Raw genomic sequence first — 42,055 nt, 5'->3', positions numbered from 1 at the left:
TTGCAAAGCATACGATGAACCGTATGTGAACTACGCAACCAAGGTGATGCTGCGCGAGAAGAAAGTTACCGACTTCACATTTAATCCTACCAAGAAAGGATACGCGATCAAAGAACCGGTATTCTCCTTCCACAAATTCCCTGAAGTAAACAAGGAGCTCGGTCCTGAAATGAAATCAACCGGTGAAGCGATTTACTTCATCGATGATCTGATGGACGATTACTTTATGAAGATTTACTCAGAACGGAACTTGTATCTGAGCCGGTAAATTATCAACAACATGACTTATTGATAAGCCCTGAAAAATCAGGGCTTATTTTTTGATTTTGAGACAGCCACATTTAAAGCTTGTATCCTAAAATGATTTCCTATAGCTATAAATTATGTTAATGAGAGATTTCATGAATTACATGATAACAGCACTGTTTCTTATCGTTTTACTGACCCATATTAGTGATGTCGAAGCTCAACAAAGCGTGCCAGCAGTATTGCTTGTTAAAAAATATAACAAAGGCATTTATAGAAATGTGGATGAATTTTTAGAAAACTATCCCTCAATTAAGAAAGATTTTAAGTTAGTAAAACGTAAGCCGGATGAGCGTAATTGGTTAGGAGGTGGAGAGTATAGCTTATTTGTTAAGGACACTGTTTTGACCAGGGACCAACTTAGAGACGTTTGGGGAGTATCTACGGGAGATACCATTTATATTAATACGTCTAATTATGGTTATGGACCTGGCTTTGAGAAAATTTCAGGATTAGGACGTTATTGCTATTGGCAGGGCAGAGCGAATAAAGCAATGTACAGTGGAATGATACCCGGGGACAAGAGCAACAATGGAAGCGCACTTGGCGTTGTTGATATTACCTATGATGCAGGATATATATTGAACCCCAATAACGGCAAGATATTTTCGCTGACAAGGAATATCATGCGAAAGATCCTAGCAGATGATAGTCAACTGTTAAGTCAGTATAATAGAGAGAGAAAGGAGAACGAATCAGAAATCTTGTTACAGTATATTCGACTTTATAATGAAAAGCATTCTGATGAAATTGGTGTAAGAACTTATGATGTTGTTTGTTACAGGCGACAAAAATCGGAACGTCAAGAGCCATTAAAGATTGTAATGAATGATAGCATTTCATTCAAGATTTTACCAGGAGAAATCTTCGAGAAAGTTGTTTCTCAGGCCACTATAAAGGTTTGTATCGGTAACATCTGCACAGAATGGACTTTGCTTGATCATACCTTAAATTATATTGAATGCTCTTTCATGGAAGAGGATTCGGAACCTGTCAGCAAACTTGTGAAAAGAAATGTTGGTGAATATTATACAATGAACAACAACAGCCGCGTTCGGCAAACAAGGGAGGAATAGGACGACTTTTTCAAATTGCTATTTCCCTGCGAACCTCTACCTTTGTATTCCTGTTTGAGATTAAAACAAGCGCGCTATGTTAAGATTCCTCATCATACTCGGTATTGTCGTATACGTCTTCTATAAGGTAGGCTCATTCTTTTTTCGCGCAGGAGCTGCAGCCCAGGAATTAAAAGGCTACAAACAAAAAGAAAAAGCTGCCTCCCAGGCAAAGAAGAACAAGGTGAAGGGTGGCGATTATGTAGATTACGAAGAAGTGAAATAAAAACTTCCCTGCCTTCCTCAATTATTCTTCCTTTTATTTTTCTACGTCAGTATGAAAGTTCATTTCTATAAATATCAGGCAACCGGCAACGACTTTGTGGTGATAGACAATCGCGAAAGCAAACTGTCTTTTACCCGCGAGCAGATTGAGCGCATCTGCCATCGGAAGTTTGGCGTTGGTGCAGATGGACTGATGTTGATCGAAACACACCCCTCGCTCAATTTCAATCTGGAATATTTTAACAGCGATGGCTCACAAAGTTTGTGTGGCAATGGAAGTCGTGCAGCAGTTCATTTTGCTTCGCGGTTAGGCTTGGTAAATGGACATTCAAGTTTCCAGGCGTATGATGGTCCGCATGTGGCAGACTTGCTTCCATCCGGTATTATCCGCTTAAAAATGAACGATGTTAGCGGTATCAAAACCATAGGCAACGATTATTTCTTGAACACCGGTTCCCCGCACTATATACGCTTTGTCGAAAATATCCACGAATATCCTGTAGTGGAGGAAGGACGAAAAATCCGCTATAGCGATGCGTTCAAGCCAGGCGGAACGAATGTAAACTTTGTTCAGCGCTTGTCAGACGATACTATTTTTGTGCGTACGTACGAGCGTGGTGTGGAAGATGAAACGCTTTCATGCGGCACAGGTGTTACAGCAGCAGCCCTGGCAGCATCACTGAAAGGATATTCATCTCCCGTTAACATCAAAGTGCTCGGTGGCGAGCTCTCCGTAGATTTTAAATCCAGCCAGTCCGGCACATTCTCCGATATTTACCTGATCGGCCCTGCCAAAATGGTCTTCGAAGGCGACTTGGAATTATAGTTGATAGTCGCTTGTCTTGTGTCGGGAGAATATTTACCACGACAAACTATTTACTAACTTTGACGCCCCTGAGTATGCTTCAGGCACTTTGCCCTGTTCATACTCTGGTGTTTTTTAACCATTATTAGCTCATGCTGAAACTCATTGCCAAATTATTCGGAACCAAGTCGGAGAAAGACATCAAGCGCATGATGCCGCTGGTGGAACAGACTAAACAGGAAGGAGAAAGACTGAAGTCACTGAGTCACGATGATCTTCGTCTGGAAACGAAAAAGATCCAGGAGTTCATCAACCAGGAACTGAAAGATATAGATGACCAACTGGCGGCACTGCACAAGAAAATAGCAGACAACCCCGAACTGGAGATCAACGATAAAGACGCCATCTTCCAGGAAATCGACAAGATCGAAGAGGACCGTAACAAAGAGCTGGAAAAAGTATTGATGAAAGTCCTGCCAAAGGCTTTCGCTATTGTGCGGGAAACCGCCAGTCGTTTCAAGAACAATGAGTACCTCGAAGTGACTGTGCAGGACTCTGACCGTCAGTTTGCTGTTGGTCGCGAGAACATCAAGATCGAGGGGGAAAAAGCACTGTGGTATAACAAATGGATGGCTGCCGGTAACATGATCACCTGGGACATGGTGCATTATGATGTACAGATCATCGGTGGTATAGCGCTGCACGAAGGTAAAATTGCCGAGATGGCAACCGGTGAAGGTAAAACATTGGTAGCTACACTGCCTGCTTTCCTCAACGCACTGGCCAGACGCGGTGTACATATAGTAACAGTAAACAACTACCTGGCTACACGCGATAGCGAGTGGATGGCTCCTATATTCCAGTTCCACGGCATCAGCGTAGATTGTATCGATAAGCACGAACCTAACTCAGCAGCACGTAAAGCTGCCTATCGCTCGGATATAACGTACGGAACCAACAACGAATTTGGTTTTGACTATCTGCGCGATAACATGGCACGCGATCCGGAAGAACTCGTGCAACGCTCACACCACTATGCTATGGTAGATGAGGTTGATTCTGTGTTGATCGATGAAGCGCGTACACCACTCATTATCTCAGGACCTGTTCCACGTGGCGATCAGCATGAGTTTTATGATCTGAAGCCACGCATCTATAAACTGGTAGAAGCTCAGAAAAAACTGATTAATGATTACCTCACAACAGCGAAAAAACAATTAGCGGAAGGCAATGAAAAAGACGGAGGACTCTCTCTGTTCCGTGCGCACCGCGCCATGCCAAAATATAAACCGCTTATTAAATTTTTGAGTGAGGCCGGAAGTAAAGCTGTACTTCAGAAGACAGAGAACTACTACCTGCAGGATAACAAACGCAATATGCCTGAGGCTGACAAGCCGCTATATTTCGTGATCGATGAAAAAGATAACAGCGTTGAGCTTACGGAGAAAGGTATAGATCTGATTACGGGTGAAGGAGAGGATCACAGCTTCTTTATCCTGCCGGAGATTGGCACAGAACTGAGCAAACTGGAGAAGGATGGTTCATTGGATGATGCAGCTAAATTCCACAGGAAAGAAGAACTCATCCGCGACTACCAGGTAAAATCTCAGCGCATTCACAGTGTAAACCAGTTGTTGAAGGCGTATACGCTTTTCGAGAAAGATACTGAGTATATCATTGTTGACGGTAAAGTAAAGATCGTTGATGAACAGACTGGTCGTGTGCTCGATGGAAGACGTTACTCAGATGGCTTGCACCAGGCTATAGAAGCGAAAGAAAATGTGAAAGTAGAAGATGCTACACAGACCTACGCTACTATTACATTACAGAATTACTTCCGCATGTATCATAAGCTTGCCGGTATGACTGGTACAGCCGAAACAGAAGCAGGCGAGTTGTGGGATATATATAAACTTGATGTTGTTGTTATACCTACCAACAAACAAGCTGTACGTAAAGATTACGATGATCTCGTGTATAAAACCATGCGCGAGAAATTCAATGCCGTTATAGATGAGGTGGTAAAACTTACCGGTGAAGGACGACCTGTACTGGTGGGTACTACATCTGTTGAAATATCAGAAGTGGTGAGCCGTATGCTTCAGATGCGGAAGATCAAACATCAGGTATTGAACGCCAAGCAACACCAGCGCGAAGCCGAGATAGTTGCAGAAGCAGGTAAACCTGGTACTGTTACCATTGCTACGAACATGGCGGGGCGTGGTACCGATATTAAACTTACTCCGGAATCAAGAGCAGCGGGTGGTTTGGCCATCATTGGTACAGAACGTCACGAATCGAGACGTGTAGACCGTCAGTTGCGTGGTCGTTCCGGTCGTCAGGGAGACCCGGGTACTTCCCAATTCTATGTATCACTCGAAGATAACCTGATGCGTTTGTTCATGCCGGAGCGTATTGCCCGCATCATGGATAAACTTGGTCTTAAAGAAGGTGAAGAGATACAACACTCCATGGTAACAAGCTCGATTGAGCGCGCACAGAGAAAAGTGGAGGAGAACAACTTTGGTATACGCAAGCGCTTGCTGGAGTACGATAACGTAATGAACTCACAGCGCGAAGTAATTTACAAGCGCAGAAAGAATGCGTTGTTCGGTGAGCGCCTGGAGCTGGATATACTTACCATGTTAAATGATACTTGTGAAGACATGGTGATCAATGCCAAGAATGGCAGCGACTATGAAAGCCTTCGTCTCAATGCGTTGAGTGTACTAGGTCTTGATTACGATATTACCCGCGAGACCTTTGAGCGTTTGGATCAGAATAAACTTTCTGACGATCTATACCACAAAGCGCTGGAACACTACCATCAGAAAAATAAAATGGTGGCTCAGAAAGCTCTGCCGGTGGTTCGTGAAATATCTCAAACCCGCGGTGCTACCGTTGAAAATATACTTGTACCATTTAGCGATGGTCAGAAGCAGATTGGTGTAGCCGCAAGTTTGCAGAAGTGCGTAGAGACTAACAACGCAGAACTTGTGAAGTCGATGGAGAAGATGATTACACTCGCGATCATCGATCAACTCTGGAAAGAACACTTGCGTGAGATGGACGATCTGAAACAGTCTGTACAGAATGCAGTATACGAACAGAAAGATCCGCTCCTGATCTATAAATTCGAAGGCTTTGAACTCTTCAAGCGTTTTATAGCGAAGGTAAACGAAGACACTATATCTTTCCTGATGAAGGCAGATATACCGGTACAGGAAGCAGAAGATGTACAAGAGGCACGTGTTACCCGCTCGCGCGTAAGACTGAACGAACAGAAAGAAGAGTCACGATCATTACTCAGCGGAGGCCCGAGTGCAGGCGGAGGTCAGCAGGCTCAATCAAACCGCCCGCCACAAGAGAAAGTAATGCCGGTAAAATCTGATAAAGTCGCTAATCGCAATGATAAAGTAAGTGTACAATATCCAGATGGCCGTGTACTCCGCGATGTTAAATACAAGAAGGTTGAAGATGATATTGTGAACAACCGCTGTGTTATAATCGACTAACATGCAATCATTGAGATATTCCATCTATATAATTACTATCATCCTGCTGGGAAGTTGTGCTACGTCTAAAAAGACAACCACAACTTCCCAGGGAGGAAAGTATTCCGAAGATCTTTCTGTGTGGAGACCGAAAGTAGAAACTCCTGCAGAGACAGCGACTACAACTACTCCCGATAATACCAAGCCTGCAACTCCGGTATATATAGATCCGAAGCAGGCTGTAAATAAAAAGTTAGATGCCGTACTCGACAGCATCGACCATATAAACCTTAGCCGCAAGTTTGTAGAAGGATATACGATCCAGGTATACTCCGGCAGACGCGAAGAGGCACTCAATGCCAAAAAGCAGATTGCTATATCATTACCCGGACTGGATGCAGAAGTACAGTTTACTGAGCCGATCTTTCGTGTAAAGGTAGGAAAGTACTATAGCCGCATGGATGCCCAGGAAGACTATGCTGCCGTGAAGCGCTATTTCCCAGCGGCTATTCTTATACCGGAGAAGATTGCGATAGATTAGAGGTTTTTTTCTCTGGGGAGTGCCCGCTGCCTCGTCCTTATAGCTATATATGTACCTTAAAGTATATTTATAGCTCTTTTATCAGCTTAAAAATCCGACTCGGCACGCGTAGGATCGATTTTTGACATGTATTTTTGTCAAACCATTTTTTAAGCTTGAAAACGTTAAAGAAGATACTTTTTTACACCGGGCTTACGCTTGCAGTAATCTTTGTGTCCGCAGTAGTATCGGTATTCCTGTTCAAGGATAAGATCATCAACCAGTTTGTGCAGGAGGCTAACAAAAGCCTCAATACTCCCGTGAACATTGGTAAAATGGACGTGTCTATCTTCGAGAAGTTCCCCGAATTGTCCATTGTATTTACCGATGTATATGTGGAGGATAGTCATCCGGGTAAATATCCTCTGCTTACGGCCAAGACTATATCCTTCCAGCTAAACCCTGTGGAGGTATGGAAAGGTATATATACCATCCGTGGCTTGCAGATTCGCGACAGCGAAGCCAGCCTCAAGATCGATGCGCAGGGCAGAAACAATTATACCATCCTCAAAGAAACCGATGACGGTAAACAGGCCGCCTCCGGAACCGTTAGCTTCGAACTGAAAAATGTAGGCCTGAAAAATACCAAAGTACACTATGGAAATATAGCATCTACAGAAGACCTCACCTTTACCAGCGAAAGCCTTATCGCGTCTATCACCACATCAGGAAATATATATACCATTGATGCCGATGGTCAGCTTACAACGGAGAAGATTAATATTGACGGTAATTCTTATCTGGGAGGTAAATCATTTGATGTGAAAAGTACCCTCCTGTACGATGATGCCAATAGGAATCTTACCATCAATCCATCTACTCTAAAACTGAAGCAATCTGCTTTTCTGATAAGTGGTACATATAACTGGCGTGATGGAAACTTCATAGACCTTCGTACCGAGGGAGAAAATACAGATATACAGACTATATTCTCCTTGTTGCCTGAAAGCATGGTGAAGAACCTGGAGAAATATCAAAGCAAGGGAGATGTATACTTTAAAGCTAAAGTAAAAGGCGAGATCAGTAAACGGAAAAGTCCTTCCTTCTCGGTGGACTTTGGATTTAATGATGCTACCATTTTTCATCCTGATTTCAAGACGCGCATTGAACAGGCAAGTCTGGAAGGTTCATTTGCCAGCAGCGAAGTTTCTGATCTGCGCATGGCCACACTGGTGTTAAAGAACATTAAGGGTATACTGAATGGAGAGTCGTTTACTGCCAATTTTGTTATGCAAAACTTCAAAGACCCGGAAGTGATCTGCGATTTTAAAGGTCGCATGGACGCTGCTTCAGTGTTTGATTTTTATCCCGTGCCTGCTATTAAAGATGTTTCAGGATCGTTGCTGGCCGATGTATCGTTCGAAGGGAAAATCGCCTTTCTGAAAAGGCGTGCTACAGCGCAGCGCGTATCTACTCAGGGTACAATCGAATTACAGGATATCAATCTTCAATATGGCGATGATCGTATCCCGCTTCAACATCTCAAGGGAAGTTTGCAGTTCAGTAACAATGATCTCGCGCTAAGTAATGTGTCGTGTAAACTTGGTAACAGCGATTTCCTTCTTAATGGATTCTTCAAGAATGTAATTACCTTTTTATTATTTGAAGATCAGCCGATCGGTATAGAAACCGATTTGAAGTCAGACTATATAGACCTCAATCAGTTATTTGCTATAGGCTTTGGTAATCCATCATCCGGTAAAGATCAGCAGTACGCATTCAATATATCGCGCAACATCAACCTGAATTTTAATTGTGATGTAAAATCGTTGGAGTATAAACGCTTTCATGCCCGGAACCTGAAAGGCGATCTGTTAGTGAAGAATGAGATGGCTGTTTCGCGCAATATCACGCTCAACACAATGGGTGGTGATCTTACGCTCTCAGGTATACTTGATGATAAAAACAAGAAGGCTATAGATGTAGTAACTACTCTCAAGTTGAATGGAATACACATCGACAGTGTATTTTATGTGTTTGAAAATTTTCGGCAGGATTTTATACAGGATAAACATTTGAAAGGAGAAGCCTTTGCCGATGTAAACCTGGAGATGGTGCTGAAACCTGATCTGCATCTATTCTCCGAAACGCTGATCGCAGATATAGGTGTGGTGATTAAACATGGAGAGCTGAACGATTTTGAGCCGATGCAAAAACTGAAGCGTTATGTAAAAGATGATGGTTTGAGCCAACTGCGTTTCTCTGATCTGAAAAACGATATACACATTGAAAAGAAGACTATATATATACCGCAGATGGAAGTGAGAACTAACGTAACGAGTCTGAAAGTAAGCGGCACACATACCTTTGATCAGAACATCGACTACAGAATTATTACACCGTTGCGGCAAACCAAATCGGTTGATCTTGAGGCAAAGAGCGCCATAGAAGAAGACGGCACAGGCCAAAGCAAACTATACTTGAAGATCACCGGCACCACGGACAATTATAGGATTCAATACGATACAGAAGCTGTAAAAAAGAAAATCGTAAACGACCTGAAGAACGAAGTAAAAGAGCTTCGTGAAGCTTTCAAGAACAAAGGCACACAAAAGAAAAAAGAAGTAGAGCTGCAGAAGGATGAGTACTTTGAGTGGGATGAGCAGCCATAAATCAGATAAATGCTTAACAGCGTTTATATAATCGTTATTTCGAAGGAGGAACGACTGAAAATCTCTCGATCGAGGTAACGATAATCTTTCTTTCAACTTTTTAAACTCACTATATTATGAAGAGTCTAATAGCTGTGAAGATTGAAATAATCCCATGCTTATCGCTATTGGTGTTAACATCATGCACATCCTATTATTTAACAACCGAGAGCTTAAAGAGTCAATTTAATGGAGCTGACTCAACAGATTTAATACCTGTTATCGTGCGTGGTCCTGTTGGAGAGCAATATAATTATCTTGCGAATTCGATCAGTATAATTAAATGCATAGACAGAAATGGAAATGCTATTCAACTCGAAAACAGTCCTTCAATAGAAATGAGAGTTACTGAGAAGAACGATAAACGAACGATTTTTTATTTTGACAGGGTATTTGTTAACGATTCAATCCTATATGGAGTTCAATCACGATTTGTTTCGTCAATTAGAAGGACAATAAAGCTTAAGGATATTAAAAAGATTGAAATTCAAGATGGGAAGAAGAATTTCGACTACATTTCGAAGTAAAAAATATCTAAAGTGAGTGTGCCTAACTCCTTTGAAAAAATCATCTCCATAAATTCAGATGCTCCAACAATCTGGGCAGCTCTTACTGATCCGAAAGCTATGAAGCAATGGATGGGAGAACCAGAAATGGAGATCGAAATATATACCGACTGGGAAATCAATGGGCCGGTTGTTATTCGAGGCTTTCATCATACTGAATTTGAGAATAGAGGAATTGTTTTGTGCTTTGAACCCAACAAGCTTCTTAAATATACTCACCTGAGTTCCTTATCGGGTTTCGAAGATATACCTGAGAATTATTCGATCATTGAATTTAGATTAACACCCTTACAAGATCGCACGGAGCTTTCTGTTGTCGTTTCAAACTTTCCTACGGAGACTATATTTCGGCATCTTGAGTTCTATTGGAACGCTACCACCACTGTTATAAAAGATTTGATAGAAAGCGATAATCCTCTATAGCCTCCTCTGCCTAATCCACCGTAGCCAGTTCGGCTACAATCATTTCCAATATGGCTACACGGTAGTTTATGTTTAGTAAGACTTTTACCAAAAAAAATTAATGTCTTACTGTGATGAATAAAAAAAGCAAATCGCTGGGAATGGAAATCACCACATTCCGTTTAAACGGGCATACCTACCAGGAATTTATAAAAGCAAATCATGATATTGATGAGTGGTTATGTCGTCAGCCAGGATTTCAATCGCGCTATATTGCTGAAGATGATGGTGGAGTTATTGTTGATGTGCTGATTTGGAATAGCGTGGCAGATGGAACAAAAGCTATGCATAAGATCATCACAGAAACACGTGATTCAAAAGTTCATGATATGATTGATCATGGCACGGTGGTATGGAAATGTATACCTATATATCGATCCTATAAACTGGACAATTAATTACCAGAGCGATTTCCATTTCGACTTCAATAAACGTCATTTCGGATACAGGTAAATAAAGGCAGTCTGTCAATTTTACACCTGTTAAAAAATCAAGAAAATCATCATGAGAACAATTTTTATCACAGGGGCTTCTGCAGGTCTCGGTAAAGCTACTGCCAGATTATTTCAGTCAAGAGGCTGGCGGGTGATTGCCACCATGCGTAATCCTGAAAAGGAAACTGAGCTAAATAAACTCGAGAATGTTACACTCCTGCCATTGGATGTTACGAATACGCAGCAGGTGCACGCCACGGTAAAGGCTGCCAACGAACTTGCTGCTATAGATGTTGTATTTAATAACGCAGGTTATGGACTGATAGGACCGTTGGAAATATATACCGAAGATCAGATCAGGAGGCAAATGGAAACTAATTTCTTCGGTGTAATCTGGGTAACACAGGCTTTCATTCCTTACTTCAAGACAAGAAAAAGAGGATTATTTATCACTACATCTTCTATATGTGGCCTGGCTTCTTATCCGCTGAGTTCTATATACCATGCATCGAAATGGGCGATTGAAGGCTGGAGTGAAAGTATATCATACGATCTTGCTGTATTTAATATAGGTGTCAAGACCGTTGCTCCCGGAGGTATTCAGAGTAATTATATGAATGTAATGGACGTTGCTCATGATCCGGCATATGATGCACTTCAGCGAAAACTTGGTGAAGGATTTACGGATGGAACCTTAATGGAATTTTCAGATCCATTGGAACTGTCAGAAGTAGTATATGAAGCAGCCACGGACAATAAAGATCAACTGCGTTACCTCGCAGGTAAAGATGCCGTGAGGACGTATGCCAATCGGATGGAAACAGGTGCCGAGGTATATCGAACCCAATTAAAAAAATACCTGCAACTGGAAAGCCCCTATGAGAGCGTATAACGGACTCCGGATATAATCATTTTTGATTGCTAACTTTGAATACATGAAGAGCGAAGCAATACATCCTTATATATTCAACTCTATATCTGAGTTGCACAAGGCTCTTGGGCTTCCCAAGCCGTTGCATCCATTGGTGAGTCTGGTAGATTATGGCAACATTCAGGCTGATACAACGGATATGAAGAAAGGAATGGTGTTGAACTTCTATAAGATCTCTTTCAAAATGAATTTTAAAGGAAAGATCAGGTATGGTCAACATTACTATGATTTTGACGAAGGTGGTCTTTCCTTTATTTCTCCCAACCAGGTAATTGCAGAAGCGAAAGAAGGTGCTGACTATAGTGGCTTTACGTTGCTGTTTCATCCGGATTTTATCCGCAGTCACGCATTGGGCAAGAATATTAAAAACTACGGATTCTTTTCCTATGCTGTTCATGAGGCACTATATCCTTCGGCGAAAGAAAAGGATATACTGGTGGGCGTTTTTAAGAATATAGAATACGAGCTGCAGCAAAATATAGATCACTTCAGTCAGGATGTGATCATTTCACACATAGAGGTATTACTTAATTATAGCAAGCGATTTTATAACCGGCAATTTATAACACGTAATCAAAGTAGCAACGATCAATTGGCGAAGTTCGAAATGTTGCTTAATGATTACTTTGATAAAGAAGAATCATTGCTGACGGGATTGCCATCCGTACCATATTTTGCAGATGCATTGAGTTGTTCTCCACGCTATCTCAGCGATATGCTGCGCTCAGCTACAGGTATGAATACCCAGCAGCATATTCATCATAAACTTATTGAAAAGGCGAAAGAGCTTTTAAGTACTACAGGCATGTCCGTAAGTGAAATTGCCTATAAACTTGGCTTTGAGCATTCTCAATCCTTCAACAAAATATTCAAACAGAAAACAAAACTATCGCCTGTGCAATTCAGGGAGTCTTTTAATTAAGTATATACATCAATTCAATAGTATACTATCTGGCAATCCGGCTTACTCTTTTTAAAAGCTGCAATGGTCTTGCTTGATATTTTGGTGTTGTAGCACTTCAATGTTTTAAGCGGAAGATTTTCCAAGGCAGTAATTTTCTTCACATTTGTGTTGGAGCAATCGATATACTCCAATGCCTGTAATTTTTCTAAAGAACTCAACGCATCAACCTGGGTGCCGGAACAGTTCAGCCTCTTCAAATTTTCGAGCGAAGTTAGTGGGGCTAATTCTTCCACCGGTGTATTGGATATATCAAGATCTTCAATACCTGCAAGCTGTGCCAGTGGTTCAAGTTTTCGTACGGGGCTATTGGTAACATGTAACGATTTCAATGTTTTAATAGCTGTTAGCGGCAAAAGTTCGCTTATGTTAGTGCCTGAGAAATGTAATTCTTTCAGGCGAATAAAGGGTTTCAATACAACTAGGTCGGTAACAGCAGCATCATTAAAGTGTAAAGCCTCCAATTCAATTAACTGGTGCAGATCTTCTCTCGTGGGTATAGACTGTATTTTTACCTGTGTCTTAAATATACTTTTCCATTCTTCGGATAGTCCACTCCACCAAAAAGCAAGGCTGTCGCTTTTATAAATTACCAGGCAATGCGGATTCTTTTGTAAAAGCTCTGCCACATGTACATCGTTGATACGTGTATGATCCGTATATAATTTCTGCAGGCTGGTGTGATCAAGGAGTTGTGCTATACTTTGAATCTTGCTGTTGTCAGCCTTCAGTACTTGTAGTTTCTGCAAATGTGTCAGAGATGAGAGATCTTCCACTGGAGTATCGCTGATGTCGAGAAATTTTACTTCACGAAGCTCCCGCAATGGCGACAGATCTTTTACCGATGTTTTATTTGCAATGATTACCTGCAGCTTTAATAGCCTCCGCAGAGGTTCGATGTCGCGTATCTGTGCGTTGTTCGAAAAATTTATAGAATCAAGATTGGTTACACGCGCCAGTTCTTCTTTGGATGGATCTGCGCTCGTTTTTATAGCTGTGCTTAAGATATACTTCCATCTTTCCGGTAATGCATTCCACCAGGTTTTCAAATCTTCTGTGTTGTATATAACCAGCACGCCCGGGTGTGCAGCCATAAACGCATCGGCAAGCGAGCGGTCTATCTGTGTATGATCGCAATATATTTTCTCCAGGTTTGTCAATCGCTGTAAGGCATTCAGGTTATTTATGGCAGTATAATTCGCATAAAGTATTTTGAGTACTCCCAGATTTGCCAGGGGTGTTATATCGCTGATGCCTGTGCTATCGATGTGAAGTATAGATATATCTTTCAGCCCTGCTATAGAGCTCAGGTCAGCAACAGTACTTCCGGAAACATCCAGTTCTGTTAATTTACTTAGCAAGCTGACCGGTGCGAGTGATGTTACGCGAGTGTCACTTATGTCCAGATACTGTAACTCTGTAAGACTACCAAGTGAGGTAAGATCAATAACAGGTGTTTTGCTCAACTCAAGCTGTGTGAGTCTTGGCATCTTTTCAACAACTTCTATATTGTTTATAGTCGTATTACTGATATTGAGCTTTAGCATTTTCTCCGCATATCGAAGCGCACTTATATCGGTGATTTTTGTGTTCGATAAATTCAGTTCCTGCAGATCGGAGAGATTTCGTAATGCACTGAGATCGGTTATTGCCGTGTTCGATAAATTAAGCGCGCGCAACTTGGTGAGTTCCGTTAATGGCTCCAGATCCTGTATATATTTGTTTCGGCTAAGATCTAGCGTTTCAATGGAAGTAATGTTGTGTATATCCTCCTCGTCAACGCTATCGGTTATGTTCAGTTGTTTTTCAAAGATTGACTGCCATTCGTAGGAGAGTTCGTCCCACCATTGTGCCAGAGCTTCTTTTTCATTGAATACCTTGGTATATATACTTACAATCTTCAGATCCTCGTCTTTCGGATCATAATTTACCTCGATATACCGGGGAATAGTATTGTTCACGGATTTTCCGTCAGCTGTAGTGCCTTTTATATTTCGCAGTAACGATACTTTATAGAAGAGCGTATTGTTGATGTTGGTTCTGCCTTGTATATCTTTTATCGTAAACTCGAACTTTACATTCTCAAAAAAGAAATCTACATCCTTCAGGTAAGCCTGCACGTCTTTGTTGGTAATCACATTGCGTTTTTCAACGAGATCATCTTCTACCTGTACTTTCGCATCGCGAAATATCTTGGTATAGCTTTGTGTTATCAGTACATCTTTATCACGCGCAGGCGTACTGCTGCTGCCCAGGGTGTTAAGAACATACTCCAGGAAAGCCACCATATCTTTTACCTTTTGCTGATGCTCCAGCGTTGGGTCTTGCTTAGCTTCTTGTTTCGCAGCCGCTGGTTGCTTCGGCTGCGTGGTTTGTTTCGTCTGTTTAGTCTTGGCGTTTTGTTTTTTTGCCTGACCCAGTACTTCAGGAGTATATATAGCGAATAGAAGAAATACGATAAGCCAGAGCTTACTTTCTTTCATAGTAGAGATATTTTCTGAGAAGGTCTTTTTCATTCTCGTTATTTATTTTTACCAGATTAGAAATAAGCCAGCCGGTATTATATCCGGGTCTGTTAAATTCTGAAAGCTCGAAATACCAGCCGTTGATCTGGAAGAAATGAAACTTTACTTCTTCCACGGTTTTGAATTGCAGGCTCCCTTTCTTGACTTCGTATAGAAACAGCGAGAGATGATCAGGTACAAATTTCTTTGCCGTAAACTGACTGACACTATCATTGCTGAATACTTTCCTGAGATTCATGAAATCAAGCTCGTGGCTTAACGGATGAATAAACTTTCCTACTTTGGTGGTATCTCGTTTAAAGTACGGATCAAACATATCGGCATGTACTTTCGTGATCACCCACTTGCTGCCGAGATGGTCTTTCTCCAACGCCATAAACAAAATAACAGTTTGGTTCTTTCCGTTCGATGTAAAAGTAGTATGCACTTCAGAGAACCAGTTGCCTCCATGAAAATCTAACAACGCAGGCTTGGTTTTGTCAAGTACATCTTTGGCGAATTGTACTTTCAAATCCTGATTGATACCATTGTTGCTTGCATCGAACAATATACCCAGATACTTTTTTCGCAGCTTTTCGCTTCTGTATAGTTTATCCTTCGGATAGTATCGCTCTCCCTGCTCGTCTTCTTCGCCATTGAACCGCCTGAAGAATTGATTCACTTGTTTGGTCTCAGCATAAAGTTTACTCTCGTCATCGCGATCACCCACGAGCTGTGCCCGAAGGTGATAGGACGACAATAGTATCACTACAAGACCTGCTATCGGTAATCTCATGCGCTCGTTTCTGTCACTCGTATATCGCCTAATAACACATCCCAGAACTCAACAATTCTTCCCTGTATCTGTGTCTTCTTCCGCTCTACATATATAGTAATGTCTTTTTTGGTAGTGTCTTTATACTTTAAGCCATCGTCTGATTGTCCTTCAAAACGTTGATATATAGTCACCACCCCTACATACCGGCCATCGGGTTGTCGTTCAAGATCGCTGATATAGTGTATATTATACCAGGTGATCGATACACGGTCGTAGTTCAGTGCCATCAGTCGTTCGAAATATTTACGCACTTTGTAATAACTTATTTCTTTACGATTTAATGAAGAGACACCCATTTCACTATCAGGTGCAAACAGCTCTTCAGCACGATCCATCACGCGATTAGCTTCCAGGAAAGGAGTTTTTTTGTTCCCAATGATGCTGATATACTTGCTGAGGTCTCTGATTTTTTCCAGTGCAAGCGAATCAATAGCTTGTTTTCTTTCAGGGCTGATGTCGTCTCTCTGCGCCAGGGTAGTGCCCGCGAGAAACACGCTGAAAAATAGAGTTACTATATATCTAGGCTGAATCATAGTCGTGTTGATTTATGGTTATTTCTGTTTTATCAATTCTACTTCTGTAATTTTTCCTGCACTGTCAAATTGAAGATTGCCGATGCGATTGAAATTTTTCTTCTGGTCTTTCAGGTAATTCAGATAATCTCGAATGGTAGTGGGGCGGTCATAATCCTTTTGTCCACCTGATTCATGGATCACAATTAGTACCGGAGTATCTCCAGAAGCGAATAACGACAACGCTTCATTTATACTGTTATTGGCCGATGATGTATTGGCAGAGCTTGCTATAGCACTGAAGTATTGTTCGAGCCGTGCTTTAGGTTCACGGGCTTTTGCTTCCGTTTCCCGTCTTACACGATCTTCTTCTGCTATCGCTTTTTTGCGCTCCTCTTCTTCTTTTTGTTTTCTCAGCAGAGCTTCTTGTTCCTGCTTTACCTTTTCAATAGAAGCATTGTCGCGAGCGGTAGCTTCCATTGCTTTCTTTTTGCTTTTACAACCGACACCAGCCATCGTAAGAATAAAGATGGCGGTTACGATAAGCCGTGAGGATTTTCTAATCTGGTGTATCATGTTTGTTGTTTGTTTTATGAGGAATCTTTTCCTGGGCATTCAGGCACATAAAATATTATGCCAGTTGCTTCTGATATTCTATACGGGCTTTAACGTGTATATGTTTATCTTTATTATCGGTAGGTGTTGCAGAAATCAGCATACCGTTTCTACGATGAACGAATCGGTATAGATGAATTGTCTGGATGTAATTTCGACAGTACTATATATAGCAGCGTTTAACTGTTGATATAAGTAGATAGAAATTATTGCGTTACCGAACACAATAATGTCTGGTTGATTTTTTTGCTGTATGAAACGATTTTTGATTTCAGTGCTCCGATCAAACTATATATTAACTCTAAAGAGGTGCCTTTAAAGAATGTTCCTATATTGAGGCTCTATAGTTGAGCAAAGAGTCATGGGATTATTTGATAAGTTTTTTGGATCTGATAAGGTAAAGGTTCATTTTGTTGACAGCGTTACGGGTAAAACAATTGGCGTAGCTGAAATGCCTCCTGAACAATTACCCGAAACTTTTTCGAAACCAACTACTATGCACATTCACGATAATGAATGGTCTGTAGACGAAGCGACTCCTCCCAATGCTGTCGATTTTATTAGCACAAAAAAACTCACCCTGAAGCTGCGCAAGATTGAAAAAGTTAAGACAGAAGATATTCTGTTTACATTACCCACTATTTCGAATGAGCTCCCTCAGCAGGCGGATACTTTTATGTATAACGACTTTGAGACCGCCATGCACGAAGATGACTGGCGGCAGCGTGAATTTCTAAAGCCAGCAGCACTTCCGTTGATCGATATTGAAATTACCGGTATCAAGGAAGTTTGGGCAAATGCAAGCAAGAAGATAGAGGATTCATTTACCGCATTTACAAAGTGCCATGTGAGGAGCACGATCGGTGAGCCGGGTCTAACAATAGACCTTAATGCACTGAAGGAATTTTTAGATGTAACCAAGGTTGGCAGTCTGAAGATTAATGACAGCTATGTGGAACGAGGCTTTTCCCTGCGCACCGATAGCACTATATATTACGGAACATTGGCCGATAGTAAAGTAACACAACTGGGCATATATAGCTGGAGCAACAGTTCTGTGCCGGAGCTTGTGAGACTCACCAGACAATTTGATCTTGTATTTGTGAATTGGTATGATGGGGATGTTTTAAGGGGAGATAATTAACGGAGGCGGAGATAGTATATATAGTCAGATTTTGAAAGATGAAATTGTATCATGAGAGTATAAAGCTTGGAGAGGCCTCTAACATCAGTTTTTATACCGCACTCGAAGCTTTTTATTTTATGGGTTTTGAGCTGGTTAAGGTTGAGAATATTGAGGAAGTGCACATAGAAGAGGATGGCGTATGTCTGGGTAGTATTCAATTTGTAAACAGCGCCCTGAAGAAATTAAACAAAGTTGTTCCTCTCCCTATCGATTATCCGGAAAGCCTGCGGGTATATTTGGGAAGAAAAATATGGCAATCAACTATAGATGAAATTGCTAACGATCCTACTCAATGGAACGTGTTTGCGAAGCCAAATGGATTTGCCAAGAAGTTTACCGGAAGATTGATAAGATCAACAAAAGATTTAATCGGTTGTGGAGATAGAAATTTGAACACGCCTGTATGGGTATCGGAGCCTGTTAATTTTGTTGCAGAGTGGAGAGTGTTTGTAAGATATCAGCGTGTATTAGGGGCTAGGCTATATAGAGGAGACTGGAGAGTTCAGTTTGACTATAAAGTTATTGAGCGTGCAATATCAGATTTTGTTGATGCTCCTGCTGGTTATGCGTTGGATTTTGGATTAACCAACGATGGGAAGCAGCTATTGATAGAAGTCAATGATGGATACTCGCTAGGCAGCTACGGATTATATTATGTTGATTATGCAAAATTACTTTCAGCAAGGTGGGCGCAGTTAACTGGGCAAAAAGATTTGTGTTATTTTTAAATTTGAGAAATTAATATAGCGGTCAGTTAACTATAGAAAGTGGGTGCTGCATTAGACCAAACAAACAGGCTATTAATATGCGGAAATTTATTCTTTGTGCGATCGTGTTTGTAGTTGTATGGAGCTGTACAACAAGAAAGGAACAGTCTGAGGCAGGAGCGGTATCTCAGGATACGATTCACTCCGATTCAGCCGGTATAAGAGAGGCAGCTGTCGCTGTTAACTTTCCGCTCGATAGTCTGTTGAGCTTTCAATCTGAAGAAGCGCTTAAAAATATTTTTGGAGCCAATGTTAAACGATCTACCGGGTATTATCCGGAGGGAATGGGTGAATATCAAAATACATTACTCTTTCCAGGCACAAGGAATGAAGTGGAGTTTGTGTGGGAAGATGATACCGTTGCATTTAAAGGATTGGCATATATACAAGTAGATGGAGAGCAAACTGACTGGAAAACGAAAGAAGGTATAACACTGGGTACACGATTAAAGGAACTCGAAAAACTAAATCAGAAACCCTTTACTTTCTCCGGGTTTGGATGGGATTATGGCGGTATAGCAAGTTGGGATGACGGACACCTGGAAGCGAGAAAGATCACTGTAGGACTTGAATACCCGGATGAGACTATGCCTCAGGAGTTTGATGATTTACTGGGAGATCATGATATAAAAAGTAATTCTGACCTGGCACAGAAAGCAAACCCCGTTGTTGTGCGGATAACAATGAATCCGTTATAGTATATACTGAATACTCATAATACGGGCAGGGTATAAAAAGAAGCGAGCTCTGAGATAGAATATTCCCCCGGAGCTCATTATCTTATTTTTTCAAAATGTAATTGCTTGTTGAGCTATTAAACGTTAGCTCTGAACTCTTTCACGGTATCAATAAAACACTTCACCTTATCCACTTCAGTATCCGGATATAGGCCATGCCCCAGGTTTGCTATATGTTTGGTACCACCGAAAGCCTGAAGCATTTTTTTGGTTTCGCGTTTTACATCATCGAACGAACCATATAGTGCGCAAGGATCAAGATTACCTTGCAATACTTTGTCAGGAATTAGTTGTCGCGATTCTTTTATACCCATATTCCAGTCGAGACCCACTACATTACAATTTATAGTATTCATACTGGCGCGCGCAAAGAATGCACCTTTAGCAAACACGGTCTTCGGTACTTCCGGAATAGCATCGCATATCTGCGATATATACCTCAATGAAAATTCTTCATATTGATCCGGACTCAATACACCAGCCCACGAATCGAAAAGCTGAATGATATCGGCACCAGCATTGACCTGTGCTTTCAGATAATGAATAGTACTTTCCGTGATCATCGACAGAAGCTTGTGTGCAAACTCCGGCTGAGAGTATAATACTTTTTTAGCAGCGCTAAATGTTTTGCTGCCGCGTCCTTCAATCATATAGGAGAAGATCGTCCACGGAGCACCGGCAAAACCAATCAAAGGTACACGTCCGTTCAACTCGCGCTTGGTAAGTTTTATAGCATCGATCACATATTGCAGCTCTTCACCTGTTGAAACATGTAGCAGGTTCAGGTCAGCAGCAGATTCAATTCTTCTCGGAAACACCGGGCCTTTGCTTTCTTCCATCTCGTAGTTTAAGCCCATTGCTTCGGGTATCACCAGAATGTCGGAGAAGATAATGGCAGCATCTACACCCAGTATATCCACCGGCTGGATCGTTACCTCTGTTGCAAATTCAGGTGACTTTACCAACGTCTTGAAATCTTTTATGGAGGCGCGCACCTTGCGATACTCTGGTAAAACACGTCCTGCCTGACGCATAAGCCATACTGGTGTGCGTTCAGTCTTTTGTCCGAGTGCTGTGCGAAGTAATAGATCGTTCTGAAGTTGCATAATGCGTAGAAATAACTGGCGCAAAAGTAGAAGTGTTTTTCGATTTTTTAATCTTTCATTTTCGTCTGTAACATTTTAATCTTCTTTTCAACTAACTAATTTGTACGAAACATTAACCCCCCGTTAAAAACCCTATGAAAAAGTATATCATTCTCATGATGGCTGCTGTATTGATCGTACAGGCAGTGCAGGCTCAGAAGAGCAAGGCCGGTAAAGAACCTCCGCTGATCGATCGCGAATTGTTCTTCGATAACCCGGAGATTGCCGGAGGGCAACTTTCTCCGGATGGCGCCATGATCAGCTTTCAGAAAGTGTATAAAGGAAAGATGAACGTTTGGGTAAAGAAGTTTGATGAACCGTTCGAAAAAGCAAAGCCTGTTACTGCTGATACATTGCGGCCTATCGGTGGATACTTCTGGACGTATGACAGTAAATATATCTTGTATGTACAGGACAAAGGTGGTAACGAAAATTTTAATGTTTATGCAGTAGATCCTGCGGCACCTGCAGAGAAGAAAACCGGTGTGCCTGTTGCGCGAAACATTACTCCAATGGAGAATGTGCGTGCGCTCATCTATAATGTATCGCAGAAAGATCCGAATATACTGTGGGTGGGGTTGAACAACCGCGATCAGGCGTGGCACGATCTGTATAAACTCGAGATCAGTACGGGTAAATTAACCTTGTTGAAAGAGAATAAAGATCGCCTCACGGGTTTCTATTTTGATTGGGACGAAACTATCCGACTGGCTACACGCTCGGCCGATGATGGCAGCACAGAGATACTGCGTGCTGACGAAAGTGGTTTCTCCAAAATATATGACTGCGGCCCGATGGAAAGCTGTGGCCCAGCAGGCTTCTTCGATAAAGAAAATAAAAATTTTTACCTGGAGTCGAACAAAGGCGATGCAGAAGACCTGGTGAAACTATATTTGTTCAATCCCGATTCAAAAGAAGTTAAACTCGTAGAAGGCGATCCGCTCAATAAAGTTGATTTTGGCGGAGTATATGTCTCTGATAAAACACGCGAGATCATCTACACCACCTATACCGAAGCAAAGACTCGCTGGTATTTTAAAGACAAACCTTCAGAAGAGAAGTATAATTTTCTGAAAGCAAAATTCCCTGGAAAGGAAATTGCATTCGCTTCACGTACAAAAGATGAAACCAAAGTACTTGTATCAGTTTATAGTGACGATGATCCGGGTTCTGTTTATTTCTTTGATGAAGTAAGTAAGAAAGTGATCAAGCAATATACTCCACGCCCCAAGCTGCAAACACTGCCGCTTGCCAGGATGGAGCCTATCACCTATAAATCGTCTGATGGGTTGGAGATACCGGCATACCTCACATTACCACTGGGTAAAGAAGCCAAGAATTTGCCGCTTATCGTTTTTCCGCATGGAGGTCCGTGGGCTCGCGATACATGGGGCTTTAATGGCTATGCGCAATTCCTGGCGAACCGTGGCTATGCTGTGTTGCTGCCAAACTTCCGCGCTTCTACCGGTTATGGTAAAAAGTTTTTGAATGCCGGTAATTTACAGTGGGGAGAAAAAATGCAGGATGATATTACCTGGGGTGTAAAACATCTTATCAGCAAAGGTATAGTAGATGCCAAGCGTGTTGGTATTATGGGAGGTTCGTATGGGGGCTATGCTACGCTCGCGGGCCTTACATTTACACCGGATGTATATGCTGCAGGTGTAGATATAGTGGGGCCTTCCAATCTGATCACGCTGCTTAATTCCATTCCTCCGTATTGGGAATCTATACGTAAAGTATTTTATATACGTATGGGCGACCCATCTACACCGGAAGGAAAAGCAAAACTTGAAAAACAGTCACCGCTTTTCTCTGCCAACAAAATCAAAGCGCCATTGCTCGTGGTGCAAGGCGCGAACGATCCGCGTGTAAAGAAAGCAGAGTCTGATCAGATCGTATCCGCTCTTCGCGATTTAGGTATAGCAGTAGAGTATATCTGTGCACAGGATGAAGGACATGGCTTCCGTAATCCGGAAAACAATATGGCGATGTTAGCGTATGCAGAAAAATTCCTGGCGAAACATTTAGGTGGTCGTTATCAGGAATCGCTGAAGCCCGAGCTTGCCAAAAAGCAGAAAGCTATATTGGTAGATGTAAAAACGGTAAAGGCCCCTGAGAAAGTAGCTGTTTCGAAAGAAGTGCCGAAGCCTGTGGGCGACCTGCAAGCCGGTAAGTATAACTATGCCTTTACTATGACGATGGGCGCTCAAAATATAGCGATGGATATGAATCGCGAAATAAAGATCGACAATGGTAAATGGTCAGTAACAGATGCTGTAAAATCACCGATGGGCGAGATGAAAGATGAAAGCCACATTGAATTGAAAACATTGAAGTGCCTGCATCGGAATATAAAGCAAGGCCCTGTAACAGTAGACCTGAACTATACGCAGGAAGCCGTAACAGGTTCTATGGATATGGGTAATGGCAAGAAGAACGACATCAACGTAAAACTTGAAAATCCGATCGTGATCGATGGAGCAGGTTCTGATCTGGTAATTGCTCGTTTGCCTCTGAAGCAAGATGTACCTACGATAATTGAAATGCTGGATGTACAAACCTCGCAGGTAAAACGATACGAATTGAAGTTAGCAGGCACAGAAAAGATCACGGTGCCGGCAGGTTCATTCGATACATATAAAATTACCATGAATCAGGTTGATGGTGGTGAGAAAACCACCTTCTGGATTTCAGCATCGGATAAGAATATGATCCGCACCGAAGCGATTGTCCCACAGATGGGCAATGCCAAGATGGTGGCCGAGTTGAAGTAACGTTGTTTCGCTACATGTTAATAGTTATCCGTTAATCGCATCTATATTTTCAGGTACGGTTAACGGATAACGTAATTGAATAACGAACAAGGAACATCGATCAACGAATGTTGAAGTATAGCATTTACTTTCAGTTTGTTCTGTGGAAATCTGCGAGGTCTGTGGGAGATATTCTGCATTTTTATCTACATTCATCTACGAGATATGCAAGAAACAGCATTTGAATAACGAACAAGGAAACATCAATCAACGAATGTTGAAGTATAAAGTCCGGAAGACGGAGAGTTCGAAGGATTTTTCTGCTTACGATTAACCATTAACAGTTAACGGATAATTACTTGCGGTTAGCCAGGTATACTCCACCAATAATAGCAGCCATTCCTATAAAGTGCCCTATGCCAAGTTGTTCACCATCCAGCACGCCCCACATTACAGCAACAATCGGCAGAGCATAAGTAACAGAGCTGGCAAATAAAGCCGTGCTGATTTTTACCAGTCGGTTGAAAAGAATGGTAGCTACCGCGGTACTCATAAATCCGAGTAGCACAATAAATCCAAAAGCTTTCCACGCACCAGGTTGTGTAGTAAGTGTTTGTGCAAAATCAGAAAATCTGAAGAGGTATATCAAGGCGAGTGGGCCGATCAGCAATAAAGAAACGCTGGTAATAACCAGCGATCCCAGATCAGGTATCTTAAACTTGATGAGGTTGAGATTGGAGCCGTAACAGAAACAGGCAAGTACAATGAGTAAGGCAAACATGTTAAAGCTCACCGAGCCATCCGCTCTCGAAAAACCAAGTATAACCCCACCGGCAAAACCGAGAAGTATACCAACGATGGCTATACTTTTAAATCGGAGTTTGAATACTATAGCACCGATGGTCATGGTAAAGATAGGTGTGAGTGTATTCATGATGCCGGCCACCGAACTATCCATGCGGGTTTGTGCTGTGGCAAATAAAAAGGCAGGTATAAATATACCCAGCATGCCCGATGCAAAGAGTTTAGCATAGTGGTGGGGTTGTAAATCTTTCAGGCGTGTTATAGCCAGCGGAAGGAGAAAGAGTGAAGCCGCGGCTACACGAATAGCTCCGACTTCATCGGGAGAAAATACTTTGAGGCCCTGCTTGATCAGGATAAAGGATGTACCCCAGATGAGCGTTAACAATAAGAAAAGTAAAATGGAGGAAGAGCGATTTGATTCAGACATAAAGGAGGTTGAGTACCATGAGTACGACTTTCTGAATGCAAAAGTTCTGCGAGTTTGGCAGAAATAAAACCCGATTGTTGCTGTTTTATTACGCTGCTGCAACGGAGGCGCTATAGGCACCAACCACTTCGTCCAGTATAGCCATTACTTCTGTTTCTGTTGGAGCTTCCACCAGCCTCATTCTGAATGGTTTGAAATCATTTATACCTTTAAAGTAATTGGTATAGTGCCTGCGCATTTCAAATACACCAAGGCGATCGCCTTTCCAGCGAATGGAAAATTCAAGATGTTTTTTGGCAGCACGTACGCGTTCAGCCATATCCGGTGGTGCCGGGCGTTCACCATGTTTTATATAGTGTTTGATCTCGTTAAAGATCCATGGGTAACCAATTGCAGCGCGGCCGATCATAATACCATCTACACCGTAACGGTTTTTATACTCCAATGCTTTTTCAGGCGAATCAATATCACCATTGCCGAAGATGGGTATAGTAATGCGTGGGTTCTCTTTTACTTTTCCGATTAATGTCCAGTCGGCTTCACCTTTATACATCTGCACGCGCGTGCGGCCATGTATAGACAATGCTTTTATACCGATGTCTTGTAAACGCTCGGCTACTTCCAGTATATTTTTAGTAGACTCATCCCAGCCGAGGCGTGTCTTCACCGTTACCGGCAGATGCGTGCATTTTACAATCTCGGCCGTCATCTTTACCATCTTCGGTATATCTTGTAACAACGCAGCACCGGCACCCCTGCAGGCTACTGCTTTTACAGGACAACCATAGTTGATGTCGATCAGGTCAGGATTAGCAGCCGTAGCAATCTCAGCCGATTGCACCATGTTACCAATGTCGCCACCAAAAAGCTGAATGCCGATGGGGCGTTCATATTCAAATATATCCAGCTTCTGCCGGCTTTTGGCAGCATCGCGGATCAACCCTTCTGATGATATAAATTCAGTATACATCAGGTCTGCACCACCTTCTTTGCACACCGCACGAAAGGGCGGATCACTCACATCTTCCATAGGAGCGAGCAACAAAGGAAATTCTCCAAGTTCTATTTGACCGATTTTCACCATATTAGCCCGCAAATTTAAACAGAAATATGGAGCTGAAAACACAAGCCCGTCAAACACACCCGGCTGTGGTAATATTGATCACGCTGGTGGCTGTATTAATGGGTTTTCAGGTGGTTGGACCAATGATTGGTTTTTTTGTAGCGCTGCCTTTTTATCCGGGCACACTGCTGGAAATGACCGAAGCATTGAAAGATCCGACGAGCGACCCCAACATGAAGGTTCCGCTTTATTTAATGCAGGGATTCGGCACCTTGTTCGGCCTTATACTCGTGCCCATGTTTTTATTGACAAGATTTCATGAGTCGTTAACAGATCTTTTCCGTAAGGCTATACCTGTGCAAGCTGCATTGTTGATTGGCCTGATCGTGATGGTATTCATGATCACCAATTCATTTTTTATAGAATGGAATAAAGATATTCATCTCCCTTCGGGTATAGAGGAATGGGCAAAATCAACCGAAGAACAATTGGGAGAACTTACCGAATATCTCACCAGCTTCGATTCCCAAGCGCAAGTATTTCTGGCTTTGATCGTAATCGCTGTATTGCCCGCAATTGGTGAAGAGTTGGTGTTCAGAGGTATCATTCAAAGAGAATTTTTCCGCGCTTCTAATAATATACACCTTGCCATCTGGACATCGGCCGCTATCTTCAGCGCTATACATTTACAGTTTTATGGTTTTGTGCCACGCATGTTGCTCGGTGCTCTGTTCGGATATGTTTACTACTGGTCGGGCAACCTGTGGATTCCTGTTCTTGCACACTTTATCAACAATGGTTTTACTGTAATTGCCATGTATCTTTACCAGCAAGGCTCTGTTAAGATGGACATTGAAAGCTCGGAGGCTGCGCCCTGGCCAGCCGTTGCAGGATGTGGGGTAGCTACGGTGCTCTTATTGTATATTTTTAAAAAGATGTATGAAAAACATAAAGCCACAGAACTTCTGAACAATACAAATGAAGATCATACGACTCTTGTTCCGTAACCAATCATATTTTACTCATCGCTAACTGATCATCAGAAATTTGTGACTGAAAAATTATCTAAATACAATAATCTTACCCTTCGTATTATTACCGGTTTACTCGGTTCTGCAGGTATCATCACCGCTATATGCCTGAGCGAATGGGGATACTTCGCTGTATTCTTTATTATTTGTTTTTTCTCCATCATCGAGTTTTATAAGCTCGTAGGGTTAGATGGAATGGTACCTCAGAAAGTGCTGGGTACATTTGGCGGTATCCTGATCTTTGTGCTCTCATTCCTTATTGAAAAACAACTGGTGTCGTATCGGCTTTACTTTATAATCTTCCCGATCATTTCCCTGGTTTATATGATCAAGCTATACAAGAAATTTGAGCGCAAGCCTTTTACCAATATAGCATTCACCTTTCTGGGTATAGTATATGTGGCAGTGCCCTTTGCTTTGCTGAACATTGCTGTATTTGAAGAAGGTATATATAACTACGAGGTCATTTTTGGATGCCTCTTTATTCTGTGGGCAAGCGATACGGGAGCCTACTTTGCCGGAACCTATTTAGGTAAGCGAAAACTTTTTGAACGCATCTCTCCTAAAAAATCGTGGGAAGGTTTCTTTGGAGGAGCATTACTGGCTATGATCTTTGCGTTTGGTTTGTCGCGTTACTTTCACACCTTATCCCTTTGGCAATGGTTAACCATTGGTGTGATCATTATTGTTGGCGGAACCTTTGGCGACCTGGTTGAATCTCTGCTGAAAAGAAGTATTGAAATAAAAGATTCCGGAGCAAGCCTGCCCGGTCATGGTGGTTTCCTCGATCGCTTTGATGGTCTGTTTATATCCGCACCTTTTATAGTGGCGTACCTGGAGATATTTAAGTAAGACTATATCTTTATTTACTGAATAAAAACACTCTGCCGGTTGAGTAGTTTGTGAATAGCATTCGCAGTAATCTTTTTAATAGTAGTGCCTGATGCTCCACCCATACCGTTGGATGAGCACCAATCGGTAGTGCCTGTGTTGATGATAGTACCAGATGATTTTGATCGCCTGTATACCAGCATCGTTGGGTATGTATCTGCATTTCGAAAACCACGATCGAAAGCGATGATCTCTGCCTGATCAGCCTGAAGTCTTTCACGGTCCAGTATAGGATAATTGTCTATATCAAATCCTGCCAGCGGTGCGCCATCACATTCCGTTGTAGGAAGTGAAATGATATCGCCTTTCTGTAAGCCCGTACCTTCAAACAAAGGCGAAGCTGGTTTCATAATTTTATATCCATTCCAACCCAGATCAGATTTTAATCCATAACCGCCCAGGTCGAAGTCGGCACCAATACTGGATATGATCGGGTAATCCAGCGAAGGATTATTCCAGAGTATAGTTTTGAGGGAAGTGGTTGCAACGGGGTCGCTATCCGATTTATAGCATATCAGCTGACTCTTGTCGTCTGAATAACGGACCTGCCACCACATAGTATTTCCGGAAAGGATAAGTGCATCATGACCGTTGTCGATAAACGCATCGAAGTTTTCTCGTGCTTTGCGCGTCCAATATTCATTGTGCCCTACAATCACAAGAATTTTGGCTTCGCTAATGTTCTCATATTCATCAAGGTCAACATCCGCTATATACCCTATGCTCACATCCTTTTGATTATAAAACCATTGCAGGCAAATTTTAGAAAAAGGCTGCAAGGCTATAGGACGATGAAACGATACCATCGGTCCTTTATTCGAGGTATATAAACTCTTGCCACCACTCTGCTCGTATGCGTTGGCTGTGTTAGAGGGGTAAACGATGAGAAGATCAACAGGGCCTTTTGGCTTTACGATGAAAGGAATTTTGTTTTCAATCATATACAGGCCACTGGGCACGGAAGAAGGAATCTCCATCTCAACGGTTGGGCTGAAGCCGAAACCATCAATGGAAGGATCGCTCGTAGTAATGGTTTGTGTTGTGAGAGACGATTTCACCGAAAAAACAGAATCTTCCGTAACACTATATACATTCAGCCGGCATGCTGTAGTAGGTGTAGCCGTATGAAGGTATACCGTAACCTTTTCGGATGGCATATACGATACCTGATCGGTATAGCCATACGATACTTTCGGTGTACACGCATCGAGTTCTTTTATATCTGTGTTTGGATCGGGCGTATCAGGAATCGGATTCGCAGGAGTTGTAGTTGGAGGAGTCTGTGGAGTTTTTTCAGCAGAGTCGTCCGAGCACGAGTAAAGAAAAACCGAAATATAAAACAAGGGAAGTACAGGCAAAGCAAGGCGAGCTATGCGCCGGGAATGTTGCATACAGGTAAGGATAGAGTTATACAAGTATAATTAAAATCCGGAAGTATGTTTTGTTACTGCCATCAGAAATCCGATGTTGCCGGTAAATTTGATATAGATAAGTCAGTCACGTGAACGCTCTTATAGAATTACACTACCTTCCCTCCATTGCCTACTTCTCAGTGTTGTCGTCTTCCAATGAAATTATAGTGGAACGATATGAACACTATGTGAAACAAACGTATCGTAACCGTTGTTACCTCAACACATCGCAGGGACCTGCTCATCTTACTATACCTTTATCAGGTAAACATAATAAAGTTGTTATTACAGATATACGGATGGATTACACGCAGAAATGGTTAAACAATCATTGGCGCACGGTGCAATCAGCGTATGGAAATGCTCCGTTCTTTGAACATTACGCGGAAGATCTGGAAAAATTACTCTTCAAAAAGTATGAATTTTTATACGACCTCAACTTCCATTTGCTGTCAATGTGTCTTGCATGGCTTCGTTGGAATACACCTGTCAGAGAAAGTATGTCCTATGAAAAAGATACCACATCGGGTATACAAGACATGCGATCGTTGATAAATCCTAAAAAAACCGATCTTTTGGCAAAGTTTTATAGTCCTGTCACGTATACTCAAGTATTTGGCAATGCGTTTGTAAGTAACATGAGCCTTATCGACCTGATCTTTTGTGAAGGACCTTCCGCTGCTCAGATTGTGAAGGCCTCTGCCGTGAAAAATGAACAAATGTTAAATTGAACGTGTTTCTTACGCAGTATTAAATCTTCGGGCAACGGTAGTATTGAACAAACAAAAACTTTTACATTTACACTAATCATTCTTGACTTTCTCTATTATGGAGGCAAAATTTTCCAACCGCGTTAAAGAAGTTATCTCACTCAGCCGAGAAGAAGCACTTCGGTTAGGTCATGACTATATTGGCACTGAACACCTCATCCTCGGTATGATTCGTGAAGGCGAAGGTGTAGCCGTTGGTGTGTTGAAGAAATTAGGTGTACCTATGGATGAACTCCGAAATGAGATCGAAAAGATTTCCAAGGGAACCGCTACACATCAGATAAAAAATCTGGCTAACATTCCACTCACAAAAGCTTCTGAAAAAGTTCTAAAGATCACTTACCTCGAAGCAAAAATTTTCAAGGCCCAACTCATTGGCACTGAACATTTGTTGCTCTCTATACTGCGTGATCATGATAATCTGGGCACGCAGATCTTAAATAAGTTTGACGTAAACTATGAGACTGTGAAAGAAATGCTGGAATACCAAAATGAAGGTCCGATGGCCTCTCAGGATACGGACGATCCGGATGATGATTCATCCAAAATATTTGGTGGTGGCGCACAAGGTGGTGCTGCCGGCAAAGAGAAAAAAGGAACCGAAAAATCCCGCACACCTGTGCTGGATAACTTTGGCCGCGATCTTACTCGCTTGGCAGAAGACAATAAGCTCGACCCTATCGTTGGTCGTGAGAAAGAAATTGAGCGCGTAGCACAAATACTTTCCAGAAGAAAGAAGAACAATCCTATACTTATCGGTGAACCCGGTGTAGGTAAAACAGCAATCGCTGAAGGATTGGCACTGCGCATCATTCAAAAGAAAGTGTCACGTGTGTTGTTTGGCAAGCGCGTAGTAACGCTTGATCTTGCATCGCTGGTGGCAGGTACAAAATATCGTGGTCAGTTTGAAGAACGTATGAAGGCGGTGATGAACGAGCTGGAAAAATCTCCGGACGTTATACTCTTCATCGATGAGCTGCACACTATTGTTGGAGCAGGCGGAGCTTCTGGCTCGCTCGATGCCTCCAACATGTTTAAACCGGCCTTGGCCCGCGGAGAAATACAATGCATTGGTGCAACTACACTGGATGAGTATCGTCAATATATAGAGAAAGACGGTGCACTTGCCCGCAGGTTCCAGATGGTAATGGTAGATTCTACCTCACCGGAAGAAACGATCCAGATCCTTGATAACATTAAGGAGAAGTATGAAGATCACCACCATGTGATCTACACGAAAGAAGCGATCGAAGCCTGCGTAAAACTTTCTGACCGCTATATCAGCGACCGCTATCTGCCGGACAAAGCTATCGATGTGATGGATGAAGCCGGAGCACGCGTTCACATCAACAACATTCACGTGCCTGAAGACATCGTGAAGTTCGAAGAGGCTATTGAAGATGTGAAGAAAGAAAAGAATCGTGTTGTAAAAAGTCAGAAATACGAAGAAGCAGCACAACTGCGTGATCGTGAAAAGAAACTGATTGAACAACTTGACCTCGCGAAAGCGAAGTGGGAAGAAAAAACACGCACAGAGAAGTACACTGTAAACGAGGATAATGTTGCCGATGTGATCGCGATGATGACCGGTATACCGACCAAACGTATCGCACAAAAAGAAAGCAACAAGTTGCTGAACATGGGCGAAGAGTTGAGCGGTAAAGTTATCGGCCAGGAAGAAGCAATCCGGAAGCTGGTAAAAGCGATTCAACGTACACGCGTTGGATTGAAGGATCCGAAGAAGCCGATCGGTTCATTTATATTCCTCGGACCTACCGGTGTAGGTAAAACAGAATTAGCAAAAGTACTGGCTACTTATCTCTTCGATAAAGAAGACGCCTTGGTGCGTATCGACATGAGTGAGTATATGGAGAAATTCTCTGTATCACGCCTTGTGGGAGCGCCTCCCGGATATGTAGGTTACGAAGAAGGTGGTCAGCTTACTGAGAAAGTAAGACGTAAGCCATACTCTGTAGTATTGCTGGATGAAATTGAAAAAGCGCACCCGGATGTATTCAATATACTGCTGCAGGTACTTGACGATGGTATACTGACAGACGGATTGGGACGCAGAGTAGATTTCAGAAATACGATCATCATCATGACATCAAACATTGGTGTTCGTGACCTGAAAGACTTCGGTACAGGTATCGGTTTCGCTACTGCAGCAAAACGTGAATCGGAAGAAGAGCACATGAAGCTTACCATTCAAAATGCGTTGAAGCGTGCTTTCTCTCCGGAGTTCCTGAATCGTTTAGATGATGTGATCGTGTTTAATTCACTGCAACGCGAACATATTCACAAGATTATCGATATTACGCTGCGTAAGTTGTTCGACCGTATCATTCAACTTGGTTACAATGTTGAACTCACAGATAAAGCGAAAGACTTCCTTGCAGAAAAAGGATACGATCATCAATTCGGTGCTCGCCCGCTGAACAGAGCCATCCAGAAATACCTGGAAGACCCGGTAGCAGAAGAGATACTAAAAGGTGAAGTAGAAGAAGGAGGAACTATTATGGCCGATCACGATGGCAAAGCTGATGTACTTACTATTAAAGTGAAAAAGTCGAAGGCTTCTTCCAAGGAAAAGAAAGAGTAATTATTAGCAAGCGCTATAAAATAAAAGGGACGGTGATGAGCTGTCCTTTTTTATTTGATATACCTATATATAATAACAATCAATTAGCCAGGCTTACAGGTTCTTTATTCTGAGCATTCTCTTCTGGCGAGAATACATATTCTTTATTGAACAGTTTGGTAATCATGGTGTGCGTTATTGTTTGGATATCCGGATTGCTGCCGATGCCGTGTCGCGAGCACCAATCGGTTGTAGCAGTGTTGATTACTATACCGGATGATCGACTTGCTTTAAAAACAATCCACGTAGCTACACCCTCTACTCCGCCTCTGGATACAAGATCATATCCAATGATCTCTACCTTTTGAAACCCTAATGCATCTTGATTGATGATCGGTATACCATCGTTGAATCCTGATAGAGGAGCACCATCCAGTTCATCGCTGGCGCACGATACTATATCTCCGGGTTTGATGTTGGTGTTTTCAAGAAGGGGTGAACGGGTTATAATTTTATAGCCATCCCAGCCTTTATCTCCCTTGCGGCCATATCCTGCCAATGAAAAATCAGTACCCAACGATCGCATGATCGGGTAATTTAGTGTGATCTCATTCCAGTTTATAGTTTTCAGTTTACCGGATTTTATAGGGTCGTTCTTGGCATTTTTATAGCAGATCAACTGATTCTTGTCTTTGCTATAGCGCACCTGCCACCACATGGTATTGCCGGAAATTATCAGTGCATTTTTACCATCGCCTACAAAGCGGTCGAAATTCTTGCGGGCCTGCAGTGTCCAATACTCACTGTGGCCAGCTACAATAAGAAGTGATGCTTTTTTTATTTCACGATATTCATCCATATCCATATCGGTGATATAGCCTACATCCTGAAAAGTTTGTTTCTCCATCCAGCGAAGAAATTCCAGCGAGTGTGTTTCGATCGACATGGGGCGAAGAAAAGATACCACAGGAGATGCTGCTTTATCGGATGAGTTAAAACTATACAGGCTCTTGCCTCCGGCATTGCAATATGCGTTTTCGGTGTTGGAAGGATATAGCACAATGATCTTGGCTGTTGTAGATTTTACAATCAAAGGTATTTTGTTCTCCCACAGATATACACCGCTTTTTAATGTAGGCGGAAGAAATACAGCAGTGGTGCGTTTATAGCCAAAACCCTCTTCGTATGGTTTTTTAGAATCAGTTAACTGCGGAGAAACAGAGGCTTTGCATTGCAATACTTCCTCGCCCTGTAAAGTATATAGTTTTATAGTATACTCGGTAATAGACTTGGCTGCATTCAAATATAGTGTAACAGAATCGCCCGGATATACCGATAAATGATTGGTATATCCATCAATGATATCACTATAGGCTGTTGCAGAGTAGCTGAACAGCACACTGGAGATAAATGAGCAAAGTACTATGAGTGAATGGGCGGACATGAGTGACAGTTAGGAGATTTTATAAAGGAACGCTTTTAAACCAAGAGCCAGGGTTGCGAATACAAAGAAATCTTACAAAAGTAAAAAGCAGCTTAAAATGATGTTAAAACTGACTTAGAAAGTATAGTTTGTAATATACTCTACAGGTATGACAGAATAATAGTATAAAACGTTGGAACGGCTTTTAAGTATATTTTGCAAAGTATTCCAGACTGGAAATAAAAAAGCGGCTTTCACCCGTCAGTGTCCACCGCTTATAAATCCTGTTATGTCTTTGGTATAAGATTGATAACAGGATACAAATGTACTTTGTTTTTGCTGTGCTTCCTACAAGTATTATGCGGAGTTGCGCGCAGCGTTAATAATACCAAACATGCAGCGCATTACAAGCTTGCGATATTGTTTATCAAACGCTTTATCCTTGTCTTTATCATCCGGATCGCGAAGTTGTTGCAAGGCAAATTGTTGGATGGTGATTAATGGAAGAACAATGCGTTCACGCAATTTTACCGAGTCGCGATTTACAGGAGTGTTCTCCATTAGTTCAGATAATCCTGATACTTCAAGAATCATTTCACGTGATAACTTGAACTCAGCATACATCTTCTTCCAGAAGTCTCCGAAGTCTTTGTCTTTCGACAGGTATGCTGTTGCCGGGTAATAACATTTAGTCAGCGACATCATACTGTTGCTCAATAGTGTGCGGAAGAAAAGCGATTGCTTGAACAGCGCTTTAAGCTCGCGAAGTTTCCCCTGTTTTTTCAACTCACGTATAGCAGTTCCCACTCCGTAAAATCCGGGAATGTTTTGCTTCATCTGCGCCCACGAGCTTACGAAGGGTATAGCACGAAGGTCTTCAAATTTTAAACTGCCGGAGTTACGTTTTACCGGGCGCGAACCAATGTTGGTATCGCCAAAGAAAGCGAGCGGAGTAATCTTCTCGAGATATGGAACAAATTTAGGATGCTGCTTCAGGTCGAGGTAGGCCTTGTGTCCTTCTTCTGCCAGAAGGTCCATCAATGCTTTTTCGTTAGCCTCGAATGTATCAATGTTTTTGAATACAGAATTTTCTATGCCAGCCGAAAGAAGTTGTTCGAGATTATAGCCGCACGAAACAGGTTTACCAAAATTAGAGCTGATGGTTTGTCCCTGTATAGTAATCTGAACTTCTTTATCTTCTATTGTATCACCCAATGATGAATAGAAATCGTGCGTGTTTCCACCACCACGTGCTGGCGGGCCACCACGTCCATCGAAGAACACAGTTGTGAATCCTTCTTCGCGCGTGATGCGCGTGAGATTTTCTTTCGCCTGGAAGATAGACCAGTTCGCACGAAGGTATCCACCGTCTTTTGTTCCATCAGAGAATCCCAGCATAATGGTTTGTTTATTGCCACGTCTCTTCAGGTGCTCGCGATAAGCCGGTATACTATATAATGCTTTCATCACCGAAGGTGCATGCGACAGGTCTTCGATGGTTTCAAACAACGGTACTATATCCAGTTTAAGATCGTCTTCTTTGCCAAGTACCAGTTGTGCGAGTTTAAATACGCGGATAACATCCAGTGCCGATTGGCAGTTGCTGATTACATAGCGATGACAACCTTCTACTCCGTTTTGCTCTTGTATCTGTCCGATCACATCTATACTCTCGATCAGTTCAGTAACAAACTCATCATCGAATTTCAGTGATGCCGGTTTGAAGTTGAGCGATAGTAATGTGTCGATCTTCTCTGCTTCGGTGAGCTTATCAAAATTCTTCAGCTTTTTATTTTTACTCTGCAGCTTCTCAATACAAGCTTCCCATACATAGGCATGCTTGCGACTATCCTGACGAATGTCCATGCTGGCAAAGTAGAAACCGAAGATCTTTACTTTAAGGATAAAGGAATCCAGCAGATCGAGGAAGAGACCACGATGATCATTGATGAGCACATCGCGGGCTTCGAACAGATCGTTCAACAACTCGTCAGGGTGATGGTATATTTCGCCATACCCGCCATACGCTATAGGATATACTTTACTTTCAGCGCGGGCAATAATATGATCAACGCCTTTAAAGGTAAGTCTGCGCTTGAGGAAACGAAGATCACGATGATAGCACTTCAACAAAGTCTCTTGCAGACGCTGCGCAACCTTCAGAGTAATTTCGTGTGTTACGAATGGATTTCCATCGCGGTCGCCACCCGGCCAGAAACCGATCTTGAGCAGATCAAAATTATTCCACTCTTCCAGCTTGATATTTAGGCCGGCCATGAGTTTTTGTATGATCTCGGGTATAACCGGGTAGAATACGCTCTCCAGGAACCAGCAAAGACTGATTGCCTCATCAAAAGGTGTAGGCTTCTCTTTGTTAATGAAAGCTGTTTTACCCAACTGGCGTAACAACAGATTTATTTCATCAAGCCTGTTATCGCGAATAGTTTGTTCGAGATCATTAATAATGGCGAGTACGCTTCCCGGATAGAACTGGGTTGGGTGAGCGGTTAACACTACGCGCACACTGAAATCTTCCAGTTTTTTCTTGAGCTCTTCCTCTACACCTTCCGCAGCGGCACGTAACAGTAATGCTGATACTGTACCTTTGCCGTGGAGGTTGTTGATCTCATCAAAGGCAGCGTCTTCGATCGAATCGAATAATACCACCTGGCGCTCTACATATTGTATAAAGTTGAAGAGCAGATCAAGTTGCTCCTCCTGTGAAGCCTGTGGTGTAAAGTCGCTGAAGAATTTTCGGATGATCGTTCTCGGATCCTTCCCTTTATCGAACCCTGCTTCGCACGACTGTTGTAAAAGAGGAAGCAATGTTCCCGTACGATAGATGCCGCTATACGGAAGGTTTAAAAAAAGACTGTTGTACATGTGGTACCGTGTGGAAACAGTCTTGTTGAACTCACTCGCCATGATATAAAATTAGAAACCTGACAAAGTTATCAAATAGTGCTTTGGTGGACGGAAGGGGCAGATATATTGCAAATTTTCTTTTCGAAAACGTTTACGGAATGAAAGCTCTTGGCTAAACACAAAGTGTAAAATGTTGCTTACAACCGCATGACTACTGCCGGAGATATTCCTTTTTTAGGAGTGGGCAGATCTTATAGCGTTCATCGCGCGTGTCTTCATATAGCGCTTCCAGCAGTTCGTATACATGCGTAATGCCGATACGCTTGCACCACTCAAAAGGTCCGTAAGGATAATTTGTGCCAAGCTTCATGGCCATATCTATATCTTCACGCGAAGCGGTGCCTTCCATCACGGTATAGTATGCTTCATTGATGATCATGCAGATAACACGCGGAGTAACAAGCCCAACGCGATCATCTACAATCAGAAATTCTGTTTTCAGTGCTTCGCATATCTTTCGCAGATTCGCCTCGTCTTCAGCACGCCAAAGACTTACCTCTAGTATAGGGCGGTTGATGAAGGTAGGCAGTCCGTTGAATCCGAAGATGCGACTCTGCAAGTCATGCCCAACCATGAAGGTGAGTTCACCCAGACTTACTTTGCATGTATTTAGAAATACTGTGGCGTTTTTATCGACATATATTTCAAAACGTGCCGGCTCTTCATCGATAATAAAATCCATTACAAGGTCGTGGCTCTCGAGAAACTTCTCGGCTTCACGATGTTCTCCCACTACAGAATAGGTGTGGTGTTCACCAAACTTCTGAAGGGCTTCCTTGTAATGTGTGTTTTCACCAATGATTAAAATATTCATGCACTTCGAGTAAATCCGTTGCCGGATGCTATTTTTGACGAACCCTAAATTAAATTTTAATCTCAAGAAACATGTCAAAATCAGTTGTTTATTCTGATCAGGCTCCTGAACCGATCGGACCCTACAGCCAGGCCGTGCAGGCAGGTAACATGCTCTTTATCAGTGGTCAGATAGCTATTGAAAGAACATCGGGAAACATTATTACCACCGATATTGAAAGTGAAACGCGCATGGTGATGTTTAACCTCGAAAAAATTCTGAAAGCAGCCGGACTGGATTTCTCTCATGTGGTGAAGAGCTCCATCTTTCTGAAAGACATGAATAATTTTCCGAAGGTAAATGCCATCTATGGCGAATACTTTAAATCCAACCCGCCTGCGCGCGAAACAGTAGAAGTAAGCCGCCTCCCCAAAGATGTAAACGTTGAAATTTCCTGCATTGCTATAAAGTAAATCAGCAGAGGCATGATGAAGTGTGCCGGAGATGACTGGCCACTTCCTATTCGTACTGTGTAAATTCATGTTCCGTTCCTCGTAAATCGCCCCTCCTTTCTTACCTTTGCAGTCCAATTTTGATTTTGAGCGATGAGAGAAGTACGCGTACGGTTCGCCCCCAGCCCCACAGGTGCACTGCATATCGGAGGTGTAAGAACAGCCTTGTATAATTACCTGCTGGCACGCCAGCATAACGGCACTATGATTCTGCGTGTGGAAGATACTGACCAGACACGCTTTGTGCCCGGAGCAGAAGAGTATATCCGTAAATCACTGGAATGGGTCGGTATCAAGATCGATGAAGGTGTTGGTGTAGGCGGTCCGCATGAACCATATCGCCAGTCAGAACGCAAGCCTATGTATATGCAGTATGCCAAGCAACTGATTGATGCCGGTCATGCATACTATGCTTTTGATACAGAACAGGAACTGGAAGCAATGCGCGAGCGCCTGAAGCTTGCCGGTGTTCCATCGCCACAGTATAACAGCATTACCCGCACACAGATGCGTAACTCACTTACTCTTCCGGAAGATGAAGTGAAAGCGTTACTCGAATCCGGTGCGCAATATGTAGTTCGTTTGAAAGTGCCACGCAAGGAAGAGATTCGTTTGAACGATCTTATCCGCGGTTGGGTAATGGTACACTCTTCGCAGATCGATGATAAAGTATTGATGAAGAGCGATGGCATGCCAACGTATCACCTCGCCAATGTTGTGGATGATTACCTGATGAAGATCTCGCACGTGATACGCGGTGAAGAATGGCTACCCTCAGCACCACTGCACGTGCTGCTATATAAATACCTCGGCTGGGAAAATGAAATGCCACAGTTTGCTCACTTGCCACTGTTGTTAAAACCGGATGGCAATGGCAAATTAAGCAAGCGTGATGCTGACCAGTTAGGCTTCCCTATATTTCCGCTTACGTGGAAAGACCCACATACCGGTGAGGTTGCCGTAGGCTATAAAGAAGCTGGTTATCTGCCAGAAGCGTTGATCAACTTCCTGGCGTTTCTCGGATGGAACCCGGGCACCACACAAGAGATATTCTCGATGGAAGAACTGATCAAATCATTCTCCATTGAGCGCATTGGTAAAGCAGGAACAAAATTTGACATTCATAAAGCACAGTGGTTTAACCAACAGTATCTCCGTGCCAAGTCAGACAATGAACTGGCGGAGTATCTGCTCGAATCATTAAAGCAGGAAAATATAGCATGCTCGCCAGAGAAAGCAGCGAAGATCGCAGCCGTAATGAAAGAGCGCGCCACATTCCCGAAAGATTTCTGGGAGCAAGGTAAATTCTTCTTCCATGCACCTGCTACGTTTGATGAAGGTGTAGTAAGTAAAAAATGGAATGACGATGCCGTAAAAGTATTGTCTGCGTATAAGGATGCCGTTGCAGCATTGCCTTCCATCGATGCTACAAATGCCAAGGCAACGCTGGAACAAGTGACCGCAAGCCTCGGTATAGGCACCGGCAAAATTCTGCAGGCATTGCGTGTATCTATCACAGGAGCAGGAGCAGGTCCTGATCTGATGATGATCATGGAGATCATCGGAAAAGATGAAGTAGTCAAGAGAATTGAGTACGCACTCCAAACCATCAAGGTGAAGGTTGCGTAATTAAGATATATAGTTCTTGGTTTTCAGGTTCAATGTTTAATGTTCAAGGTTACTAGACCAGGAACCATAAACGTTGAACCTGAGACATTGAACTTGAAAACAATAAACCTTGAAACCGAGTTATGTCAAAGAAAGAAAAGAAACCCGCCAATACACCAAAGCCCCGCGTTCATAAGGAGCTGCAAGGTCTTGATATAACGATCGACCAATTCGGTGAGATAAAGTCGAACATGAATATTGAGAAGATCAATGATTTTCTCGACAAGAATGTGGACGATAAAAAGTTAGCCGAGCGCGATGATTACGATGAAATGAAAAAAGGTAAAAAGAAACCTAAAAAGTCGTAGCAATCAACCAACGTTGCCAGTAATTCACGATTCATTTTTCTCCTCCTGTCACAATCCGTTTCTTCTGCGGCAACAAGTTTTTAATATTGTAGTGCACAACCCTGCACTATGAATAAATACTATATCTTACTACTACTGGCATTGCCACATTTTCTTCACGCTCAATATACATGGCCCGAAGAACTGATCATCACTCCTGAAAAAACAAACTTTGAAAAGACCTCAACACATAAAGAGGTTATGGATTTTTTGCAATCCATTCAAAAGTTAAGTAAAGAAGTAAAAGTTATTTCCATTGGTAAAAGCCTGGAAGGAAAAGATATTCCGCTTGCTATACTTTCCAAGTCGGGCATTGCCACTGCAGAAGAGGCGCGAAAGGCCAGCGCATTTGTAATCTATATACAGGGAAATATACATGCCGGTGAAGTAGAGGGAAAAGAAACGGCCATGATGCTGATGCGCGACATTCTGCTGGGCGATAAACATTACTTGCTGGATAACCAGGTAATTCTTTTCGCTCCCATCTATAATACCGACAGCAACGATAAGATGGAGAAAGGAAGAAGACCTTCGCAGGAAGATAGTCCGATGGAGATAGGTATACGCGAGAATAGTCAGGGGCTCGACCTGAACCGCGATGGCGTAAAACAGGAAGCACTCGAAACACAGGCTTTATTTACCCATGTGATTAACCAGTGGGATCCACAAGTATTTGTTGATCTTCACACAACCAATGGTACCTGGCATGCCTACTCGCTTACGTGGGCACCAAGCTATCATTATGCCGGTGAGGTTGCTACATATCAGTATACCAACCAGGTAATGTTGCCTGCATTGACAGAAACGATTCGTAAAAAATATGGATTGCGTTTAGGCCCTTACGGAGATTATAGCTTGCGCGAAGGCTGGCCGGTAAAGAATTTTTATACCTATAATCATCATCCGCGTTATCTCATCAATCAATTCAGTTTGCGTAACCGTATGGCTATACTTAGCGAAGCTTTTGCGCATGAGCGTTTCTATCAGCGTATACATTCAACGCGTGCATTTGTCGTAGAGATATTAGAATATACCAACGAGCACGCCAACGAAATATACCAGGTAAATAAGAAAGCAGAAGAGAACGCTATAAAGCTTGTAAAAGAACAAGCAGGTAAAGCAAAGAAAGGTGTGCGATTCAAAATGGTATCGCACGAAAAGCTGCAGCATTTTATAACGTACGATTATACCGGCTATAAAAAACAAGATGGCACAACAGCGTGGTTACGCACGGGTAATATTGTAGAGTATAACGATGTTAATTACTTCGGGCAATTTGAACCCGAGGTTGAAACGACAGTGCCATCAGGCTATATCATTCCCGCAGCATTTGCTTCTATTGCTGAACATCTGAAAAAAATGGGCGCAACTGTAATGCAACTGGATCGGTCAGCGACCTATATTGGTGAAGCGTTTACAATCGAAAAATTTACAAAAGCTGAACGCAAATTTGAAGGCCATTTTATGGCAACGGCAGAAGGTAGATATACTGCTGCCTCCAGAAAATTCAAGAAGGGAGATTATGTGGTAACATTAGAACAACCACTGGCAAATCTTATCTTTTATATACTCGAGCCGCAGTCAGACGATGGATTGATCACCTGGAATTTCTTTGATGCTTACTTGGAAAAGCAGGGGGTTAACAACAAGTTGGTGGAGTATCCCGTATTTAAGTATTATAAAAAATAATATATACATGACCTCATCACACGAAATTGACTATCAGATTAAAGGTGAAAGTATTCAGATCGTAGAAGTAGAGCTCGATCCGAACGAAACCGTTATTGCCGAAGCGGGTGCCATGCTGTTTATGGAAGA

Annotated in this window: 36 protein-coding genes; 25 read left to right on the top strand and 11 right to left on the bottom strand. The window is 42.4% G+C overall.

Annotated elements, in window-relative coordinates; all coding sequences use genetic code 11:
- From VIN08_RS07135 to VIN08_RS07080, 12 genes are all read left to right on the top strand, one after another.
- Positions 1 to 268: hypothetical protein (locus VIN08_RS07135; RefSeq protein ID WP_331962348.1), on the top strand; the 268-nt coding region annotated here is incomplete at its 5' end.
- Positions 269 to 389: 121 nt separating this feature from the next.
- Positions 390 to 1,382 (top strand): DUF6563 family protein, encoded by a 993-nt coding sequence (locus tag VIN08_RS07130; RefSeq protein ID WP_331962346.1) that lies wholly within the window; start codon positions 390 to 392, stop codon positions 1,380 to 1,382.
- Between the two features lie 76 nt (positions 1,383 to 1,458).
- Positions 1,459 to 1,647, top strand: a complete 189-nt coding sequence (locus VIN08_RS07125; protein WP_331962344.1) for a hypothetical protein — start codon at positions 1,459 to 1,461, stop codon at positions 1,645 to 1,647.
- Between the two features lie 51 nt (positions 1,648 to 1,698).
- Positions 1,699 to 2,472, top strand: a complete 774-nt coding sequence (gene dapF, locus VIN08_RS07120; RefSeq protein ID WP_331962342.1) for a diaminopimelate epimerase — start codon at positions 1,699 to 1,701, stop codon at positions 2,470 to 2,472.
- Positions 2,473 to 2,603: 131 nt separating this feature from the next.
- Entirely contained in the window at positions 2,604 to 5,966 is a 3,363-nt protein-coding gene (gene secA / locus VIN08_RS07115; protein WP_331962339.1) for a preprotein translocase subunit SecA, read from the top strand.
- A 1-nt stretch (position 5,967) separates the two neighbouring features.
- Positions 5,968 to 6,486, top strand: a complete 519-nt coding sequence (locus VIN08_RS07110; protein ID WP_331962336.1) for an SPOR domain-containing protein — start codon at positions 5,968 to 5,970, stop codon at positions 6,484 to 6,486.
- 155 nt (positions 6,487 to 6,641) lie between these two features.
- Positions 6,642 to 9,137 carry an AsmA-like C-terminal region-containing protein gene (locus tag VIN08_RS07105; protein ID WP_331962333.1) on the top strand — a complete coding sequence of 832 codons (2,496 nt, stop codon included), beginning with the start codon at positions 6,642 to 6,644 and terminating at the stop codon, positions 9,135 to 9,137.
- Between the two features lie 116 nt (positions 9,138 to 9,253).
- The gene (locus VIN08_RS07100) at positions 9,254 to 9,703 is read left to right on the top strand and encodes a hypothetical protein (protein ID WP_331962330.1); all 450 of its coding nucleotides are present in this window, start codon (positions 9,254 to 9,256) and stop codon (positions 9,701 to 9,703) included.
- A 12-nt stretch (positions 9,704 to 9,715) separates the two neighbouring features.
- Positions 9,716 to 10,165 (top strand): SRPBCC domain-containing protein, encoded by a 450-nt coding sequence (locus tag VIN08_RS07095; protein WP_331962327.1) that lies wholly within the window; start codon positions 9,716 to 9,718, stop codon positions 10,163 to 10,165.
- A 113-nt stretch (positions 10,166 to 10,278) separates the two neighbouring features.
- Positions 10,279 to 10,602 (top strand): hypothetical protein, encoded by a 324-nt coding sequence (locus tag VIN08_RS07090; RefSeq protein WP_331962324.1) that lies wholly within the window; start codon positions 10,279 to 10,281, stop codon positions 10,600 to 10,602.
- Between the two features lie 106 nt (positions 10,603 to 10,708).
- Positions 10,709 to 11,530, top strand: a complete 822-nt coding sequence (locus tag VIN08_RS07085) for an SDR family oxidoreductase (protein WP_331962321.1) — start codon at positions 10,709 to 10,711, stop codon at positions 11,528 to 11,530.
- Positions 11,531 to 11,573: 43 nt separating this feature from the next.
- Entirely contained in the window at positions 11,574 to 12,491 is a 918-nt protein-coding gene (locus VIN08_RS07080; protein ID WP_331962318.1) for a helix-turn-helix transcriptional regulator, read from the top strand.
- 14 nt (positions 12,492 to 12,505) lie between these two features.
- Here VIN08_RS07080 and VIN08_RS07075 read toward each other — a convergent pair whose 3' ends face one another.
- Genes VIN08_RS07075 through VIN08_RS07060 form a run of 4 tightly spaced genes read right to left on the bottom strand, consistent with a single transcriptional unit; the run spans position 12,506 to position 16,960 of the window.
- The gene (locus VIN08_RS07075; RefSeq protein WP_331962315.1) at positions 12,506 to 15,013 is read right to left on the bottom strand and encodes a leucine-rich repeat domain-containing protein; all 2,508 of its coding nucleotides are present in this window, start codon (positions 15,011 to 15,013) and stop codon (positions 12,506 to 12,508) included.
- Positions 15,000 to 15,830, bottom strand: a complete 831-nt coding sequence (locus tag VIN08_RS07070) for a hypothetical protein (protein WP_331962312.1) — start codon at positions 15,828 to 15,830, stop codon at positions 15,000 to 15,002. Before VIN08_RS07070 ends, VIN08_RS07075 begins: the two co-directional genes overlap by 14 nt.
- Positions 15,827 to 16,405 (bottom strand): hypothetical protein, encoded by a 579-nt coding sequence (locus tag VIN08_RS07065; RefSeq protein WP_331962310.1) that lies wholly within the window; start codon positions 16,403 to 16,405, stop codon positions 15,827 to 15,829. Before VIN08_RS07065 ends, VIN08_RS07070 begins: the two co-directional genes overlap by 4 nt.
- Before the next feature lie 18 nt (positions 16,406 to 16,423).
- Positions 16,424 to 16,960 (bottom strand): nucleoid-structuring protein H-NS, encoded by a 537-nt coding sequence (locus VIN08_RS07060; protein WP_331962307.1) that lies wholly within the window; start codon positions 16,958 to 16,960, stop codon positions 16,424 to 16,426.
- Between the two features lie 400 nt (positions 16,961 to 17,360).
- Here VIN08_RS07060 and VIN08_RS07055 point away from each other — a divergent pair, with 400 nt between their 5' ends.
- The 3 genes from VIN08_RS07055 to VIN08_RS07045 all read left to right on the top strand — a co-directional run bounded on the left by VIN08_RS07055 (position 17,361) and on the right by VIN08_RS07045 (position 19,650).
- Entirely contained in the window at positions 17,361 to 18,143 is a 783-nt protein-coding gene (locus VIN08_RS07055; protein ID WP_331962304.1) for a hypothetical protein, read from the top strand.
- A gap of 38 nt (positions 18,144 to 18,181) precedes the next feature.
- Positions 18,182 to 18,913 (top strand): ATP-grasp domain-containing protein, encoded by a 732-nt coding sequence (locus tag VIN08_RS07050; RefSeq protein WP_331962301.1) that lies wholly within the window; start codon positions 18,182 to 18,184, stop codon positions 18,911 to 18,913.
- 77 nt (positions 18,914 to 18,990) lie between these two features.
- Positions 18,991 to 19,650, top strand: a complete 660-nt coding sequence (locus VIN08_RS07045) for a hypothetical protein (protein ID WP_331962298.1) — start codon at positions 18,991 to 18,993, stop codon at positions 19,648 to 19,650.
- A 116-nt stretch (positions 19,651 to 19,766) separates the two neighbouring features.
- Here VIN08_RS07045 and hemE read toward each other — a convergent pair whose 3' ends face one another.
- On the bottom strand, positions 19,767 to 20,795 hold the full coding sequence (gene hemE / locus VIN08_RS07040; RefSeq protein ID WP_331962295.1) for a uroporphyrinogen decarboxylase: 1,029 nt from the start codon (positions 20,793 to 20,795) through the stop codon (positions 19,767 to 19,769).
- 134 nt (positions 20,796 to 20,929) lie between these two features.
- On the opposite strand from hemE, the gene VIN08_RS07035 reads away from it, so the two are divergent.
- Positions 20,930 to 23,611, top strand: coding sequence for a prolyl oligopeptidase family serine peptidase (locus VIN08_RS07035; RefSeq protein ID WP_331962292.1), 2,682 nt, complete (start codon positions 20,930 to 20,932; stop codon positions 23,609 to 23,611).
- 334 nt (positions 23,612 to 23,945) lie between these two features.
- On the opposite strand, the gene VIN08_RS07030 is transcribed toward VIN08_RS07035, so the two are convergent.
- Positions 23,946 to 24,821 carry a DMT family transporter gene (locus VIN08_RS07030; protein WP_331962289.1) on the bottom strand — a complete coding sequence of 292 codons (876 nt, stop codon included), beginning with the start codon at positions 24,819 to 24,821 and terminating at the stop codon, positions 23,946 to 23,948.
- 88 nt (positions 24,822 to 24,909) lie between these two features.
- The gene (gene dusB / locus VIN08_RS07025; protein ID WP_331962286.1) at positions 24,910 to 25,905 is read right to left on the bottom strand and encodes a tRNA dihydrouridine synthase DusB; all 996 of its coding nucleotides are present in this window, start codon (positions 25,903 to 25,905) and stop codon (positions 24,910 to 24,912) included.
- 26 nt (positions 25,906 to 25,931) lie between these two features.
- On the opposite strand from dusB, the gene VIN08_RS07020 reads away from it, so the two are divergent.
- Both VIN08_RS07020 and VIN08_RS07015 read left to right on the top strand, forming a co-directional pair.
- Entirely contained in the window at positions 25,932 to 26,891 is a 960-nt protein-coding gene (locus tag VIN08_RS07020; RefSeq protein WP_331962283.1) for a type II CAAX endopeptidase family protein, read from the top strand.
- A gap of 42 nt (positions 26,892 to 26,933) precedes the next feature.
- Positions 26,934 to 27,767, top strand: a complete 834-nt coding sequence (locus tag VIN08_RS07015; RefSeq protein ID WP_331962280.1) for a phosphatidate cytidylyltransferase — start codon at positions 26,934 to 26,936, stop codon at positions 27,765 to 27,767.
- A 14-nt stretch (positions 27,768 to 27,781) separates the two neighbouring features.
- Here VIN08_RS07015 and VIN08_RS07010 read toward each other — a convergent pair whose 3' ends face one another.
- Complete coding sequence (locus tag VIN08_RS07010; protein WP_331962273.1) at positions 27,782 to 29,197, bottom strand: N,N-dimethylformamidase beta subunit family domain-containing protein; 1,416 nt, start codon at positions 29,195 to 29,197, stop codon at positions 27,782 to 27,784.
- Positions 29,198 to 29,307: 110 nt separating this feature from the next.
- Here VIN08_RS07010 and VIN08_RS07005 point away from each other — a divergent pair, with 110 nt between their 5' ends.
- Together VIN08_RS07005 and VIN08_RS07000 are read left to right on the top strand one after the other, a co-directional pair.
- Positions 29,308 to 29,949, top strand: a complete 642-nt coding sequence (locus tag VIN08_RS07005) for a WbqC family protein (RefSeq protein ID WP_331962270.1) — start codon at positions 29,308 to 29,310, stop codon at positions 29,947 to 29,949.
- A gap of 97 nt (positions 29,950 to 30,046) precedes the next feature.
- Entirely contained in the window at positions 30,047 to 32,590 is a 2,544-nt protein-coding gene (locus VIN08_RS07000) for an ATP-dependent Clp protease ATP-binding subunit (RefSeq protein WP_331962267.1), read from the top strand.
- A 79-nt stretch (positions 32,591 to 32,669) separates the two neighbouring features.
- Here the strand turns inward: VIN08_RS07000 and VIN08_RS06995 are convergent, their stop codons facing one another.
- The 3 genes from VIN08_RS06995 to VIN08_RS06985 form a co-directional block, all read right to left on the bottom strand.
- Positions 32,670 to 34,013 carry a N,N-dimethylformamidase beta subunit family domain-containing protein gene (locus VIN08_RS06995; RefSeq protein WP_331962264.1) on the bottom strand — a complete coding sequence of 448 codons (1,344 nt, stop codon included), beginning with the start codon at positions 34,011 to 34,013 and terminating at the stop codon, positions 32,670 to 32,672.
- Positions 34,014 to 34,349: 336 nt separating this feature from the next.
- The gene (locus VIN08_RS06990; RefSeq protein ID WP_331962262.1) at positions 34,350 to 36,917 is read right to left on the bottom strand and encodes a phosphoenolpyruvate carboxylase; all 2,568 of its coding nucleotides are present in this window, start codon (positions 36,915 to 36,917) and stop codon (positions 34,350 to 34,352) included.
- Positions 36,918 to 37,068: 151 nt separating this feature from the next.
- A complete protein-coding gene (locus VIN08_RS06985; RefSeq protein WP_331962260.1) occupies positions 37,069 to 37,731 on the bottom strand; it encodes a 3-hydroxyacyl-CoA dehydrogenase family protein in 663 nt (220 codons plus the stop codon).
- Between the two features lie 71 nt (positions 37,732 to 37,802).
- On the opposite strand from VIN08_RS06985, the gene VIN08_RS06980 reads away from it, so the two are divergent.
- The 5 genes from VIN08_RS06980 to VIN08_RS06960 form a co-directional block, all read left to right on the top strand.
- Entirely contained in the window at positions 37,803 to 38,183 is a 381-nt protein-coding gene (locus tag VIN08_RS06980) for a RidA family protein (RefSeq protein ID WP_331962258.1), read from the top strand.
- Between the two features lie 132 nt (positions 38,184 to 38,315).
- The gene (gene gltX, locus VIN08_RS06975; protein ID WP_331962255.1) at positions 38,316 to 39,851 is read left to right on the top strand and encodes a glutamate--tRNA ligase; all 1,536 of its coding nucleotides are present in this window, start codon (positions 38,316 to 38,318) and stop codon (positions 39,849 to 39,851) included.
- A gap of 122 nt (positions 39,852 to 39,973) precedes the next feature.
- Positions 39,974 to 40,198, top strand: coding sequence for a hypothetical protein (locus tag VIN08_RS06970; protein WP_331962252.1), 225 nt, complete (start codon positions 39,974 to 39,976; stop codon positions 40,196 to 40,198).
- A 108-nt stretch (positions 40,199 to 40,306) separates the two neighbouring features.
- A complete protein-coding gene (locus VIN08_RS06965) occupies positions 40,307 to 41,926 on the top strand; it encodes a M14 family metallopeptidase (protein ID WP_331962249.1) in 1,620 nt (539 codons plus the stop codon).
- Positions 41,927 to 41,933: 7 nt separating this feature from the next.
- Positions 41,934 to 42,055: AIM24 family protein (locus VIN08_RS06960; protein WP_331962351.1), on the top strand; the 122-nt coding region annotated here is incomplete at its 3' end.

It is taken from the genome of Ohtaekwangia sp. (assembly GCF_036568665.1).
Classification (GTDB): domain Bacteria; phylum Bacteroidota; class Bacteroidia; order Cytophagales; family Cyclobacteriaceae; genus Ohtaekwangia.
Note: the sequence above shows the minus strand (reverse complement) of the source record. Positions and strands in the feature narration are given on the sequence as shown.

What these genes read in the sequence shown, in the direction of transcription:
- VIN08_RS07075 (WP_331962315.1), bottom strand. Translation starts at nt 15,013, where the DNA reads ATGAAAGAAAGTAAGCTCTGGCTTATCGTATTTCTTCTATTCGCTATA.
- VIN08_RS06980 (WP_331962258.1), top strand. Translation starts at nt 37,803, where the DNA reads ATGTCAAAATCAGTTGTTTATTCTGATCAGGCTCCTGAACCGATCGGA.
- VIN08_RS07085 (WP_331962321.1), top strand. Translation starts at nt 10,709, where the DNA reads ATGAGAACAATTTTTATCACAGGGGCTTCTGCAGGTCTCGGTAAAGCT.
- VIN08_RS07070 (WP_331962312.1), bottom strand. Translation starts at nt 15,830, where the DNA reads ATGAGATTACCGATAGCAGGTCTTGTAGTGATACTATTGTCGTCCTAT.
- VIN08_RS07125 (WP_331962344.1), top strand. Translation starts at nt 1,459, where the DNA reads ATGTTAAGATTCCTCATCATACTCGGTATTGTCGTATACGTCTTCTAT.
- VIN08_RS06990 (WP_331962262.1), bottom strand. Translation starts at nt 36,917, where the DNA reads ATGGCGAGTGAGTTCAACAAGACTGTTTCCACACGGTACCACATGTAC.
- secA (WP_331962339.1), top strand. Translation starts at nt 2,604, where the DNA reads ATGCTGAAACTCATTGCCAAATTATTCGGAACCAAGTCGGAGAAAGAC.
- dapF (WP_331962342.1), top strand. Translation starts at nt 1,699, where the DNA reads ATGAAAGTTCATTTCTATAAATATCAGGCAACCGGCAACGACTTTGTG.
- VIN08_RS06965 (WP_331962249.1), top strand. Translation starts at nt 40,307, where the DNA reads ATGAATAAATACTATATCTTACTACTACTGGCATTGCCACATTTTCTT.
- VIN08_RS06985 (WP_331962260.1), bottom strand. Translation starts at nt 37,731, where the DNA reads ATGAATATTTTAATCATTGGTGAAAACACACATTACAAGGAAGCCCTT.
- VIN08_RS07065 (WP_331962310.1), bottom strand. Translation starts at nt 16,405, where the DNA reads ATGATTCAGCCTAGATATATAGTAACTCTATTTTTCAGCGTGTTTCTC.
- VIN08_RS06970 (WP_331962252.1), top strand. Translation starts at nt 39,974, where the DNA reads ATGTCAAAGAAAGAAAAGAAACCCGCCAATACACCAAAGCCCCGCGTT.
- VIN08_RS07050 (WP_331962301.1), top strand. Translation starts at nt 18,182, where the DNA reads ATGAAATTGTATCATGAGAGTATAAAGCTTGGAGAGGCCTCTAACATC.
- gltX (WP_331962255.1), top strand. Translation starts at nt 38,316, where the DNA reads ATGAGAGAAGTACGCGTACGGTTCGCCCCCAGCCCCACAGGTGCACTG.
- VIN08_RS07110 (WP_331962336.1), top strand. Translation starts at nt 5,968, where the DNA reads ATGCAATCATTGAGATATTCCATCTATATAATTACTATCATCCTGCTG.
- VIN08_RS07130 (WP_331962346.1), top strand. Translation starts at nt 390, where the DNA reads ATGAGAGATTTCATGAATTACATGATAACAGCACTGTTTCTTATCGTT.
- VIN08_RS07055 (WP_331962304.1), top strand. Translation starts at nt 17,361, where the DNA reads ATGGGATTATTTGATAAGTTTTTTGGATCTGATAAGGTAAAGGTTCAT.
- VIN08_RS06995 (WP_331962264.1), bottom strand. Translation starts at nt 34,013, where the DNA reads ATGTCCGCCCATTCACTCATAGTACTTTGCTCATTTATCTCCAGTGTG.
- VIN08_RS07030 (WP_331962289.1), bottom strand. Translation starts at nt 24,821, where the DNA reads ATGTCTGAATCAAATCGCTCTTCCTCCATTTTACTTTTCTTATTGTTA.
- VIN08_RS07000 (WP_331962267.1), top strand. Translation starts at nt 30,047, where the DNA reads ATGGAGGCAAAATTTTCCAACCGCGTTAAAGAAGTTATCTCACTCAGC.
- VIN08_RS07080 (WP_331962318.1), top strand. Translation starts at nt 11,574, where the DNA reads ATGAAGAGCGAAGCAATACATCCTTATATATTCAACTCTATATCTGAG.
- VIN08_RS07010 (WP_331962273.1), bottom strand. Translation starts at nt 29,197, where the DNA reads ATGCAACATTCCCGGCGCATAGCTCGCCTTGCTTTGCCTGTACTTCCC.
- VIN08_RS07045 (WP_331962298.1), top strand. Translation starts at nt 18,991, where the DNA reads ATGCGGAAATTTATTCTTTGTGCGATCGTGTTTGTAGTTGTATGGAGC.
- VIN08_RS07020 (WP_331962283.1), top strand. Translation starts at nt 25,932, where the DNA reads ATGGAGCTGAAAACACAAGCCCGTCAAACACACCCGGCTGTGGTAATA.
- dusB (WP_331962286.1), bottom strand. Translation starts at nt 25,905, where the DNA reads ATGGTGAAAATCGGTCAAATAGAACTTGGAGAATTTCCTTTGTTGCTC.
- VIN08_RS07035 (WP_331962292.1), top strand. Translation starts at nt 20,930, where the DNA reads ATGAAAAAGTATATCATTCTCATGATGGCTGCTGTATTGATCGTACAG.
- VIN08_RS07100 (WP_331962330.1), top strand. Translation starts at nt 9,254, where the DNA reads ATGAAGAGTCTAATAGCTGTGAAGATTGAAATAATCCCATGCTTATCG.
- VIN08_RS07060 (WP_331962307.1), bottom strand. Translation starts at nt 16,960, where the DNA reads ATGATACACCAGATTAGAAAATCCTCACGGCTTATCGTAACCGCCATC.
- hemE (WP_331962295.1), bottom strand. Translation starts at nt 20,795, where the DNA reads ATGCAACTTCAGAACGATCTATTACTTCGCACAGCACTCGGACAAAAG.
- VIN08_RS07090 (WP_331962324.1), top strand. Translation starts at nt 10,279, where the DNA reads ATGAATAAAAAAAGCAAATCGCTGGGAATGGAAATCACCACATTCCGT.